46 protein-coding genes and 1 pseudogene are annotated in these 56,870 nt (G+C 66.6%); 21 read left to right on the top strand and 26 right to left on the bottom strand.

Annotated elements, in window-relative coordinates; translation table 11 throughout:
- Positions 1-270 precede the first annotated feature (270 nt).
- The 5 genes and pseudogenes from AC3WJE_RS09910 to AC3WJE_RS09890 form a co-directional block, all read right to left on the bottom strand.
- Positions 271-1,143: a D-hexose-6-phosphate mutarotase gene (locus tag AC3WJE_RS09910; RefSeq protein ID WP_493730625.1), complete on the bottom strand. Its 873-nt coding sequence runs from the start codon at positions 1,141-1,143 to the stop codon at positions 271-273.
- A gap of 87 nt (positions 1,144-1,230) precedes the next feature.
- Positions 1,231-2,436, bottom strand: a pseudogene (locus tag AC3WJE_RS09905) (lytic murein transglycosylase); the annotation flags it as partial.
- Positions 2,426-2,608: a hypothetical protein gene (locus AC3WJE_RS09900; protein ID WP_493730622.1), complete on the bottom strand. Its 183-nt coding sequence runs from the start codon at positions 2,606-2,608 to the stop codon at positions 2,426-2,428. The gene AC3WJE_RS09900 and the pseudogene AC3WJE_RS09905, both read right to left, overlap by 11 nt.
- A gap of 292 nt (positions 2,609-2,900) precedes the next feature.
- The gene (locus AC3WJE_RS09895) at positions 2,901-3,320 is read right to left on the bottom strand and encodes a YchJ family metal-binding protein (RefSeq protein ID WP_493730621.1); all 420 of its coding nucleotides are present in this window, start codon (positions 3,318-3,320) and stop codon (positions 2,901-2,903) included.
- A gap of 76 nt (positions 3,321-3,396) precedes the next feature.
- Positions 3,397-3,789, bottom strand: coding sequence for a VOC family protein (locus tag AC3WJE_RS09890; protein ID WP_493730620.1), 393 nt, complete (start codon positions 3,787-3,789; stop codon positions 3,397-3,399).
- A gap of 89 nt (positions 3,790-3,878) precedes the next feature.
- Between AC3WJE_RS09890 and AC3WJE_RS09885 the strand changes: the two genes are divergently transcribed.
- Positions 3,879-4,655, top strand: a complete 777-nt coding sequence (locus tag AC3WJE_RS09885; protein ID WP_493730619.1) for a sulfite exporter TauE/SafE family protein — start codon at positions 3,879-3,881, stop codon at positions 4,653-4,655.
- Between the two features lie 80 nt (positions 4,656-4,735).
- Here the strand turns inward: AC3WJE_RS09885 and AC3WJE_RS09880 are convergent, their stop codons facing one another.
- The 4 genes from AC3WJE_RS09880 to folE form a co-directional block, all read right to left on the bottom strand.
- The gene (locus tag AC3WJE_RS09880) at positions 4,736-8,278 is read right to left on the bottom strand and encodes an SbcC/MukB-like Walker B domain-containing protein (protein WP_493730618.1); all 3,543 of its coding nucleotides are present in this window, start codon (positions 8,276-8,278) and stop codon (positions 4,736-4,738) included.
- A gap of 81 nt (positions 8,279-8,359) precedes the next feature.
- Entirely contained in the window at positions 8,360-9,034 is a 675-nt protein-coding gene (locus AC3WJE_RS09875) for a DUF4194 domain-containing protein (protein ID WP_493730617.1), read from the bottom strand.
- Positions 9,021-10,490, bottom strand: a complete 1,470-nt coding sequence (locus AC3WJE_RS09870; RefSeq protein ID WP_493730616.1) for a DUF3375 domain-containing protein — start codon at positions 10,488-10,490, stop codon at positions 9,021-9,023. The genes AC3WJE_RS09875 and AC3WJE_RS09870 overlap by 14 nt, the downstream gene beginning before the upstream one ends.
- A gap of 13 nt (positions 10,491-10,503) precedes the next feature.
- Positions 10,504-11,109 carry a GTP cyclohydrolase I FolE gene (gene folE, locus AC3WJE_RS09865; RefSeq protein ID WP_493730615.1) on the bottom strand — a complete coding sequence of 202 codons (606 nt, stop codon included), beginning with the start codon at positions 11,107-11,109 and terminating at the stop codon, positions 10,504-10,506.
- 405 nt (positions 11,110-11,514) lie between these two features.
- Here folE and AC3WJE_RS09860 point away from each other — a divergent pair, with 405 nt between their 5' ends.
- The 10 genes from AC3WJE_RS09860 (at position 11,515) to AC3WJE_RS09815 (ending at position 21,950) form a co-directional block, all read left to right on the top strand.
- Entirely contained in the window at positions 11,515-11,955 is a 441-nt protein-coding gene (locus tag AC3WJE_RS09860) for a MarR family winged helix-turn-helix transcriptional regulator (protein ID WP_493730614.1), read from the top strand.
- An 81-nt stretch (positions 11,956-12,036) separates the two neighbouring features.
- On the top strand, positions 12,037-12,246 hold the full coding sequence (locus tag AC3WJE_RS09855) for a DUF1656 domain-containing protein (RefSeq protein ID WP_493730613.1): 210 nt from the start codon (positions 12,037-12,039) through the stop codon (positions 12,244-12,246).
- Positions 12,243-13,187 (top strand): efflux RND transporter periplasmic adaptor subunit, encoded by a 945-nt coding sequence (locus AC3WJE_RS09850; RefSeq protein ID WP_493730612.1) that lies wholly within the window; start codon positions 12,243-12,245, stop codon positions 13,185-13,187. The genes AC3WJE_RS09855 and AC3WJE_RS09850 overlap by 4 nt, the downstream gene beginning before the upstream one ends.
- A 2-nt stretch (positions 13,188-13,189) precedes the next feature.
- On the top strand, positions 13,190-14,653 hold the full coding sequence (locus AC3WJE_RS09845) for an efflux transporter outer membrane subunit (protein WP_493730624.1): 1,464 nt from the start codon (positions 13,190-13,192) through the stop codon (positions 14,651-14,653).
- 3 nt (positions 14,654-14,656) lie between these two features.
- The gene (locus AC3WJE_RS09840) at positions 14,657-16,696 is read left to right on the top strand and encodes an FUSC family protein (RefSeq protein WP_493730611.1); all 2,040 of its coding nucleotides are present in this window, start codon (positions 14,657-14,659) and stop codon (positions 16,694-16,696) included.
- A 1,000-nt stretch (positions 16,697-17,696) separates the two neighbouring features.
- Entirely contained in the window at positions 17,697-18,647 is a 951-nt protein-coding gene (locus AC3WJE_RS09835; RefSeq protein WP_493730610.1) for a 2OG-Fe dioxygenase family protein, read from the top strand.
- Positions 18,644-19,453, top strand: a complete 810-nt coding sequence (locus tag AC3WJE_RS09830) for a hypothetical protein (protein WP_493730609.1) — start codon at positions 18,644-18,646, stop codon at positions 19,451-19,453. The genes AC3WJE_RS09835 and AC3WJE_RS09830 overlap by 4 nt, the downstream gene beginning before the upstream one ends.
- A gap of 98 nt (positions 19,454-19,551) precedes the next feature.
- Positions 19,552-20,265: a hypothetical protein gene (locus tag AC3WJE_RS09825; protein ID WP_493730608.1), complete on the top strand. Its 714-nt coding sequence runs from the start codon at positions 19,552-19,554 to the stop codon at positions 20,263-20,265.
- A complete protein-coding gene (locus AC3WJE_RS09820) occupies positions 20,246-21,385 on the top strand; it encodes a hypothetical protein (RefSeq protein WP_493730607.1) in 1,140 nt (379 codons plus the stop codon). The genes AC3WJE_RS09825 and AC3WJE_RS09820 overlap by 20 nt, the downstream gene beginning before the upstream one ends.
- 64 nt (positions 21,386-21,449) lie before the next feature.
- A complete protein-coding gene (locus AC3WJE_RS09815; RefSeq protein ID WP_493730606.1) occupies positions 21,450-21,950 on the top strand; it encodes a lysozyme in 501 nt (166 codons plus the stop codon).
- 54 nt (positions 21,951-22,004) lie between these two features.
- Here AC3WJE_RS09815 and AC3WJE_RS09810 read toward each other — a convergent pair whose 3' ends face one another.
- The 9 genes from AC3WJE_RS09810 to AC3WJE_RS09770 form a co-directional block, all read right to left on the bottom strand.
- Positions 22,005-22,754 carry a hypothetical protein gene (locus AC3WJE_RS09810; protein ID WP_493730605.1) on the bottom strand — a complete coding sequence of 250 codons (750 nt, stop codon included), beginning with the start codon at positions 22,752-22,754 and terminating at the stop codon, positions 22,005-22,007.
- Positions 22,755-22,813: 59 nt separating this feature from the next.
- On the bottom strand, positions 22,814-23,005 hold the full coding sequence (locus AC3WJE_RS09805; RefSeq protein ID WP_493730604.1) for a hypothetical protein: 192 nt from the start codon (positions 23,003-23,005) through the stop codon (positions 22,814-22,816).
- 1 nt (position 23,006) lies between these two features.
- Positions 23,007-23,429, bottom strand: coding sequence for a hypothetical protein (locus AC3WJE_RS09800; RefSeq protein ID WP_493730603.1), 423 nt, complete (start codon positions 23,427-23,429; stop codon positions 23,007-23,009).
- Between the two features lie 117 nt (positions 23,430-23,546).
- Positions 23,547-23,804 (bottom strand): hypothetical protein, encoded by a 258-nt coding sequence (locus tag AC3WJE_RS09795; RefSeq protein ID WP_493730602.1) that lies wholly within the window; start codon positions 23,802-23,804, stop codon positions 23,547-23,549.
- Positions 23,805-23,904: 100 nt separating this feature from the next.
- Entirely contained in the window at positions 23,905-24,546 is a 642-nt protein-coding gene (locus AC3WJE_RS09790) for a DUF2589 domain-containing protein (protein ID WP_493730601.1), read from the bottom strand.
- Positions 24,547-24,620: 74 nt separating this feature from the next.
- A complete protein-coding gene (locus tag AC3WJE_RS09785; protein WP_493730600.1) occupies positions 24,621-25,115 on the bottom strand; it encodes a DUF2589 domain-containing protein in 495 nt (164 codons plus the stop codon).
- 134 nt (positions 25,116-25,249) lie between these two features.
- Entirely contained in the window at positions 25,250-25,786 is a 537-nt protein-coding gene (locus AC3WJE_RS09780; protein WP_493730599.1) for a helix-turn-helix transcriptional regulator, read from the bottom strand.
- Positions 25,787-26,563: 777 nt separating this feature from the next.
- Positions 26,564-27,937 carry an MFS transporter gene (locus AC3WJE_RS09775; RefSeq protein WP_493730598.1) on the bottom strand — a complete coding sequence of 458 codons (1,374 nt, stop codon included), beginning with the start codon at positions 27,935-27,937 and terminating at the stop codon, positions 26,564-26,566.
- 217 nt (positions 27,938-28,154) lie between these two features.
- Positions 28,155-28,943, bottom strand: a complete 789-nt coding sequence (locus tag AC3WJE_RS09770; RefSeq protein ID WP_493730597.1) for a FadR/GntR family transcriptional regulator — start codon at positions 28,941-28,943, stop codon at positions 28,155-28,157.
- A 242-nt stretch (positions 28,944-29,185) separates the two neighbouring features.
- Between AC3WJE_RS09770 and AC3WJE_RS09765 the strand changes: the two genes are divergently transcribed.
- Complete coding sequence (locus AC3WJE_RS09765; protein ID WP_493730596.1) at positions 29,186-31,399, top strand: alpha-galactosidase; 2,214 nt, start codon at positions 29,186-29,188, stop codon at positions 31,397-31,399.
- A 103-nt stretch (positions 31,400-31,502) separates the two neighbouring features.
- On the opposite strand, the gene AC3WJE_RS09760 is transcribed toward AC3WJE_RS09765, so the two are convergent.
- The 3 genes from AC3WJE_RS09760 to AC3WJE_RS09750 form a co-directional block, all read right to left on the bottom strand.
- The gene (locus tag AC3WJE_RS09760) at positions 31,503-34,724 is read right to left on the bottom strand and encodes a glycoside hydrolase family 2 TIM barrel-domain containing protein (RefSeq protein ID WP_493730595.1); all 3,222 of its coding nucleotides are present in this window, start codon (positions 34,722-34,724) and stop codon (positions 31,503-31,505) included.
- 8 nt (positions 34,725-34,732) lie between these two features.
- Complete coding sequence (locus tag AC3WJE_RS09755) at positions 34,733-37,471, bottom strand: TonB-dependent receptor (RefSeq protein ID WP_493730594.1); 2,739 nt, start codon at positions 37,469-37,471, stop codon at positions 34,733-34,735.
- A gap of 606 nt (positions 37,472-38,077) precedes the next feature.
- Positions 38,078-38,626 carry a YdeI/OmpD-associated family protein gene (locus tag AC3WJE_RS09750; RefSeq protein WP_493730593.1) on the bottom strand — a complete coding sequence of 183 codons (549 nt, stop codon included), beginning with the start codon at positions 38,624-38,626 and terminating at the stop codon, positions 38,078-38,080.
- A gap of 281 nt (positions 38,627-38,907) precedes the next feature.
- On the opposite strand from AC3WJE_RS09750, the gene AC3WJE_RS09745 reads away from it, so the two are divergent.
- Positions 38,908-39,801 (top strand): hypothetical protein, encoded by an 894-nt coding sequence (locus AC3WJE_RS09745; RefSeq protein WP_493730592.1) that lies wholly within the window; start codon positions 38,908-38,910, stop codon positions 39,799-39,801.
- A gap of 159 nt (positions 39,802-39,960) precedes the next feature.
- Here AC3WJE_RS09745 and AC3WJE_RS09740 read toward each other — a convergent pair whose 3' ends face one another.
- Positions 39,961-40,635, bottom strand: a complete 675-nt coding sequence (locus AC3WJE_RS09740; RefSeq protein ID WP_493730591.1) for a hypothetical protein — start codon at positions 40,633-40,635, stop codon at positions 39,961-39,963.
- Between the two features lie 275 nt (positions 40,636-40,910).
- Here AC3WJE_RS09740 and AC3WJE_RS09735 point away from each other — a divergent pair, with 275 nt between their 5' ends.
- Together AC3WJE_RS09735 and AC3WJE_RS09730 are read left to right on the top strand one after the other, a co-directional pair.
- Positions 40,911-41,348 (top strand): DUF6393 family protein, encoded by a 438-nt coding sequence (locus tag AC3WJE_RS09735; protein ID WP_493730590.1) that lies wholly within the window; start codon positions 40,911-40,913, stop codon positions 41,346-41,348.
- A gap of 17 nt (positions 41,349-41,365) precedes the next feature.
- On the top strand, positions 41,366-42,292 hold the full coding sequence (locus AC3WJE_RS09730; protein WP_493730589.1) for an XVIPCD domain-containing protein: 927 nt from the start codon (positions 41,366-41,368) through the stop codon (positions 42,290-42,292).
- A 200-nt stretch (positions 42,293-42,492) separates the two neighbouring features.
- On the opposite strand, the gene recD is transcribed toward AC3WJE_RS09730, so the two are convergent.
- Genes recD through recC form a run of 3 tightly spaced genes read right to left on the bottom strand, consistent with a single transcriptional unit; the run spans position 42,493 to position 51,373 of the window.
- Positions 42,493-44,406: an exodeoxyribonuclease V subunit alpha gene (gene recD / locus AC3WJE_RS09725; protein WP_493730588.1), complete on the bottom strand. Its 1,914-nt coding sequence runs from the start codon at positions 44,404-44,406 to the stop codon at positions 42,493-42,495.
- A complete protein-coding gene (gene recB / locus AC3WJE_RS09720; RefSeq protein WP_493730587.1) occupies positions 44,403-48,047 on the bottom strand; it encodes an exodeoxyribonuclease V subunit beta in 3,645 nt (1,214 codons plus the stop codon). The genes recD and recB overlap by 4 nt, the downstream gene beginning before the upstream one ends.
- On the bottom strand, positions 48,044-51,373 hold the full coding sequence (gene recC, locus AC3WJE_RS09715; RefSeq protein WP_493730586.1) for an exodeoxyribonuclease V subunit gamma: 3,330 nt from the start codon (positions 51,371-51,373) through the stop codon (positions 48,044-48,046). Before recC ends, recB begins: the two co-directional genes overlap by 4 nt.
- A 423-nt stretch (positions 51,374-51,796) precedes the next feature.
- On the opposite strand from recC, the gene AC3WJE_RS09710 reads away from it, so the two are divergent.
- The 6 genes from AC3WJE_RS09710 (at position 51,797) to AC3WJE_RS09685 (ending at position 55,962) form a co-directional block, all read left to right on the top strand.
- A complete protein-coding gene (locus AC3WJE_RS09710) occupies positions 51,797-52,591 on the top strand; it encodes an ABC transporter ATP-binding protein (protein ID WP_493730585.1) in 795 nt (264 codons plus the stop codon).
- The gene (locus tag AC3WJE_RS09705) at positions 52,591-53,340 is read left to right on the top strand and encodes an MlaE family lipid ABC transporter permease subunit (protein ID WP_493730584.1); all 750 of its coding nucleotides are present in this window, start codon (positions 52,591-52,593) and stop codon (positions 53,338-53,340) included. The genes AC3WJE_RS09710 and AC3WJE_RS09705 overlap by 1 nt, the downstream gene beginning before the upstream one ends.
- A gap of 109 nt (positions 53,341-53,449) precedes the next feature.
- Positions 53,450-53,989, top strand: a complete 540-nt coding sequence (gene mlaD / locus AC3WJE_RS09700; protein WP_493730583.1) for an outer membrane lipid asymmetry maintenance protein MlaD — start codon at positions 53,450-53,452, stop codon at positions 53,987-53,989.
- Positions 53,986-54,645 (top strand): MlaC/ttg2D family ABC transporter substrate-binding protein, encoded by a 660-nt coding sequence (locus tag AC3WJE_RS09695; protein WP_493730582.1) that lies wholly within the window; start codon positions 53,986-53,988, stop codon positions 54,643-54,645. The genes mlaD and AC3WJE_RS09695 overlap by 4 nt, the downstream gene beginning before the upstream one ends.
- Positions 54,635-54,937, top strand: coding sequence for an STAS domain-containing protein (locus tag AC3WJE_RS09690; RefSeq protein ID WP_493730581.1), 303 nt, complete (start codon positions 54,635-54,637; stop codon positions 54,935-54,937). Before AC3WJE_RS09695 ends, AC3WJE_RS09690 begins: the two co-directional genes overlap by 11 nt.
- Before the next feature lie 11 nt (positions 54,938-54,948).
- Entirely contained in the window at positions 54,949-55,962 is a 1,014-nt protein-coding gene (locus AC3WJE_RS09685) for an MlaA family lipoprotein (RefSeq protein WP_493730580.1), read from the top strand.
- Positions 55,963-56,195: 233 nt separating this feature from the next.
- Here AC3WJE_RS09685 and AC3WJE_RS09680 read toward each other — a convergent pair whose 3' ends face one another.
- Complete coding sequence (locus AC3WJE_RS09680; RefSeq protein ID WP_493730579.1) at positions 56,196-56,741, bottom strand: glutathione peroxidase; 546 nt, start codon at positions 56,739-56,741, stop codon at positions 56,196-56,198.
- Between the last annotated feature and the right edge of the window lie 129 nt (positions 56,742-56,870).

The following is a 56,870-nucleotide window of genomic DNA, read 5'->3' as shown; positions in this document are numbered from 1 at the left end:
AAGAAACGTAACCCAAAGAAAGCACGCCCCAGTCCTCGCGCCCTCCGCTGCGCTACGGGTCCACTGCGCCAGCGGGAATTTTCTGACGCGACATCCATGTCGCGGCAGAAAACGACGTGCATCCATGCACGTCGCCCCTTCGGGGTTTTGCCCGCTGGCTCCGTCGCTGCGGATGGGGGCCCCGGAAAAGCGAAGGGCAACTGCAAAAAGCAAAATCACGAACAACAGCAACAGCAACAGCGATAGCTTGGCCGTTGGTGTTGAGCCGCGTTAGAGCGGTTCTACGCCGATCGTCTGCTTGAGTACGTGGCGGCCGCCGGCGGCTAGTTCGATGACGTCCGGGCCGGCGTTGGCGGCTTCCAGGCAGACGTATTCGCGCCAGTGGTCGCCGACGTCGGCCATCTTGGCGGCGGCTTCCTCGCCTGGGTTCCAGGCCACCAGCGTGCGGCTGCCTTCGGTGGTGATGGTGATGCGGCGGCCCAGTACCGGATCGATCAGGGTGTAGCGGCCGCCGGCGCCGGTGTAGATGCGGTCGCTGCGGCCCGGATCGCGGGTGTCGCGCAGGTTCCAGTCGCCCTGTTGGCGATGCGCGGTGGTGTAGTTCTCGTACTTGTCCAGGTAATCCAGGCCGTCCAGGCCTTGCACGTCGACCTTCAATGCGTCGCCTACGCGGAAGTAGTTGTGCAATGCCTGGGTGAAGCGTGTCGGGGCGGCGCTGGTGTTCTCGGTGATCAGTTCCTGTTCGAGGGTGCGGCCGATGCGCAGGTGCATGCGCAGACGCAGCGGCAGGTCGTCGAACGTGGGCGGTGCCAGTACCAGTTGCAGGGTGCCGTCGGCCTCGCGGCTGGCTTCCACCAGTTGCCAGGGCACGGTGCGAACGAAGCCGTGCGAGGGCGCGTCGCCGGTCTGGTCCTGCTTGCCGAAGTACGGCCAGCACACCGGGGTGCCGCCGCGGATCGGGGTCGGTGGTTGCTTGGCCAACGGCGAGAGCCACATCACGTCCTGGCCGCCCTTGGGCACGAACGACAGCAGCTGGCCGCCGAACAGGCTGATGGCGGCGCTGGAGAACGGGGTCTGCACCAGCAGCGAGGGGAATCCTTGGTAATCGCCGGCGCTGAGGCCGGGAAGGTTGGGCAGGGTCATGGTCTTGGTCACGATGGGGGATTGCAGGAACTGGGGATAACGCGCCGGTAGTGTGAAGGCGCTACCGCTTCGGCGTGTTTCGGATGGCGCGGCGCGCAGGGCATCGAGGATGCGCTGGCTGGGGCGGCCGTCGGCCGGTTGCAGGCCGAGGCGTTGCTGTTCGGTCTGGATCGCGCGACGGCTGGCGGTGCCGATCAGGCCGTCGGCGCTGCCGATGTCGTAGCCGCGTGCGATCAACAGGCGCTGCAGCTCGCGGCGCTGCAGGCGCCCCAGCGCGGGATCGTCGGTCGGCCACGATGCCGTCAGGCCGGCACCACCGCGCAGGTGGTCGGACAGCAGCGCGATGGCCAGCGCGTAGCTTTCGGCGGCGTTGTAGGCGTAGATCGCGTCGTAGTTGCGGAACACCAGGAACGCGGGGCCGCTGCGACCGGCCGGCAGCAGCAACGCGGCTGGCGTGTCGGCGGCGAGGCCGGGCAAGCTCAGTGGTTGGCCGGCGGCATCGCGCAGGCCGCTGGCCAGCCATTGGCTCAATGGGCGACGTGCCGTGCGACCGGCGCGCGCGGAGTCGAAATCCGGCGGCAGGCGTACCTCCACGCCCCACGGCTCGCCGTTGCGCCAGCCAGCGCGCTTCAGATAGTTGGCGGTGGAGGCCAGGGCATCGGGAATGCTGGCGACCAGATCGCGGCGGCCGTCACCGTCGCCATCGACCGCGATGCGCGCATAGGTGGAGGGCATGAACTGGGTATGCCCGAATGCGCCGGCCCACGAGCCGACCAGACCGTCGGCGCTCAGGTCACCGCTGTCGATCAGCTTGAGCAGCGCGAGCAGTTCGCCACGGAAGAAACGCTGGCGGCGGCCCTCGCACGACAACGTGGTCAGCGATTGCAGCAGCGGGCGCTTGCCGAACACGCGGCCGTAGTCGCTCTCCACACCCCAGACCGCGACTACGGTGACCGGATCGACGCCGTACTGCGTAGCGACCTGGTCGAGCAGCGCCTTGTGGGTGGCGAGCACCGCGCGGCCGTCGGCGACGCGTTCGTCATCGACCAGTACCGCGAGGTAGTCCCAGATCGGAGTGGTGAATTCCGGCTGCGCGTCGAGCAGTTGCAGCACACCCGGATCGGGTTGCAGGTTGGCGGTCACACGCTCGAAGGTCGCGCTCGATACGCCGGCAGTGACGGCCTGGCTGCGCAGCGTGCCCAGGCATTGCCGGAACGCGGCATCGTCGGCCTGGGCTGCGCAGGCCAGCGGCCAGGCCAACAGCGCCGGCCAACACCATGTTCTAAGCACCATCGCGCAGGGCGATCCCCACCGGCCGGGCCGGTTCATCGAGGCGCTCCACGCGCAGGGCCCGGCGCCCGGCCGGGCGCAGCCAGATCATCCACACTGCCAACAGGGCCGGCACCACCAGCCCGAACAGCACCACCATCGCCGTCACCCATTGCCAGAGACTGAGCGTATTCATCGCTGTTGCCCCGCGTTTCTGCGGCGTCCCACGCCGCGTTGCCGGCCAGCTTAGCCATCGCGTGCGAACGCCGTGTCTAGACCGGGGCGTGTCGTCCATGCCCGGGCAGGTCGCGTTGGGTCTGGAAAGCCATCGGCCGGTGTTGCGTGGCGCAGCGCCTGACGGGCGGTCAGAGTCCTGCCCCCGCGAAGACGGGGGTCCAGCCGTGCGGCGCCGGCGGATGACTTTCCAGGCCCAACCTGCAGGGCGCCTGCGCGCGGCCTGCCCGGGCATGGATGACAGGCCCTGACGGTCACCGGGCGTCCAGGTAGTACCAGCGGCCGTCTTCGCGCACGAAGCGGCTGTGTTCGACCATCCGCACCGCGGCGGCGCCGCCGATCCGGTAGCGGGCCAGGAATTCGACCTCGGCGGTGTCGGCTCCCGTGTCGATTGCTTTCTGCACGCTGAGCCCGAGCCAGGTGGTGCGGCCGCCGGCGGATTCGTCGAGGGTCAGTTCGGGCGGGCGTGTGGACGGATGCCAGCTCGCCAGCAGGTAATCGACATCACGACGCACGTAGGCGCTGTAGCGCGAGCGCATCAGCGATTCGGCATCCGGTGCGGCCTCGCCGCGATGCCAGCGACCGCAGCAGTCGGTGTAATCGAGGGGCCGGCCACAGGGGCACGGATCGCGTGGCGGGCGTGAGGCGGTCTTGCTCGAAGCGGTCTTGCTCATGCCCGGATTGTGCCGGCTGCGCTCGATCGATGCATCTGCCGGGTACCCGCAAACGCCAGCACCCGTGAATCTGTGCTCAGCCGGGCTCGCGTTGCCGGAACTGGACGATATTGCCTTCCGGGTCCATGCCATCCAGATGCAGTTGCCCACGCCACGGCCAGACTGCGCTCAGCGGTTTGAGCGTTCCGCCTGTCGCTTCCACCTGCAGACGCACGCGCGCCAGATCGTCGACCAGGAACGATGGCTTGATCGCGGTATGTTCACGGCGCTGCACGGGGGTTACTGCTGCGACACCATCGCAGGCCATGTTCACCACCGCGACCTCGAAGCGGTCATCGCCGAGGATCACGTAGGCGTCTTCCTTCTGCGTGATCGGCAACGACAAGGTGCGTCGATAGAACTCGGCCACCTGTTCAAGGTTGCGCGCATAGATCACTGCCAGTACCGCGGCTGCGGGAACATCGCTCATGACAGGCTCACTTTGGCGGGAAGAGGTTCGGCGTTCCCTGCGGACTGCCCACCTGGTTATTCTGGCACGCCCGTCTGCTGCAATCCTTCATGTACGACGCCCTGAGCCACGTACTGCCCTGGCTGCTGTGCCTGTCCTTCATCGCCGGCTTGATCGACGCGGCAGTCGGCGGTGGCGGGCTGATCCAGCTGCCCGGCCTGTTTGCTGCGCTGCCGCAGCAATCGCCCGCGGTGCTGCTGGGCACCAACAAGTTCGGCTCGATGGCCGGCACCGCCACCTCGGCCTGGCGCTTCGCGCGCAACGTGCGCTTTCCGTGGCGGCCGGTGCTGTATGCGACCGCTGCCGCGTTCGTGTTCGCGTTCCTCGGTGCCACCGCGGTCAGTCTGATGCCCAAGCAGGCGGTGCGGCCGTTGATCCTGGTGTTGCTGATCGCGATGCTGGTCTACACGCTGATCAAGAAGGATTTCGGTGCGTTGCACCGACCGCGTCAGATCGGTCGACGTGAGCTGACGATCGCGTTGGCGGTGGGTGCGGCGATCGGGTTCTACGATGGTTTCTTCGGGCCGGGCACCGGAAGTTTTCTGATCTTCCTGTTCATCCGCTTCTTCGGGCTGGATTTCCTGCGCGCCTCGGCGGCCTCGAAGGTGGTGAACCTGGCGACCAATCTGGCCGCGCTGTGCTTCTTCGTACCGAGCGGCAAGGTGCTGATGGCGGCGGCAATGCCGATGGCCGCAGCCAATATTGCCGGCGCGTTCACCGGTACGCGGCTGGCGCTGCGGGGCGGCACGCCGTTGATCCGCAAGTTGTTCCTGGTGCTGGTGGTGGTGCTGATCGCGAAGATGGGGTGGGATACGTTCTCTGGGTAACTTGTTTGTGGGAGGGACTTCAGTCCCGACGGAGATCTACCGGTAAAGCCTGTCGGGACTGAAGTCCCTCCCACAGGGTTTCAGCGGCTCTTTCGGCTTGGCTTGGCCGGAACCGGCTTCTTCGCCGGCGTGACTGTTGGCGTCGACTTCGCGGTCTTCGACACCTTGCGTCGCGCGGCGGGCGCCGGTGTCGCCTCGGGTTCGGCCGGAACCGTGACCGGCTCCAGCCCGATAGGGACGAGTGCCCGCTCTTCGCGCACTACCTCACCCCGCGAACGCTCGGGCAGTTTCAGCCGCCTGGCCTGCTCGTCGTACTCGATCAGCAGCACGCCGGAGTCGTGGCGGCCGCTGATTTCGACGAAGCAGGCGCCGCCGATGAACGGCTCCAGCGTCATCACCGATTTCAGCGGGGTGGCGACGACCATCTGGAAACCGAAGTTGTCGAAGATGTTCATCGCCAGCGCGGTGAATTCGTTGTCGGCCTTGTCGAAGGCTTCGTCCAGCACCACGGCGGCGTAGCGCGGCAGTTCGCCGTCCTGCCCGCCGAGCTGGTAGCGCAGCGCGGCGGCCAGGCAGGTGGTGGCCAGTTTCTGGCGCTGGCCGCCGGACTTGCCGGCGCCGCTGCGGTAGATCTCCACTTGCTGGCGGGTCGCCGCGTCGAGTTCGACGCCGACGAACTCCACGTGCAGGCGCACGTCCAGCACGTGCTCGCGCCAGCGCCGGTCCTCGCCTTCCTGCGAGCCGAGCCGCTGCACCAGCGTGCGCAGCAGCGCGAACTGGGCTTCGGCGATCTGGCGGTCTTCGGTCTGGTGGTGGGCGAGCACTTCGCGCAGTTGCTGATGGAATTCCAGCACCTCGGGCAGGCGCCGGTCGGACAGCTCGATGGTCAGCACGGTGCCGCGATTGAACGGCACCTGCTCCAGGCTGGCGTTGACCTCTTCCAGGCGCTGGGCGATCGATTTGCCCGCCTCGGCGGTGAGGCGCTGCAAGGCCAGCAGGTTGTTCTTGCTCTGGCTCTGCAACAGCTCGAAGAAGCGTGCCTCGTGCTGCGGCAGGCCATCGCGTTCCAGGCGTTGCAGGCGCGCGAGGAAATCGTCGGCACCGTCGAGGCTGGGGCTGAGGTCGCCGCTGTCTTCGGGCCAGGCGCGGCAGTAGCGCTTGAAACATTCCAGCAGCAGGCCTTCAAGACGATGGTGTTCCTGCTGGCTGGCGCCGATCTGCTCGCCAAGCGCGTTGCCGATCTGGCGGAAATGCGCTTCCAGGTTATCGAGGCTGAGCACACCCAGCGCAGTCAGGCGTTCGTCCAATCCCTGTTGCTGCAACGGCGTGACCACGCGCGTGCCGGCATCGGCGCAGCCCAGCCGGGTCTTTTCCCAGCGCTCGCGCTCGCCGCTCAGTTTCATGCGCTCCTCGCGCGCGCCTTCGTAGGTGCGCTCGGCCTGTTTGATGTCGCCACGCGCGCGCTCGATCGCTTCGCCCAGCGCGCGCAGGTTGGCGTCGCCTTCGCGCAGCAGGTGCAGTGCGGCGGCGATGTCGTCCAGCCGTTGCAGCGGTGCGGCGACGTCGATCTCGTCCCAGGCGAGGTTGGCCACGGTATGTGCGGCGAGGCGGTGACGGTCGTGCTGTTCGCGCTTTGCACGCAGCGCCACGACATCGGCGTCGCAGGCGGCGATGCGCTGCGCTAGTTCCTGCGCTTCGCGTTCGAACAGCGCCAGCTTGGCGCGGTTGTCGAAACCGAGCAGCCAGCGCTTGCGGTCGCCGATCGCGTGACGGTCGTCCTTTTCGTAACGATCGCCGGGATGCTTGACCTGGCCTTCGCGGGTGATGCCGCGATCGACGTTGCGCAGCGCCTTGGCGTCGGCCGCGCATTCGTAATCGAAGCGCTTGCCCAGCTCGACCCGCAACCAGCCGGCGAAGGCGTGATCGCGCAGTTCCAGCTTGTGCAGCAGCGAACGCGCTGACGGTTCGCGCGTGGTCAGGACGTCGTCGTTGCGGCGCACGCGGTAATAGACCAGGCGCGTGCCGAGGTGGCTGCGGTTGACCCAGGCGGCAACCTCGGCGTGGTGGCGCTCATCGACCAGCAGCGATTGCGCGAAGCTGTGCAGCACGCGTTCGATCGCGCCGCGCCAGGGCGCCTCGTCCTCGCGCACCTGGATCAGCTCGCCGACGAACGGCAACGCTGCCTCGGGCACGCCGGTCTCTTCGCTCATGCGGGCGCGCAACGCCTGCATCGGCGCGGGGATGCTGGAGGGCGTGCGCTTGAGTGCGTCGATCTCGATGCGCACCTCGGCGAAGCGCTTGGCGTCGTCGCGCTTGCCGGCGATGCGCTCGCCGATCGCCTCGTCCAGTTCGACGGTGTGACGCTGACCGTCTTCGAGCAACGCGCGCGCGGCAGCAGCCTGCTCGGCGAAACCGTGCGCGCTGGAAGCCAGGGTCTGGTCGAGTTGGCGGCAGGCCTGCTCGGCCTGGCTGCGTTTCTTGACGCGTTGGTCACGCTCGGCTTCGACGCGTGCGCGTTCGCGCTCCAGTTCGTCGATGCGCTCACCGCCCTGCTCACGGCGCTGCCGTTCCAGATCGCTCAGGCGCTGCTGGTGATTATCGAGCGCGGCGCGGCGTTGGCCTTCTTCGCCGGCCAGGCCGCGATCGTGGGTGTCCAGTTCCTGCAGGCGAATGTCGATCAGCTCAAGGCGGCGACGCTCGCGGTACGCGTCTACGCCGAGCTTCAGTTCGTCCAGCTCGCCACGACGACGACGCAGCGCCATCAATTCTGCGTGGTGAGCGCGCGCCGGTTGCAGGGTCTCGACCTGCCGCCGCGCGGTGACCACCGCTTGATGGGCGCCGTCGAGTTCGGCGAAGTCGGCCACCAGCCGTTCGGCGGCCTCGACGGTGCGCGGCTCGTCGAGCATGAAGCCGCGCAGGAACGCGTTGAGGTCGCCGAGATTCTTGGCCGACTGGGTCTTGTGCAGCAGCTTCAGCGCCATCTCGTTGCCGATGCCGAGCTGGTGACGGAAGCGCTCGGCGTAGCCGGCGAAGCTGTCGAAGTGATGCACGTCGTCCAGGCGCTGCTTCAAGCGGCGCAGGTCCAGATCGAAGCCGCCCAGGTCGGTGGCGATGTCGAAGGCGCGTTCGGCCACCATGTAGTGCTTGCGCACGTCGGCGGCAGCCGAGCCGTTACCGGCAATCCAGAACAGCCGCACCAGGCTGACCACGTGGCCTTCGCCATCGCGGTACTCCAGCACCAGTGCGCTCCAGGTGGCGCCCTTGCGCAGGTACTGGGTGGCGATCTCGCCGGATTCGCTGTCGTGCTGGTCGGCCCAGGCGCCGCGTACGTAGGACACCAGCGAGCGGTCGCGGCCACTGCGTTCGGCTTCGCGCGCGGCGGCGTTGAAGTCGACGATGCTCGGCGGGGTCAGCACGGCCGACATCGCGTCCAGCAAGGTCGATTTGCCCGAACCGGAGCGGCCGACGAACAGGAAGCCCTGCTCGGCGACCGGTACGTCGGTCAGGCCGGAGAAGGTGCCCCAGTTGTGTACCTGCAGGCGGCGCATGCGGAACTGCTGCGCGCGTGGATCAGGCAGGTCGGCAACGAACAACGGGGAAGCGGAAGAACGGGAACGGCTCATGCCTGGTCCTGGAAAATGGGGTTCCTGCGGCGGATGGCTGCGCTTGGCACGGCCCGTCGCGATCGGTGTCGGTCGTCGCGGTTATGCCGCGTCCTCGACCGCCGGCGCGGCGCTCTCGCGCAGCTGCCGGTAGACCTGCGCCAGCGCAGCCACGTCCTCGGCCGAGAACAGCAGCTTCAACGCGGGTGAGACTTCGTAGCGTTCCTCGTCGCCGCGCAGGCGGGTGAGGATGTGGTTGTCCTTCATCTTGGCCACGGCGGCGGCGACGCGGCGCACGAAGCCGGCGCGGTCGGTGGACAGGTTCTTTTCGTAGACTGACAGCGACTCGGCCAGCTCGGCTTCCTCGACCACCGCGCGCACGCCGCGCACGTCGGCTTCGGCCAGTTGCTGGCGCAGGTGCAGCAGCAGCGCCGAGTCGATGAAGGTCAGCGGCGAGGAACGCAGCAGCACCGGCGCTTCCAGCTCGCCGACCTCGGCCTGGCGGGTGAAGGCGATACCGGCTTCGCGATCGAGCACCAGTTCCAGGAACAGGTCCGACAACGCACTGCGGATCGCCGCTTCACTGCGCAACAGCGCCGGCCACAGCTTGCCGTGACGCTGGGCGTCGATGCTCGGGCCGGCCAGCAGTTGGCACAGCGCGCGACGTGCTTCCAGCGGCAATGTGCCGCTGTCGCCGGGGAACAGGCCGGTGCTGGCCTCGGCCGGCGCGATGCTCGCGGGCTCGGCTTCGAGTGCGTCGTGTTCAAGCCAGTTCATGGCGTTTCTCCTGGGTGAACCAGATCAACGGGATGCGCGCGCGACGCAGTTGGCCGTCGCCGCCGCGCCATTGCGCGAGTTCCTGCTCGCCGGCCGCGATCACGCCATGGCGGGTGCCCAGCGACAGGTAACCGATCACGCTGCCGAGCCCTTGCATCGCTTCGCGCCGTTGCAGCACTTGGGCAATGGAGAGCTGCGCGTGCTCGCCGAGCAGCTCGTGCAGGTCGCGACGCAGGCCACGGAAGTCGATTTCCGACTGCGCGACCAGTTCGCCGACACTGTCCAGCGAGATCGCCGCGGCGTCGTTGCGCTGCACGCTGCCATCGACCTGGGTCTGGCGCGGATCGTGCAGGCGCCATTGCGCGATCGAGCGCAGGCGGCTGGTGGTCAGTTTGAGATCGCGACCGATGCTGCGCTGCGCCGGGATGTGCTCGCGCAGTGCCAGCGCCTCGCCCTGGGCCTGCTTGAGCAATTGATTGAGCCGGCGCTGTTCCAGATAACCGCGGCTCTGCACGAAGCCGCGCAGGCTGCGCGCGAAGTGCTGCATGACGTCGTGGACCTCGCCGCCGCGCTCCAGCATGGTGCCGGTGAGCCCACGCAGGAAACCGCGCTCGCCGCGATCGAGCTTGCGGGCGAAGCCGCGCGCCAGCACCGCTTCCAGTGCGGCATCCAGTTGGGCGCTCTGCTCGGCATCGTTGAGCAGCGACCAGAATGCTTCGAAGCTGCGCCCGGCCTCGCTCTCGGCGATCACGTCCATGCCTTCGAACAGGCGCGCGAGCACGTCGCCGCGCTCGCCTTCGTCGTCGATGATGCGTTCACGGAAGTCGCGGTTGAGCCGCTCGAAGTCGTCGCGCACGCGGCGGAAATCCTCGGCCAGCTCATCGGCCAGCGCGATCACCTGGCGGGCACGCTCCAGCGCGCGCTTGCCGTCCAGCGCGGCGACCTTGCCGGCGGACACACGGGCGATTTCGGCGTCGATGCGGTCACGCTCGTCGCGCAGCGCGGACAGGCGCGAATCCGGATCGGATTCGGTCTGCGCGGCCAGTTGCGACAACTGCTGGATCACCAGCACCAGCCGGCTCTCGGTGGCGGCGCTGCGCGTGCTCTCCAATCCATCGATGAAGCGGATCGCCTGCGCGGCCTGGGTGGACAGCTCGTATTCCTCCTGCTGCGCGCCCTCGGGCAGGCGCCGCTCCAGCCAGCCCTGCGCCAGCCAGTGCGCGACGTAGGCCTGCGCGGTGCGCGGCAGTTCGCGCGAGAGCTGCTCGGCGTTGAGTTCATCGAGCCGGCGTTGCAGGCGCTCGTGCAGCACGCCGGCCGGCAATCGACGCTCGCCGTCCAGCAACAGGCCCTGCAACAGCCCGATCACCTCCGGCGCGTGGTCGGCAGCCAGCAGCTTCCACGAGGCCTGCTCGCGCAAGGCGCGATAACGGGCGATGCGCGCACCGTGCTTCATGCGACGCCTCGGATCAGCGCTTGCCGCCCACTTCGATGAAGCGCAGGAACTCGGCGCGGGTGCGGGCGTCCTCGCGGAAGCTGCCGAGCATCTTGGAGGTCACCATCGACACGCCACGCTTGTGGATGCCGCGCGTGGTCATGCACTCGTGCGCGCCTTCGACCACCACGCCGACGCCCAGCGGCTGCAGCACGTCCTGGATGCACTGGGCGATCTGCGCTGTCATCTTTTCCTGCACCTGGAAGCGCCGCGCGTAGGTCTCCACCACGCGTGCCAGCTTGCTGATGCCCACCACCTTGCCGGCCGGCAGGTAGCCGACGTGGACCTTGCCGATGATCGGCGCCATGTGGTGCTCGCAGTGGCTTTCGTACTCGATGTCGCGCAGCACGATCAGCTCGTCGTAGCCGGCCACTTCCTCGAAGGTGCGCTCCATGTAGGCGCGCGGATCCTCGCGATAGCCGCTGAACCAGTCGCCATAGGCCTCGGCGACCCGGCGCGGGGTGTCCAGCAGGCCTTCGCGCGACGGGTCCTCGCCGGCCCAGCGCAGCAGGGTGCGCACGGCGTCTTCGGCCTGGGCCTGGCTGACGGGGGAGTCGGGGGTTTTCTTGGAGTCGTTCATGCGCAAGCACCCGTGAGGGGCGTGCATGGTACCCGAGTGGCTAGAGCGTGTTATGCCCTTTTTCATGAGATGCGTTGGCCGTGAGCGGTGCGGAGCCGGTGTCAGGTGGCGCGGCCTTGGCTGGCGGCCAAGGCAAGCCGCGTGGCGCCGGCTCCGTGCCGCTGACGGCCAACCCTCCGGGAAGTCGCTTTTGGCGCGCCGATACTGCGTTGCGCGCTTTGCCCAGGCGACCTGCCTGGGCGGCAGCGCACGCCTTGTCTCGACGCGCCAAAAGCGGCTTCGCACTCATGAAAAAGGGCATGACACGCTCTACGTCGCCGGCATGAACGGTGACGAACCCTCCGGCCCGGGGATGCCCGTCGAAGTTGATTCATTTCTGAAACAGTAGCATCCTATGCATTATCCATGGACACCCCCTCCTCCCTCGCCCAGCTCAGCGGCGGCCTGCTGCTCGCCAGCCGCCAGTGGCAGCGCCTGGTCGATGCGGCGCTGGAGCCGTTCGGCATCTCCGGCGCCTGCACTTCGCCGCTGCTGCTGATCGGCCGCTCCGGCGGCGGCATCCGCCAGGTCGCGCTGGCCCAGCGACTGGGCATGGAAGGCCCGTCGCTGGTGCGCCTGCTGGATCGACTCGGCGAGCAGGGGCTGGTGCGCCGTGAAAACGATGCCCATGACCGCCGCGCCAACCAGCTGTGGTTGACCGAGGCCGGACAGGCCCTGGTCGGTCAGTTGGAAGCGCGGCTGGTGGAGCTGCGCCAGGAGGTGTTCGGCACGCTGTCACCGGGGGAGATCGATACCGCGCTGAAACTGTGGCGCCTGCTCGGCGATGCCGGCGACAGGGCGCCCTGATCGATCGCAACCCGCTACACCGGGGTGCAGCCGACGCCGCACCTTTTCCTCATTTTCACGACCCGCAAGAACCATACGACGATGTTCGGAGAATTCAGTCTCTACGGCGTGTTCATTCCGACGCTGCTGGCGTTGATGACGCTCGCCTACCTGCTGACCAGCGCGCTGGGCCATGTGCTCACGCGGCTCGGCGCGTACCGCCACATCTGGCATCCGCCGCTGTTCAACCTGGCGCTCTACATCGTGCTGCTGGGCGGCCTGTTTTTCCTTTCGCGCTGGATGCAACCATGAAGAAACTGATGAAGGCGGCTGGTCCGGCGCTGTTGACCCTGGCGCTGGTGGTGATCGCGCTGTTCGTGCTCAAGCACCTGTGGCACTACTACATGGACGAGCCATGGACGCGCGATGCGCACCTGTCGGCCGACGTGGCACGGGTGGCGCCGGATGTGTCCGGGCTGGTCGAGCAGGTCGAGGTCGATGACAACGCCGCGGTGAAGAAGGGCCAGGTGCTGTTCGTGGTGGACCGCTCGCGCTACCAGTTAGCGTTGGAGCAGGCCCAGGCAGCGCTGGCCGAACGCCGCGCCAGCGTCGCCCAGAGCGAGACCTCCGCCGCGCAGTTGCGCCGTGAGACCGCGCGCGATCGCAGCCTCAAGGATCTGGTCGCCACCGAAGATGCGGAAGTGCGCCGCGCCAAGCTGGAAGCCGCCGAATCGGCGCTGGAAGCCGCGCGCTCGGCGGTGCAGACCGCGCAGACGGCGGTCGACCTGGCCACGTTGAACATGGCACGCACGCAGGTGCGCAGCCCCAGCGACGGCCGCGTCAGCGACCGCACGGTGCGGGTCGGCGATTACGTGGTCACCGGCAAGCCGGTGCTGGCGGTGCTCGATACCGGCTCGTTCCGCGTCGATGGCTATTTCGAGGAGACCCGCCTGCGCGGTGTGCGTCCCGGCCAGCCGGTCGAGATCCATCTGATGGGCGAGCCGCGCGTGCTGCGCGGGCACGTGCAGAGCATCGCCGCCGGCATCGAGGACCGTTATCGCAGCGACGGCAGCACGCTGTTGCCGAACGTCACCCCGGCCTTCGACTGGGTGCGGCTGGCGCAGCGCATTCCGGTGCGGATCGCGCTGGACTCGGTACCCGAGGACGTGCAACTGATCGCCGGGCGCACCGCCACGGTCAACATCCGCCCGCACCGCGATGCGGCCAAGGCCAACGACGGAGCGCGGCCGTGAACATGCGATTGCCGCGCCGGCTGGGCATCACGCTGCTGCTGGCGAGCCTGACCGCCTGCACCACGGTCGGCCCGGACTACGAGATTCCCAAGGACTCGGCCTATCAGCGGCCGCAAGCCAACGGCGCCTTCCTGGACACCGGCGATGCCCGGATCCAGCCCAGCGCGCCGCTGCCGGATCGCTGGTGGTCGCTGTACCGCTCGCCGGCGCTGGATTCGCTGGTGGAAACCGCGCTGCGCGACAACGTCGAGCTCAAGGTCGCGGTCGCCAATCTCCACCGCGCCGATGCGCTGTACCGCGTCGCCGAGGACGCGGCCGGCCCCGACTTCGAGGTCGAGGCCAGCGCCGAGCGTGCGCGCCTGTCCGGCGAGAGCCTGTTGCAGGAAGAACAGCTGCCGGTGATGAACCTCGGCGAGGCCAAGGTCGGCGTCTCCTACCTGTTCGACATGTTCGGCAAGCTCAAGCGCGGCGAGCAGGCCGCACACGCCGACAGCGAAGCCGCCCAGGCCGCGCTCGATCTGGCCAAGGTGGCGCTGGTGGCGCGCGTCACCGGCAGCTACATCAGCATCTGTCACGCCAACCGCGAGCTGGCCGTGGCGCAGCATTCGGTCGATCTGCAGAAGCGCGGACGCGAGGTGGCGCAGCGGCTGCTCAGCGCCGGTCGCGGCACCCCACCCGACCTGGCCCGCGCCCAGGCCCAGGTCGCCACGCTGGAAGCGGCGCTGCCGCCACTGCGCGCCAAGCGCCAGGCCGCCGAATACCAGCTGGCCGCGCTGCTCGGGCGCACCCCGGGGCAGTTGCCCGAGGGCATCGCCGATTGCCGGCAGCCACCGGAAATCAACCAGCCGATCCCGATCGGCGACGGCCGTGCCCTGCTCGCGCGCCGCCCTGACGTGCGCGAGGCCGAGCGCAGGCTGGCCGCCGCCACCGCCCGGATCGGCGTGGCCACCGCCGACATGTATCCGCAGATCCGCTTCGGCGCCTCCGTCGGTGCACTCGGCACGCTCGGCACCTTTGGCAGCCCGGCCACGCAGATGTTCGGGATCGGGCCGCTGATTTCCTGGTCGATCCCCGGCAAGGCCGCGCATGCGCGCGTGCGCGCCGCCGAAGCCGGTGCCGATGCCGCGCTCGCCCAGTTCGACCACACCGTGCTGGAAGCCCTGCGCGAGGTGCAGACCGCGCTGAGCCAGTACGCGCAGGACCAGCAGCGCCTGCAATCGCTGCTTCAGGCGCAACAACAGGCGCATCTGGCCGCCGATCAGAATCGTCGCCTGTACCAGGCCGGGCGCAACCCGTACCTGACCAGCCTGGACGCCGATCGCACCCTGGCCAGCACCGACATCACCGTGGCCAACGCCGAGGCACAGGTGGCACAGGACCAGATCCAGTTGTTCCTCGCGCTCGGCGGCGGCTGGAAGGAAGACGCCGGCACGCCTGCGGACGCCTCCTCCAGCCACCGGGATTGACCGATGCTGTTCGATCGCCAAGCGTGGCTGTTTTCGATCAAGACGTTCCTGGCGTCGATCGCGACGCTGTACATCGCGCTGGCCGGCAACCTGTCACGGCCGTACTGGGCAATGGCGACGGTCTACATCGTCACTCAGCCGATGCTCGGGCCGACCCGCGCCAAGGGGGCCTACCGCGTACTCGGCACGTTGATCGGCGGCGTGGCCACGCTGGTGATGCTGCCCAATCTGGTGGAAACGCCGCTGCTGCTGAGCGCGGTGATGTCGTTGTGGCTGTCGCTGTGCCTGTTGCTGGCGCTGCTCGATCGCGGCCCGCGCGGCTACGCCTTCATGCTGGCCGGCTACACCGCCGCGTTCATCGGCTTCCCGGCGGTAACCACGCCGGAGACCATCTTCGACACCGTAGTGGCGCGCAGCGAGGAGATCATCCTCGGCACGGTGGTGGCGGTGCTGTTCGCCTCACTGGTGTTCCCGGCCTCGGTGCAGCCGATGCTGACCGCGAAGGTCAAAGGCTGGATGGGCGATGCGGCGCAGTGGTGTCGCGAGATCCTCGCGCGCGGCCAGGCGCAGGCGCCACGCAACCGGCTGGCCGCCGATCTGGTGCAGTTCGAGACGCTGATCGAATTCCTGCGCCGCGACGACCCGCGCCATGCGGGTGCCGCACAGGCGATGGAGCGCCTGCGCGAACGCATGTTGCTGCTGTTGCCGGTGCTGTCCTCGATCGGCGATCGGCTAGGCACGCTGCACGCTCGTGGCCGCGCGCTGCCGGCCGACCTGCCACCGCTGATCGCCGACATCGAAACCTGGCTGGGCGCCCCACTCGATGCCGATCCCGCTCACTACGCCGCGCTGCGCCAACGCGTGGCCGCGCTGCAGCCGCAGATCGACCAGGACCTGGATCGCCTGCTGCTGGCCTCGCTGCTGCTGCGGCTGGAGGATCTGCTCGACCTCTGGCAGGACTGCTGCACCCTGAGCGATGCAATCGAACACGGCACCGCGCCGCGCGAAGCCCGCCACTACCGCATCCGCAGCGAGCGGATCGGCCCGGCGCGACATATCGACTACGGCATGACCGTGTTCTCCGCGCTCAGCGCCGGCGCCGCGCTGATGGCGTACTGCGTGCTGTGGATCGGCATCGGCTGGGAAGGCGGCGGCATGGGCGCGATGATGGCGGCGGTGACCGCCGCGTTCTTCGCCGCGCAGGACGACCCGGCACCGCGCATGCTCTCGTTCCTGCTGTGGGCGGTGGTCGCCAGCGTGGTCGCCGGCATCTACCAGTTCGGCATTTTCCCGGCGATCCACGACTTCGGCATGCTGGTGCTGGTATTGGCCGTCGTGTTCCTGCCGATGGGTCTGATGCTGCATCACCCCAAGGGCTCGCTCATCGCGCTGCCGTTCGCGATCAACCTGGTGGCGCTGCTGAGCCTGCAGAACACCTACAACGCCAACATCCAGAGCTTCATCAACGCCGCGGTATCGATGATCCTCGGCATTGGCTTCGCGGTGGTAATGACCCGGGTATTCCGCTCGGTCGGCGCCGAATGGACCGCACGCCGGCTGGTACGCCAGGGCTGGACCACCCTGGCCGAAGCCGCCGAAGGCCGTGGTCAACAGGATCGCCGCCGCTTCACCGCCCGCATGCTCGACCTGCTGGGCCTGCTCGCCCCACGCCTGGCCGCCGCCCCCGAAGGCAGCGACCTGGCCTCGATCGACATGCTCGGCGAAGTCCGCATCGGCCTGAACATCCTGCAATTGCGACGCGCACGGCATGGCTTGCCGCAACCGAGCATGGAAGCCGTCGAAGCGATCCTGGCCGACGTCGCCGCACACTACCGCGCCCAGGTCGCCCAACGCCGCCCACTGCCAGCCCCGGCCGAACTGCAGGCACGATTGGAAGCCTCGTTGAAGCGCGTGCAGACGGTGGAACCCGGCAAAGCCCGCGACGAAGCGCTGCTCGGCGTGATGGGACTGCGTTATGGCCTGTTTCCCGATCATGCACCGGTAACGGATACCAGCACGGCCGTGCCGCATAGCGCACGCTGAGAAGCTAACAACTCACTGCGGCGGGTTTTCCGACCGATGCATCACGTGACGGCCTCCAGCACCGTCGCCGCATGGCAAAGCAACGAACCATTTCCCAGCCCACATCAGCACACCGATGCGTGGTGATGTGCTGCGCCGCTCGTACATATCACAAGAAAAATCGACACCCGCGGCCGCTGTTGCTGTTGCTGTTGCTTGTGATTTTGCTGTTGCTCTTTGCCTTTGACTTTCCCGGGGCCCCCATCCGCAGCGACGGAGCCAGCGGGAAGAACCCGAAGGGCGACGTGCATGGATGCACGTCGTTTTCTGCCGCGGCATGGATGCCGCGTCAGAAAATCCCGTTGGCGCAGTGGACCCGTAGCGCAGCGAAGGGCGCGAGGACTGGGGCGTGTTTCTTTGGGTTACGTTTCTTTGCACGAGCAAAGAAAGGTAACTCGCTCCGAAGGAGCGAAAGCCTTTGCCTTTGCAGTCGCAGTTGCCGTCACTACAACGTCAAACCCAACAAGCAACGTCCATGGATCCCCGCCTTCGCGGGGATGACGATAGAGAGATCGCGCGAAAGTCGCTGGATCCCCGCCTGCGCGGGGACGACGGTAGAGAGATCGCGCGAAAGTCACTGGATCCTCGCCTTCGCGGGGACGACGGTGGAGAGATCGCGTGGAAGTCATTGGATCCCCACCTGCGCGGGGACGACGGTAGAGAGATCGCGCGAAAGTCGCTGGATCCTCGCCTACGCGGAGATGACGGTAGAGAGATCACGTGGAAGTCACTGGGTCCCCGCCTACGCGAGAACGACGTTAGATGAGCCCCGCGAGAGCGACGACACCGCCTCCCCTCCCCAGATCGAAAACCACCCCCCATCGATCGACCAACATCGACTGATCAACCCGGACAAACCCCCGCAACACCGCGTCCTCCAGGGAAATCCCCCCATCGCTATACAGCAGGTGCATCCGGCACCGACGCGACCGCGATGTCATTCCCTACCGAGAGATCGCGCATGTACACCCTGGCCGCTCCTGCTTCCGGATCACCCTCCCCCTTAACCAACACGGACGACCTGCGCGCAGTGCAATGCACTGCGCGCGCGCTGCCACATCCACGCAGCCGCGCCGCCGTACCGCAGGTGTTCCGCATGGAACAGCTCGGCATGCACAGCTCGTTCCTGGACGTGGTCGCCGCGCGTGCCGACGAGCTGCCCTGGGATCACTACGACGTCGCCCGCCGAAGACGGCAGATGCTGCAGCGCTATCGCAGCATCCTGACGCCGCTGCAGTGCCAGCTACTGGATGCCTGCGACGGCGCCGATGCCGAAACCAGGTGGCCGCTGCTGCTCGCCTCACTGCGCCGCGTGCTGCGCGATGCATTGCTGCGGGTCCAGCCGCATCGTCGTCGCGCGCTGCGCAAGTACCTGCTGGCGCGTCTGTCCACCGCCGAGTGGGAACTGCAACCGCTGGCCGACACCAGCTTCGAGCAACCCGCGGCCGCCGGACGTGCGCCACGACGCGTGTTCGCACCGCTGGCGATGGCGCTTACCTATCACCCGGACATGCTGCGCCTGATCAGCGGTGTCGCCGAGACCATCCATGAGCGCTGCGGCGCGTCGCAACTGCAGATGGCGGTGCACCAGATGATGACGGTCGCGAGCGCACGCGGCGCGGCCGAACCGGCGCCGGAAGGGCTGCACCAGGATGGCGCGGACTACATCGTCTCGGCACTGGTGGTGCGTCGCCGTGGCATTCGCGGCGGGCTCTCGCGGGTGCGGCGGGGCACCACCGGCCCGGTGCTGCTCGAGTACGAGCTTGGCGAGGGCGAGGGCCTGTTCCAGCCCGATACCGGCTCGTCGCTGTGGCACGAGGTCTCGGCGATCCACGCCGACCCGCCCGGCAGCGAGGGCTACCGGATGATCCTCGGTATCGATGCACGCGTGCTGCCGACGCTTGCCTTATGAGTCCTCACGCACACGAACGAGCTGCGTCCCGACGCAGCAGCGCGAAGCTGCGCAAACCGCCCACGCCCTGGCGCGACCGGCTGTTCCGATTGGTGCACCTGGTGGCCGAGCAGGCTTTGCCGCTGACCATCGCCGGCGTCTCGTTGGTAATCGCGCTGGATGCATGGCTGTCGTCGCGACCGACGTTGTGGGAACACCAGCGCGCACTGGCATCGGTGTCGATCAGCAGTGAGCTGGATGCGCGTGATCGCAACGGTGTCGATACCCTCAACACGATCACGATCAGCAATGTCGGCGAACTCAGCTTCGTGGTGCTGGATGTGCAGATCGGTCTGGCGCTGGGCGATGGCTTGCAGGCGCCCTGGCGGCAGAACACGTTGCTGCAGGACAAGCCGGTGTCGTTGCCGATCGGCTTGCGCCCGTTCCATCTGGAGCCGGCGCTGGATGGCCGCAGCGCGCAGTTCGGCTTCACCCAGGAGGCCTCGGGCTGGCATGTCATCGACCCGGGGCGTTCGGTCGATCTGGTGTTCGCGCAGCCGGTGCGGGGACACGGCCGCATGGGCATCAGCGTGGAGGTGTTCACCCAGCCGCTGCAAATGGGCGCGATGGCCGACCAGATCACCGTCGAGCGCGTGATCGCCGGGCGCAAGCGCCTGACCTTTCCGGAATCCGGTGCGACCGAGGTATCCGACCAGGGCGTGTTTCCGTACAGCGCGGCCAGCGTGGCGATCATCTCCGCCGAGCGAACACAGCCCACGACACGACGCGTTCAGAAGCATCGCTGGAACACCTCGGCAAAGCGCTGAAACACCGCGAAAAACACCGCTTGTGCCGGCGTCCTATACCTGTGCTGGGGACACGCACCGGCGTGTCCTGACTGCCTGACATCGAGGGAGCACACGCAATGGCCTACGTCATTTACCGAGGTGACAGCCGCCCGCCCGCCGATATCCGCGAAGCAAGAGGCTTCCAGCCGTGGAATCCACAGACCCCCGCACAGCTGCAGCGATTGTTGCGGCGGTGCCTGGTCGATGCCGACACCTGCTCGCCCGGGCTGGCCGTCGGTGACATCACGCCGCTGCATGATGAGCCCGGCTACCGGCGCGCGCAGGCGTTCTGGGATTTCCTGAAGAACCACGTACGCGCGGCCAACGGGCAACCGCCACGACCGGCGCTGTTCACGCTCGGCGATCTGTACCAGAAGATCCGCAAGGAAACCGATCGCGACAGCCTGCACATCTCCACCGAAACAACCACCGGTGGCGGCGGCACGGGCGGGCGCTATGTGTATCGCATCGAATGTCCACAGCCGCTGTACCTGTTGCCCTCCAGACTGCTCGGTGCCACGCCGATGCTGGACCCGCCGCAACCGGCACCGCTCGAGTTGCTGGAGATCCCACGCAGCGTACGGCCACGCCTGCTCACCAGCGCAGACGGCAATGGCAGCGTGGACTCCGCACTGCAACAGTCGGCCGCCGGGCTGATCGCCATCGTCAACGTCGCCGACACCGCGGAAGTAGCGTTCCTGACACCGATACCGTTCGGCTGGATCATCGGCTACCTCGACACCCGGACCGGGAACGATGAGGCGCAATGGCATGCGATGCCCACGGCTTGATTTCCGGCGCCTGCGGCAGGTGCTGCTGGGCACGCTGCTGCTGGCGATCGCCACAGCAGCCTCCGCACAGAACGCACCGCGCGTCATCCATCTGCAGGGCCATCTCGAACTGGACTACACCATCGAGGCGCGGGTCGAGCATCTGGCCGAATGGGCGGCGCAGAACGATGCGCGTCGACTGGTGCCTTTCATCGATGGCCGCGCCATTCCAGGCAACACGCCCGAGACGATCGATCTTGCACGTGGACGCGTGTTGTTCCATCTGCGCATCGTCGAGGAAAGCCGCACGGTCTGGACCGATCTGCTGGGTGCGCCCGAGGGCCTGCAGCGTCCGGTCACCTTCAGCATCGGCGCGGTGGATGGCTCGCCGTTCGATAGCGTCTACGACGAAACCCGGCGTGTTCCGCTGACGGTGATTTCGCCGGTCTACGGCGGCATCGCGCTGTTGCTGGTGGTGGTGACGCTGGCAGTGTTCGTGCAGCTGGCACGCACCACCAGCATCATCCGCAAACCCGGCCCCGGGCTGCGTCCGTACGACCTGGGCCGCTTCCAGATGGCGGTGTGGTTCTTCCTGATCTACCTGGCCTACACCGCGATCTGGCTGGTCACCGACGCCACCGACACCATCAATCCCTCGCTGCTGGCGCTGCTCGGCATCAGCGCCGGCACCGCGCTGAGCGAGACGGTGATCGATGCCGGCGGTGCGCCCGCGCAAGACTCGCGCCACGCTCCGCTGCTGGCCGAGCGCCAGCAACTGCTGCAGACGTTGAACGCGCGCGAGCTTTGGCAGGATCCGGGCGAAGCCGGCGGCGGCGATCTACGCGCACGTCAGCTGGCCGCGCGGCAACGCCTGACCCAGATCGATCGGCAATTGCAGGCGATGCAGGCGCCGGCGCCGGAAGCAGTCTCGAAGGGCCTGCTGCATGACCTGCTGTCGGATGAGCACGGCTATCGCTTCGATCGATTCCAGATCTTCGCCTTCACGCTGATCCTGAGCGTGATCTTCCTGTCCGGCGTCTACAACAACCTGAGCATGCCCGAGCTCAGCCCGACCCTGCTCGGACTGATGGGTCTCAGTTCCGGCACCTACATCGGTTTCAAGCTGCCCGATCGCAAATGACACCCGCGCCGGCTCACGGCGTGGCGACCTCTCCTGGATGCGCCAGACCTCATGAGGATCCGCGATGAACACGATGACACTGAGCCCGCAAGGGATCGATTGGCTCAAGCAGGTGGAAGGCCAGCGCCTGCAACCCTACGACGACCAGACCGGCAAGCAGGTCAGCCACTGGGTCGCCGGCGCCACCATCGGCTACGGGCATTTGATCGCGCGTACCGAATGGGAGCGCCTGGGCAAGGGCATCACCCTGGCCGAGGCCGAGCAGTTGCTGCGCCAGGACCTGGGGCCGTTCGAGCATGCGGTGAACCGCTGCATCAACGTCGCGCCAACGCAGCACCAGTTCGATGCGATGACCATCCTCTGCTACAACATCGGCCCGGCCAACTTCACCCGCTCATCGGTGGTCAAGCTGATCAATGATCCGCAGGCCATCACCACCTTCAGCGGGCTGGAAGCAGCCTGGATGGCGTGGAATCGCTCACAGGGCAAGGTGATGAAGGGGTTGGTCAACCGGCGCAACGCCGAGTGGCAGATGTACAGCGCCGGCAGCTACGCGCACTGGTGAGCGGCAACGCGGCCCGCGGCGCCTCTCTCGGGCCGCGGCCGCCTGATCGCACCACTACTTACCGCGCAGAAACGCGCAGGACGGTACGCACTCCTCGCCCAATGCCGGCTCGATGCGCACGCTGGCGCCTTCAGCGCTGGCCTGCACGATGATCCAGCGCCCGGCCAGGCGATCGCAGGCCACACCGCCATTGCCGGGCTTGACCGAGTACCACGATCCGCCGGCGCTGGCGCCTTCGTAGCGCAGCGCTACACGGCAGTTGCGCGGGCTCTCGTAAACCAGCGTGCTGTTGGCATCGCCCGGATCCTGCGCTTGCAGATCCAGGCTCATGCGGATGCGTTCTTTGGTCACCGTCGTACTCCAGCGGCCACGCAGCTCGGCCGGCACGATCGCGTCGGCAGGCGCCTGGCCAAGCGGCCACAGCGACCACTCCGACTGCAGCGCCGCGTTGTCCAGTTTCAGCATCGCCTGCCCGCCCCGCACGTCCAGCCGCACACGCCCGGGATACAGCTGGTTGCAGTAGCGGCCACCGTTGACGCTGGTGACGTCGTACTGCGCCTGGCCTTCTTCGGTGCCGGTCAGGCGCGCGTCGAGACGGCAGTTGCGCGGTTCGCCGAAGGCGAGCTGCAGGCTGTCGGTCGAAGGTTGCAGCGTCAGACGCAGCGACGATGGTCGAGCGTCGACGCGGTCCGATCCGGCCCAGGCCGCCGGGTTGGCCGCGTCGGGACTGGCCTGTGCCTGCGCCAGCAGCGGTACCAGCAGGGTCAGCAATCCCCAGCGTTGGGAATGGGCGAGTGTGCGCATCGTGTACTCCTTGGTGGTGGGAAGCAGCCACCGGGCCACGCGCCGGCGACCTCTCGGAATCAGAAATAACGGGTCAGCAACGCCACGATCAGCGCCAGCAACCACAGCATGAGCAGCAGGTAGTTCCGGCGGCGACGGCGCTGACGCGCCGCAGCGACACGCTTGCGCGCCAACACCGGCGCCAGCCACTCGCGCACCTGACGCGCGTCCTCGTCGGACAGCCGCAGGCGCAAACGATCGGGACGGACCATGTCAGTACCCTCCAACGCTGCGCGGATCCACGCTGAAATGCCGCAGGATCTGCCCGTCCAGCAGCACTTCACCATTCAACGGCGAACCGCCACGCAGGCAGATCGTCAGGCAGTGCTCGGCACGCTCATGGGTGGGATACAGCACGATCGCCTCGGGCTCGCCATCGGCGCCGGCCAGTTCTTCCAGCTCGCAGTCGATCCGCACTTCCAGCGTGGTGGCCAGGACGCCCAGCGGCGTGACCAGCTCGGCCAGCGGCACCGCCTCGCGCCACCACTCGCCATCGACCAGGCGGTTGACGTCCAGCGTCTGCCCGCCCAGTCGCGCCTGCAACCGTTGCAGATGCCGGTGTGCGCAGCGATGCCGGGTGCGGAACAGCGCCTGCGCCAGGGTGTCGATCAGATCATCCAGCCGATGCTCGGCCATCAGTGCCTCCCGGCCGGTTGGAGCGTGTCATGTACTTTCATGCGTTGGTCGCCAGCGCACGCCTTGTCGCGACGCTCACGGACGGCCTCGCACTCATGGAAAAGTGCATGACACGCTCTAATCGGTCATCCAGATCGGCCTGCGCGGGAATCCCACGTGATAGGCCAGCCACTGCAACACCACCTGGTGCTCGCCGATCTGCAGAATGGTGAAGCTGCGCTCGATACCCAGGATCGAACCCTTGGGTGTATCGCTCAGGCAGCGGTTCAACAGGTTCTGTGCCTCGGCCAGATCGGCATCGGTGAGCATCTGGGTGGGGTTGTTGCTGCCCACCACGACGCGTTTGACGAACTTGACGTCATTCAGATCGAACATGAAGAGAGTCCCTGCAATGGAAACGCCGGACCCGCCGCGTCATCGCGACGCGACGGGTCATTCCGCGGAGGTATCGATCAGCATGGGTCGGGCACCCATCTCAGGCCGGCACCGGCACCGGTGCACTCACCTTGCGTGGCGCGGCGGAGGTCTGAAGGATGTCCAGCACCCGTGCCAGGCCTTCGGGCATACCCTTGTCCTCGGCATGCACGGCCACGGTGTACTTGGCCGAGTTGTCCGAGGTGCGGGTGTTCTCCTTGTGCGATGCCACCGAGCCCTGGATGTTGACCTTCGCCGAGAAGATGCCCCAGCCGACCTTGATCTCGGTCTGCATGCTGGCCTGGTAATCCTGGCTCTCCTTGGCGGAGAACGAAGACTTGACCTCCATTTCGAAATTCACGTCCACGCTGTAGATGCTCAGGTTGGGGACCTTGACGATCGCCAGCAGCGGCACCTCCAGCTCCACTTCTTCCTCGGAGAACGGCTGCGTCGCCTTGGTCGCCGGGTCGAGGTTGTCGACCGGGCGCTTGAAGCGGAACAGCGCGGTGCGGGTGTTGCCGACCGCGTTGGGATCGGTGTTGGCAGGATCCGGCGGCAGGAAACCCACCGTGCGGATGAAGTTCGCAGTGGCCTGGGCCAGCTTGATCTGCGAATCGCAGGCGGCACTCAACGGGCCACCGATAAGATCACTCATCGGCAGACCCTTGAACTGACTGGATATATTGACGAGTTCGTCGGGCATTGCGGCTTACTCCTGTGGATGGACGGGCGGCAGCGACCACACAACGTGGCCGGACCGGATCACGTTGCGTTGGATCAGCTTGCTTTGATGGTCTTGAAGACCCCCTGGCTCTGCGCCAGATGGTTCATCAGCCGCGCCGCACCATCAGTCGGCTCGGTTCCTTCCACGCACAACTTCACGTGTACGTTGCCCACACCCTTGCCGCGGCCGGTATCCAGTCCAACGTGCCGCGCCGCCGGCCGCGGCGACTCCCAGGCCTCTGTCGCGCCCGGCGCAGGCGCGTCCAGATCCTCCACGCCCAGTTCCGCCAGGTCCGCGTCGAAGCTGATCGCCACCTCCCGGATGCGCAGGTTGTTGGTGGAGACCAGCGGCAACAACGGCGCCCGGTAGAGGTCTTCATCGCCTTCCTCGGCCTGCGGGTGCAGCGAGGGCATGCGGATGGTGACGCTCCTGGGTCGGTTGTCTTCGTCGAAGTAATCGCGCAGGTGGGAAATCTGATGCATCTCGATGCTGTCCTGGGCCTCGATCACGGCCCCGGCCAATGCTTCGATCAAGGTGTGGAATGACATGGTTCCGCTCATCTCGCCTTCGCTCCTGATCGTGGATGCCTGCGATCCGCGAGAGGCGGATATCGGTGGTCGTGGCCCACGGGTCATTAGTAGCCGTGCCGTCGCAGTGGCGTACGGCGCGGTGTTGCGCCGGTTTAGCCGCGCGTTGCAGCCGGCTCGCGGCGCATCGACGGTGAGCAGCAGTTGCCACGCATGCTCGACGGCGGTTCGCCGTAGTGATGGCGATAGGCGCGACTGAAACCGGACAGGCTGACGAAGCCGACCGCGTAAGCAACTTCGGACACGTTGCCCTCGCCCTCGCACAACAGCCGGCGCGCCAGTTGCAGGCGGACAATGCGGATCAGCTCGCCGGGCGGATGGCCGATGCTCGCCACCAACTTGCGATGCAGGCTGGTGCGCGACATGTTCAACGCGAAAGCCAGGCGCTCCACCGACAGTTCCTCATCGTCGGCATGACGCTCGATCCACTCGCGGGCACGTTCGACCAATCGCGTCGCGGCAGTGCCATGCGGCCGGATCCGCGAGCGTTCCAGCAAGGCCTCCCACGCGACGTCATCGTGGTCGCCGGTGATCGCTTGGCAGCTGCAGTGCCCCATGCGCGAGAGCAATGCCAGGCTCCATGCCAGCAATCGTCCGTCGCCATCGTCGGATCCATCCAGCCCACCGGGCACGGACCCGGGATGATCCGTCGAGATGTCCAAACCACGCTCGAAAACATCCATAGCCGTGCCGCCTCCTTCTGCTGAAAAACCGAGCCGGTGCATCGGCAGACCCAGCCCACGGGGCAGCCACAGCACCGCCGGTCAGACTAGGCGTCACTGGATCCCCTGGATGCGGAAAGGGTCGAAACGACACCGCAGTTCCTTATCTACCGGTGTAACCGGAGCGGTGGTCGCGGATTTTGCGCGGCGTTGCAGATCCTTGTCAGATCGTTGCAGGACGCTTTCGCATCGGTGGGAAGACCACGGCACCGGATCGCGATGGGACAGCAGGACACGACATCACCCCCGCTCGTTGCCTCGCGATTTCAATATCCACCGGAAGCGCGGGCCAACCCACCGTGGCTCCTTCACATCGACGAACAGATCGCCGATGTGAAGAAGTCCGTGTGAAGGGACTTATCAAACATGTCGCCTCGAGGATCACCGAAGTGCAGGCGTTGCCTCCATCGCCGATTCCGGGGATTGCCGCGCCCGCCGTGAGCACGATCGGCGCCGGCGCGTGTTGGCCACGGCGGAGTCCAGAAACAACATCGCCGCGGGTTCTGCCCGCGGCGATATGTGATGAGTCAATCGGATGGATCGGCGTGCGGTGCTATGCCGCTTCCCATCGGGACATCGGATGCGGGCAGCCCTGGATCGAAGCTGCCCTCCCGGCCATCACGGGCCTGACCCTTCCATCTAGCCGCGCGTGGCATCGGCCAGCGTGTTGTCCGAACACCCGCGCCCTCAGGCACGACCCGCCGACGACGTGCGCTTGCGCATCGCGGCTTCATCGTCGAGCCAGTTCGCGCCCTTGTTGGTCAGGAAGAATGCATAGACCACCAGCGACACCGCAATGATCACGGTCGCGTACACCGCGAACGCCGTCACGTGGTCCGAGCGCAAGGACGCCTGGTACAGCAGCGGTGCGGTGCCACCAAATGCCGAGTTCGCCAGCGCATAGCCAAGGCCGACGCCCAGCGCGCGCACGTGGGTCGGGAACAGCTCGGCCTTCACCACCGCGTTGATCGAGGTGTAGCCGGTCAGGATCACGAAGCCGATCGCCAGGGTCACGAACGCGGACAGCCAGTGGGTCTGCTGCGGCAGCTCCAGCACCAGGAACCAGGTGTACAGCACGCCGCCAATGCCGAAGAACACCAGCAGGCTCTTGCGGCCGACGATATCCGACAGCCAGCCGCCCACCGGCTGCATCAGCATCAACAGCGTCAACGCCGCGAGATTGATGAGAGTGCCGGCCATCACGTCGCCACCGGCGAACGCACTCTGGATCATCTTCGGCCCGGTGACCGAGTACGTGTAGAACGCGACCGTGCCGCCGGCAGTCACCAGGAAGCACAGCAACAGCGGCTTCCACTGGTGCACGAACAACTCATACATCGAGCCGGCCGCACGCGCGCCGCCCTGGCGCGCCTCGGCGATCGACTCGGACTGCAGCGATTCGTCCATCGTGCGGCGCAGCCAGAACACCACGATCGCGCCGACGCCCCCGATACCGAACGCCACGCGCCAGCCCCACTCGGAGATCTGCGGTACCTCGAGGAACTGCAGCATCACCAGCAGCGTCGCCTGCGCCAGCACATGACCGCCGACCAGCGTCACGTAATGGAACGAAGACAGGAAGCCGCGCCGGCCCGGGATCGCCGCTTCGGACATGTAGGTCGCACTGGTGCCATACTCGCCACCGGTCGCAAAGCCCTGCAGCAACCGCGCCAGCAGCAGGATCGCCGGCGCGGCCATGCCGATCGCCGCCTCGGTCGGCGTGATCGCGATGACGAACGAGCATGCCGCCATCATCGACACCGATACCGTCAGCGCCAGGCGCCGGCCAAAGCGATCGGCGAAGCGCCCGAAGTACCACGCGCCGATCGGCCGCATCAGGAACGTCATCGCGAAGATCGCCCACACGAACATCGTGGCGTTCTTGTCTTCCTTCGAGAAGAACTGCGACTCGAAATAGACCGCGAACACCGAGTACACATACACGTCGTACCACTCGACGAGATTGCCGGCCGAGCCCTTGAGCGTGTTGGACACCGAGCGGCGAAGCGCGCCCTGCGCGATGGAATGGGTGGCAACGGGAGGCGAAGTGGCTGCACTCATGCGGCGAGGCCCTGTTCTTGTGGATAGCCCGGGAGTATAGAAGGGCCGCTCACGCCGGTTCCCCCGGGTTACCCGAAAGTACTAGCCGGACTCGCACCTGAAGGACGGCGATGCTGGTAAAGGCGCCGCAATGGATCATCGAGGGATCGCCACCGGCGCGAGCGAAGCTCGTATTCATCGCCGGGATCCCGCCCTTCCATCTGGACCGGGCTGTCCCCTACTTGCGCTTGCTGCGCGTCGAAGTCGCGATGGATCGTTTTGCCGGTTTACGCGAACCGGATTCACGTGCTTCCACCTGGCTGATCAACGCCAGCACGTCGTTGATGATCGCCGCCATCGCCACCTGTGCGGCCACTGCATCACCGGCCTTGATCGCATCGTAGACGCGGCGATGCGCGGGGATGCTGGCGGTGTGGCCCTTGATGCGGTTGGTGAGCTGGATCGAAAAGCGCAGCGCGGCGTGCACCAGCTCGTGCAGCTGGATGTAGAACGGGTTGCCGGTGGCGTCCAGTATCGCCACATGGAAGGCGGCGTCGGCGGCGTGATGGTCGTCCTCGCCATGCTCGGCGGCCACCATGCGCTGCAGGCCACGCTCGATTTCCTGCATCGCCTGCGCATCGGCATTGCGCGCGGCCAGCGCGGCGGCGGTGGGCTCGATGCCCAGGCGCATTTCGGTGAAGGCGCGCAGCAGCTTGTAGGAGAACTTGCGCTCCAGCATCCAGCGCAGCACGTCGGCATCCAGCAGGCTCCACGCGCGCTCGGGCTGCACCAGGATGCCGCTGCGCGGGCGCGCCGACAGCATGCCCTTGGCGGTGAGCATCTTGATCGCCTCGCGGGTGACGCTGCGGCTGGTGGAATAGGTTTCGGAGATTTCCGCTTCGGTGGGAAACGGACGGGCTTCAAACCGCCCCAGCACGATTTCCCGCCCCAACGCTTCCAGCAGTTGCTCCGTCAACGTCATGCGGCCGGCCATGCGCGAACGTCCGGCGGGCTGGAGTGGAGCCATCTTCGAGAAATCCGCTGTTGAGAAATACCGCGCTGAGAAGCCACACGGCTCCAGGAAAACCCGCACCACTTTTGCCGTCTGGACGATAGCACGCTGGTTTATGTGCTCCAAGTCACGCGCAGGCACATGATCGACGCCGTTTCGCGCCGCAGCATGATGTCCGCCCGCCGCATCGCGCCTTGACGCCAGGTGCTGGTTTATTTATATGACAAATAACATGAGGCCGGATAGAGGGGATCTGCATGCGCATCGCGGCGCTGGTTGCATCGGGCTTGGGATTGATCGCGCAGGTGGGCGCCGTGGATGCGGCCAGTGCGGCGGCGCACTACGACGCAAGCGCCCGCATGTTCCGGCTCGATGGCGGACGGGTGACCTATGCCTTCGGCATCAACGAACTGGGGCAGCTGCAATCGGCCTACTGGGGCGGGCGCCTGGCCGATGGCGATCCGCTGGGGCCGGTGGCAGCGCTGCGCGACGCGGCCAGCTTCGATCTGTCCGCGTCGGTCACGCCGCAGGAGTTTCCCGCGCAAGGCGGCGGCATCTTCAGCGAGACCACGCTCAAGATCACCTATGCCGACGGCGGTCGCGACACGGTGCTCAAGTACCTCTCGCACCGTATCCAGGGCGACACCCTCGAGGTGGTGACGAAGGACATCGCCCAGCCCGTGCAGGTCACCCTGCGCTACCGCATCGATCCGGATACCGGCGTGCTGGCGCGCTCGGCCTCGATCCAGAACCTGGGGCAGACGCCGATACGCATCGACCAGGCCGGTTCGGCCTCGTACACGCTGGCGCCGCAGGGTGACTATCGCCTACGTTATCTCACCGGGCGCTGGGCTGGCGAATGGACCTTGCAGCAGCGTCCGGTGACCGAAGGCGCGACCGTGCTGGAGAGCCGTCGCGGCTCCACCGGCCACCAGAACGCGCCCTGGTTCGCGATCGACCGCAGCGACAACAGTACCGAGGAAAGCGGGCCGGTGTGGTTCGGCGCATTGGCGTGGTCCGGCTCCTGGCGGATCAGCATCGACAAGGACCAGGTTGGCGCAGTCCGTGTGGTCGGCGGCTACAACCCGTTCGATTTCGCCTATCCGCTGGCGCCCGGGCAGACGCTGGAAACTCCGGTGTTCTACGCCGGCTATTCCGATCAAGGCATGGGCGGCGCATCGCGCCTGATGCACCGCTTCCAGCGCGAGCACATCCTGCCCGGCAACGGCAAACCGCGCCTGCGCCCGGTGCTCTACAACAGCTGGGAAGCCACTGAATTTGCCGTGGACGAAAGCGGCCAGATGGCGCTGGCCGAAAAAGCCGCGCGCCTGGGCGTGGAGATGTTCGTGATGGATGACGGCTGGTTCGGCGCGCGCAACAGCGACAAGGCCGGGCTGGGCGACTGGCAGGTCAATCGCAACAAGTTCCCCAACGGATTGAAGCCGTTGATCGACAAGGTGCACGGCCTGGGCATGCGGTTCGGCCTGTGGGTGGAGCCGGAAATGGTCAACCCGGACAGCGACCTGTATCGCGCGCATCCGGACTGGGCGATCCATTTCAACGATCGCCCACGCACGCCGGCGCGCAACCAGCTGGTGCTCAACCTGGCGCGTCAGGACGTGCGCGACCACGTGTTCAAGGTGCTGGACGAGCTGGTGAGCACCAACGACATCCAGTTCCTCAAGTGGGACTACAACCGCAACTGGTCCGAGCCGGGCTGGCCGGAAGTGACGCCGGAACAACAGCCCACGCTCTATGTCGAGTACGTGCGCAACCTGTACTGGATCCTGGCCGAACTGCGCCGCAAGCATCCGGGGCTGGAGATCGAATCCTGCTCCGGCGGCGGCGGCCGCGTGGATCTGGGCATCATGGCCTTGACCGATCAGGTATGGCCTTCGGACAACACCGATCCCTACGATCGCCTGAGCATGCAGGACGGTTTCAGCCACGCCTACACGCCGGCGGTGATGATGGCGTGGGTGACCGACTCGCCGAACTGGCTCAACGGCCGCCAGACCTCGCTGGAGTATCGCTTCCTGTCCTCGATGCAGGGCGGGCTGGGCATCGGTGCCAACCTCAATCACTGGCAGGAGGCCGATTTCTCCACCGCCCAGCGCATGGTGCAGGCCTACAAGCACATCCGCGCCACCGTGCAGCAGGGCGATCTGTACCGGCTGATCTCGCCATGGGATGGCGGCCGCCGTTCCGCCACGCTTTCGGTATCGCAGGACCGCCGCCAGGCGGTGCTGTTCGCGTTCCTGCACAGCGGCACCAAGGCGCTGCCGGAGCCGGCCATCCCGCTACGCGGCCTGGATCCAGCCAAACGCTATCGCGTCACCCGCCTGGGCGGCGGTGATCTGCCAGCGGACCTGCCGGCCGAAGCGAGCGGCGCCTATTGGATGCAACGCGGCGTGCCGGTGGCCCTGCGTGGTGATTTCCAGGCCGCGGGGTTCGTGTTCGAAGCCAGGTAACTGGCGATGGGCCCGATATCAGTGAGGCCTGCCCCACCATCGGTGGGGTCTGAAGCGTATCGATACTCGCGACGATGTGCCGCTGCTATCGATACGCCCTCGCCTACTGCGCCGCTCCGGCAGCACCCGTCACCAACTGCGGCTGCAAACGGAACCGATACTGCGCGGCTGCCACCGGAATGCGGTACGCCTGATGCGGCTGTCCCCATCGGCTCCATTGATCATCGCCACCGACACCGATCTGGCGCTCGTCGATCATCAGGCTGACGTGCTCGCGCGGCTGGATGTCCGAGCTGTGTGCCTGTCCTACCGGTTTGCGGTCCAGGTCCGAGTACGGGAAGGCCAGCACGTTCACCGACAGCGGCTTGTCGCCGGTGACCTTCAGGCCGACGCCATTGGCCGGCGCCACCGACAGCCAGCGCACGTCCACCTTGTTGCCGGTTTCCTGCGGGCGGATGTAGTCGTGGTTCTGCTCGGCGATCTTGCCCGAGTACTGCGCGATCTCGCCGCTGGTGTAGCGGTCGGCATAGGTTTCGTGCGGACCGCGCCCGTACCAGCCCAGTTCGGTCATGCGGCTGGGCGCGCTGAACATCAGGCCGAGCCGCAGCGGATCGGGCAGGCCGGCGTAGAGCGGGCGGAAATCGCTGGTGACGGTCACCGAACCATCGCGTGCCATGTCGTAGCTCACGTCGTACTGCACATCCGGCGTGGTGTCGCCGCCGATGTCGAAGCCCACGACAATGCGTGCGCCGCCATCCTGCGCCTTGGCCACGTTCACGCTGCGCACGCGGCGGGTTTCCGAGAGCGTTTTCCAGATCTGGTGGCTGGCATACAGCCCGGTGCCGATGTCGTTGTCGGTGGGCGCGCGCCAGAAGTTGGGCGTGCCGCCGCTCAGCAGTTCCTGGCCCTGGTAGGCGTAGCGCGCCAGCTGTCCGTTGCTGCGATCGACCACCAGCTCGGCACCGGCGGCGCGCAAGGTGATGGTGCCGGCAGCATCGTTCACCGCCACGGCGGCACCGGATGCAGGCGCGGCCGACAACGCCGGCGGCGACGAGAGCGCGAACTGCTCCCATGACACTACCTGCCCGGCGGGCACCAACGGCACGGTGTCCGCACGTGCCAAGGCGCGCAGGGTGACGAAGTATTCGGCACCCGGCTTGCGCTGCAACGGCGGCAATGCGAACTGCACGGTCTCCTGCCCATCGGCCGGCGTGGTCAGCGCAGGGCCCTTGCCTTCGGCGACCACGCGCCCGTCCTCACGCAATTGCCAATCGAAATCGAAACCGCGCAGATCGATGAAGTTGTGCCGGTTGCGCACGATGAAGCGCCCCGCTGCCGCATCCACTGCCTCGAACTGGATCGGCCCGTACACCTTGGCCAGTTCGTGCAGATGCGGGTTCGGCGTACGGTCCGATTGCAGCAGGCCGTCACCAAACTCGATGGCGTCCTGACCGGAAGGATTGGGACCATAGTCGCCGCCATAGGCCCAGTACTGGCGGCCATCGGCGGTGGTCTTGATCATGCTCTGGTCCACCCAGTCCCAGATGAAGCCGCCCTGCAGGCGGTCGTGGGTATAGACGGCATCCCAATAGCGCTTCAGGTCGCCCAGGCTGTTGCCCATGGCGTGGGCGTACTCGCATTGGATCAGCGGTATCGGCGGAGAATCCGGGTTGGTGACGAAATCGACGATGCGCTCCACCGAGTCGTACATCGGCGCGTAGAAATCCACATAAGGCTCGGGCAGATGCTGCGCATACAGCGTGCCGTGGCCCAGATAGCTCACCAAGCGGGTCTTGTCGAAACCGCGTATCCATTCGGCGGCCTTGGCGAAAGCGGGACCTGTGCCGGCTTCGTTGCCCAGTGACCAGAAAATCACCGAAGGATGGTTCTTGTCGCGCTCGACCATGCGCTGCACGCGTTGCAGATGCGGCAGCGCCCACTTCGGGTCGTAGCCCAGCTGTACCTTGTCGCGCGAACGCATGCCCTGGTCGCCCTTCTGCATGTACTCGTGCGACTCGATGTTGGCCTCGTCCATCACGTACAGGCCGTATTCGTCGGCCAACGCGTACCACAGCTCGGCGTTGGGGTAGTGCGAGGTGCGCACCGCGTTGATGTTGTTCTGCTTCATCAGCTCGATGTCGTGGCGCATCGAGGCTTCGGAGACGACGTGGAAGGTATACGGGTCATGCTCGTGGCGATTGACGCCGCGGATCTTGATCGGCTTGCCGTTGACCTTCACCAGTCCATCGCTGATCTCCACCGTGCGGAAGCCGATGCGCGTGGCGGTGGCCTGCAACAGCTTGTCGCCGGGGCCGTAGACCTCCAGCAGCAACGTGTAGAGATTGGGCGTTTCCGCCGTCCACGGGCGCACGCTGTCCAACGTCCCGGCCAAGGTGGCCTTGCGCGGCTTGGCCGAGGCGCCCAGTTGCGTTTCGCGTTCGAGCACCACGCGTTCGCCATCCAGCACGCTGGCCTTCACCCGCGCCGCCGTGGCCGCACCGCTCACGTCCACATCCAGGTTCAGCACGCCATCGCGATAGTGCTTGTCCAGCGTGGTGCGGGCGAAGAAGTCGCGCAGCCACACCGGCGGCGCAGCCACCAGATAGACATCGCGCTCGATGCCGTTGACGCGCCAGAAGTCCTGGTCTTCCAGGTAGCTGCCGTCGGACCAGCGGTAGAGCTCGATCGCGACCGTATTCTTGCCCGGCCGCAGCTTCGGGCCGATGTCGAACTCGGCCGGCAGCTTGGAATCCTCGCTGTAGCCCACCTTCTGCCCATTGACCCACACGTAGTACGCGGCCCCGGCCGCACCGATGTGCAACATCACCTGACGCCCGTCCCAGCCCTCCGGCACAGTGAAATCACGCCGATAGGAACCTACCGAATTGATCGCGTGCGGGATGAAAGGCTGGTTGGCCGGGAATGGATAGGTGATGTTGTTGTACAGCGGCTGCCCGTAGCCCTGCGCCTGGATCATCGACGGCACCGGGATCGTGGCCCATCCCGACACGTCGTAGTCGGTACGGTAGAAATCCACCGGGCGCTTGTCCGGGTTTTCCGAGTAGGCGAAATGCCAGGGACCATTGAGCGAGAGGAAATATTGCGAATCGCTCATGCGCCCGGCACGCGCCAGCGCCACCGACTCGTAGGGAAAACCGGTGGCGCGCATCGGCGCCCGGTCGATCTCGTTGACGTCCGGACGTTCCCACTCCCGCACCGTGGCGCCGGAGTCGGTTGCCGGCGCCGCCAGGGCGGCTACCGGCAACAGCAGGGAAAGCAGCAGCGCCAAACCTTTGCGCGATCCGGACATCAGCGATTTCAACATCGTTCTCCTCACCACGAGCCTCGGATGCCCAGCGATATCGCGCGGCCGTTCTTGGCCATCCACTGCACGCGATTGCTGTAGCGCGAATAGGCTTCCTCGATTTCATTGTTCAGATTGGTGGCCTCGGCGAACACCGAAACGTGATCGGTGATCTTGAGGTTCGCGCTCACGTCCACCTGTCCATAAGGCTTGACCGTGGTCGGCTCACCCTGCGAACCACGAACCGCGGCCAGATACTCGTCGCGCCAGTTGTAGGCCGCGCGCAGGCTGAGACGGTCCTTCTCGTAGAACAACACCAGGTTGCCGGAGTTGGCCAACCCGACCACCGCGAACTGACCGGTGGCGATGGCCGGATCGAAGGTCTGCTGGCTGTCCACGTAGGTGTAGTTGGCCTGCACGCCCAACCCGTCAAACGGCTCCGGCAGCTGATCGAAGGTGTACTGGAACGACAGCTCGGCCCCCTTGACCACGGCGGTGTTGGCGTTGACCGGCAACGTTTCCTGGAACGGATAACCCAGGATGGTGGTGTCACGGGTGATGTTGGTGATGAAGTTGTCCACCTTCTTGTAGAAGCCGGCCAACCCCAGGTAGCTGGTGTCGTTGAAGTACCACTCCGCGCCCAGGTCGTAGTTGCGCGCCTTGTACGGCTTCAGGTCCACATTGCCGCTGCTCATCGAACCCGGGCCGGGCGGGCGCACGCCGATGCTCTGGCTGATGCGCAGGCTGGTCAGCGTGGGGCGCGTGAGCGTTTCCGACGCCGAGGCACGCAGCACCAGGTCGTCGCGCAGGTTGATGCGGAAGTTCAACGAAGGCAGCCAGTCGTTGTAGCTGGCGCTGCGCGAAATCGGGATCGGCGGGGTGAAGTGCACCTGGGCGTTGGTGGGATCACCGGGATTGCCGGTGATCGATTCCACCTGCGACGACACCGCATCGGATACCACGTCGGTCTTGACGAAGCGCACGCCCACGTTCAGCACCCACGGCATGTCGCGAAAGCTGTTCTCGAAGTTGGCCATCGCATAGGCCGCGTAGCTCTTCTCGCGCACCTGCCACGGACTTTGCGCCACCGGCACGGCGGTATAGCCACCGTACTTGGCGATGGCATCGGCGATGCGCTGGGCGCGATCGGGATCATCCGGGTTGTAGAACTCGCCGCCTGGTGCGAACTGGTTGTAGGCCGCCGGGCTGGAGAGGAATTGGAAATAGCGCTCGGCATCGTAGGTCAGCCATTGCGTCGGCGAGCCGACCGAGGCGCCATTGACCAGCGAGCCGGTGTTGAACACGCTGGTCAGGTCCGCAGGCACGCGGACCTCGTAGCCGCAGTAGGCGCAGTTGAGATCGTTGTCCGAGCTGCGCAGGGTCACGCTGCTCTTGGTGCGCTTGGAACCTGAAATTCCGAATTTCAGCATCGACAACGTGCCGTCGGTGAAATTGCGGGTCAGGTCGAGCTTGCCTTCGTAAATCTCGTCCCTGCGGTTGTCACCTTCGCGGCCAACGTAATGCGCGCGCAGATCGGAGGTGTCGATGGTGGACAGCAGGTTGGAATAGCTGGGGAAGCCGCCAGGGTTGAGGTTCCAGGTCGGATTGGTACCCACGTTGCGCGCGCCCATCACCATGAAGTACTGCTTGCCGCCGCTGTTTTCCTCGGCCTTGGAGTAGGACCCGTCGAAATCCAGCGTGGTCTGCTCGCCCAGCTGCCAGGCTACGTTGATACCGGCCTGCTGGTTGGTGGAGTCGCGCGGAAAGCTCGCCACGACGAAGTCGTTGGCCAGCCCGCCGGTATCCTTGCGCACGAACGAAGTGGCCGTGCCATTGTCATCGGCGGTGATCTGTTCCACGTCGCCCGGGTCGGTGTACAGGCCCAGCGCGTTGTAGTGCGACTTGATCTTGTAGCGTGAGTACATCGCATCCAGCGTGACCGTCACCGTGTCGGTGGGCTTCCAGTCGATGGCGCCGTTGATACCGGTGCGCGTGCGCTCCTCCTCGGTCACCTGGTATTGCAGCGTGCGCGGGACCGCCACGTTGCTCAATCCGCTCACACCGTTGACGCCACCCGCGCCGGTCAGCCAGCCATCGGTATTGATGTACTCGGAACGATGGTTGCGCTGATAGCGCACCACCCCCAGCGCCGCACCGAAGGTGCCATCGGCATTGGTATCGCTGATCATCGCCGACAGCTTGGGTTTGATATCGCCGGACATGCTGTCCTGCGTGCCCGACACACTGCCTGCGACATGCAGGCCGGGGTTATCCAGCGGCCGTCGAGTCCGGATGTTGACCGTGGCGCCGATGCCACCTTCGCTCAGGTCAGCCTGCGACGTCTTGAACACCTCGACGGTGCTGATCAACTCCGATGGCAGCGTATCGAAACTGAACTCGCGTCCGTCATTGTCCGTGGCCATGGTGCGGCCATTGAGCAGCACCGTGTTGAACTCCGGGCCGAAGCCGCGCACGGTGATGTAGCGCGATTCGCCGCTGGAGCGATCCACCGAAACACCGGCGATGCGCTGCAGCGAGTCGGCCACGTTCTGGTCGGGGAACTTGCCGACATCCTCGGCCGATACCGCATCCAGCGTGCCTACCGCATCCTGCTTGAGCGCCTGCGATTTGCGGATGCTGGCGCGGGTGCCGGTAACCTGCACCGCGTCCAGATTGGTGACGTCCTGCGCGTTCCGGCTTTCGCCTGATCGGTTGGCGGAGGACGCGACGTCCTGCGCATTGGCGGAAGGAGCGGCGGAAACGGCCATGGCCGCCATTGCCAGAAGTCCGCTACGGATTGAAACGGTTAGTGCCGAATGATCCATTTCCCCACCTCGTTGGCTTGTGACAAACGATGGTCGTGCGGTGGCGCCGCCCCCGTTTGCAGGCGCCTTTCATCCCAGCCTTTCCGCTGACCATCGCCGGCCATGCGCATCGGACGTGGGCGAATCCATTTATAAGATAAATCTTATTTATGGCATAGACTGACACGCAAGCTGCATCGCAGCATCGCCTCGATGCCCTGCAGCTCCGCACGTGTCATGGAGAATTTCGCCATCACGCAGGCCGGCCACGCCCGAGTCAGCGTTGCGCACCAGGCTCATGCACCTGGCGTTGCTGCGTGCATGAAACGGCCTATCCGCCGTGTTTTTTCACATCCGCAGACGAGCCGACATAACCTCGGAATCTCGTTCGACATCCCTTCGATCGGCGCTGCGCTCCATACGATGCCGCAGCAGGAAGTGGATGCACTGCAGCACGACCCAAAGCATGCTTGTCAGCGCGTGTCACACCACCCGGCTGGTGCGACCCATGCGTTCCGTTTCGCGCCAGAGAGAAAAAGTCGCGGACGAGCCCGCCTCGGATCGGGTCCTCTAGTCCGCCGCTTCCGGCGCACTGAACCCCTTGCTGTAGATGCCCGAACGATCGAAGCAGCACGCGCGGCGCTTGCCCGAGGCGAGCATGTCGCAGGCGGTATGGATGCGGCGTCCGCGCGTTTCGGCCTTCTTGCCCGAAGTGATCCAGTGGATCCAGTCGCGTCGCGCCACCGGTGTGATGTCATCCCACACGGAACGCGCGGCCGGATGCGCGGCAAGTGCCGTGCGCAGGTCGGACGGCACCGCGGGTTCCGGCTCCACTTCCACCGGTGCGATCTCGAATACGGCGGTATCGCCGACCGCAAGCCCGGCGGCATCCCGCAGCGCCTTGTCGATCTTGAGCCAATGACCACCCTGTCCATCCGGTTCCAGCGTGGCCTGGAACGGATAGCCGGCGAGCGTGCCATCCACCGTGACCATGCTGCGCGTCGGCAGCTTCGCGCTCGCCTCCGCCGGCAACACGAGAAACATCCAGGCTGCCCCCCTGGGCGCCACGGGTCGCAGCAGCTTGGCTTCGAAATGGATCTTGCCGGCGGGCTTGCTCATGGCGGGACGATCGTGGATGTGGCAACGCGGATAGTGCACCGGAGTGCCCGTGGTTTCAGCTGCCCGGTCACGGCAGGTCACCGGCCCAGGCAAGCGACTTGCCGGGTACGCCCTGTCACTGGGCGCCGTCGCCGCAGTCGGTACCGAAAGACATCGACGCCTTTATCGTGAAGCTGACCTCTTGCGCGGCCTGGTACGCGTTAGGATGTCGCTCCCCCACCGGCCCCGCGCTGTAGATCCTGCATGAAGGCCGCCCGCAATCTCGACGAACCCTCGGCGGCATGAGCAACACATCGACCCGCGTGGACACCAGGGCCAGGCCCTGGGTCGAACGTCTGGAGCCATGGCTCGCCGCGCTCATCAGCGCACTGGTGCATCTGCTGATGCTGCTCATCCTGTTGTCTGCCTCCAAGCCCACCATGACGACGCCACAAGGCGCCGCCGGCGGTGGCAGGATGAAAGTGGATCTGGTCGGCAGGACGCCCCCGTCCGACCACCCCACAAAGACCCCGCCCAGCCCGCCGCCGCAAGCGCACAAGCCGGCCCGGACGCGCCCGGCGTCCTCGCCTGTCCGCTCCACGCTGGTCCAGCACTCCAACGATCCGTTGCCACCCGACGAGGACACCCAGGCGACCCGTCGCCTTCCCACGCCGACGCCACGCTCGGACGAATGGCTGCCGGTGCCGCCTCGCCCGCAGGACGACGCCGCGCGCAGCCAGGCCCAGGCCCCCGCCGCAAGCCCCCCGCCCACGCGCCGCACCGAGACCTGGACCGGCCGGCCACCGGGCTCGCTTGATCGAGACATCGCCGATGCCGACGACGGGCAGTCCAACAACCCCGGCACCAATCAGGGCTACCGCAACGATCGCAATACCGGCAATCCCAGCCTGGGCGTAGGCGGCTATCAGGTCTATTACGACCAGCGCAGCGAAACCCAGCTGCGCGCGTGGAAGGAGCAGGGCATGACGGAAATCGCCGTCATCCTGCCAGGCACCGACTACCGCATGGTCTGCCCGTTGGAGACCGCGTTGAGGCGCGGCTCCGGCAAGTGCCGCCTGCTAGCCCCGGACTCCCCGGAATTGAAAGCCATCGGCGATGCTCGCGAGGTCATCAACATGATGGAGGTCTACCACCGGGGAGAAGCGGTCTGGCGCGGGCCGGGGCCGTATCGGTGAGGTGCCTTCGAACGGCACAGCAAGCAAGTGCCCGGATCCGGATGCGGCACGCCTGAGCTGCGCCCGTCAGACCGCTGGCTGGAACGGTGTGGCTTCGCGACCGGGGATGCAACAGAGCGACGGGCTTGCGCAGACGCAATCCGCCTTGAGGCGAGGCGCTCAATCCGCTCGCGGCAAGGCCTCCAGCTGCGCCCTGTAGATCTTGATCAGGGCAGGATCGGCGTCATCGTGGTGCTTGGCGATGAACACGGCCAGCGACTCCCGATATTCCGCGATGAAAGCCCTGTTGCCCGGACTGACGGCAAACTGCGCCGCCGCTTTCTCCACCGGCTGGCGATCCTCGTTGATCAGGTATCTTTTTCCATAGGGTGAAAGCTCGCGCATGACGACGAAATTGCGCGGGAACCCCGGAATATATCTGACCATGAACGTCTCGCCCTCGGGCGGGATGAGGATGGCGTTGGTGATCGGATAGATGCTGGCAGACATCGTGTCGAACTGCGTCACCACGTCATGGCCATCAGCCGTTTTCATCACCACGTCATAACCCCAGACAGGCTGGTCATTCAGGGTCGAACTGGTTTCCTGCGTCTGGGTGATGACCGCCGTTCCGTCGACCCCGAATGCCTGCAGAAACAGCGCATTGAAGATGTGTGCGGTGAAGAAGTTGATCTGGCCATAGATGAAGAAGGCCAGGATCAGCCCATACCAGGCACCCTTCTTTCGCCATTTGGCCAGCGCGTGAGCCAGCAATACCCCCACCGCCATGATGACGGGCCAGGCCCAGAAAGGGTGCTGGGTAAGGAAATACGAGATTGCTGACAGGATGACCATGAAAGCCCTGATCGAGAGGAGCTGCGCTGCCGCAGATTACTATGCGTTCTGTGACTTCTCATGGACGCCGAGCAGCTGTTGATCGATCTTCTACGCGAATCTTCAAGGTGAGCTGGAAAGCTGCACTCTGGCCCTGCTTCGTACTGCTTCGCATCTCTTGATTACCCATTCATCGAGCCACGATCGGCTGTAGTAGGCTGCCAGCTGCCCATATGGAATCCCTGTAGGCCATGGCACTTGATCCATGCGGGGATTGGCTGCAACAGGAGATCACCATGCCACGCATCATGCCGAGCCGATGGACCACGGCCTTTGCACTGACCGCCATTGCGATGATTCCACTATCGTCCTGCGCCAGTGCAGACACAGCACGTACCGCCCCGACACAGGAAGATGTCATGAAATCAGGAGCTGGCCCCATGCTTGAAGAGATTTACGCATCCCGAAAGCCCGTTCGATTCGAACAGATCGATGTCAGCAACATCGTCACCCAGTACTTCCCGTTGGGCACCGGAAAAACCGTCGTCCTGGATGCATTCGGGAAATCTGCCACGTCGAAGATCGTCGAGAACACACCCGGAAAGGTGGTCGTCAGGGACGACAAGGGTCAGGCGATGCTGGATCCGGATGCGCGTTCCGTGGTGATGACCTTCACCCTGGATCCTGAGGGCAAGGTGACGCACGTCGACGCCGTCCACATCAAGAACCAGTAGCAAACCTGGAGCACTTCATGGACGAGAAGATTGAAGTTGGATACCGCAACATCGGCTCGGCACTGGGGAAGGAGTACCACCACAAGTTCCTTCTCTACACGGACAAGGACGGCAACCAGCACACGATCAGCGGATGGACGGGCGATGCGCAGCCCGGGTTGCATTACGGGAGGATGCATGTCGAGACCAACCTCCCCTACGACAAGAGCAATCCCGATCATCCCGACAATCCGAACGCGACCGGGCAGAAGCAGTATCGGGAGGAGATCACCCACGGGGCGGATCTGTCCAAAACCTGGGAACGGATGATCGCCAACGCCAAAACCAAGGATGACAAGTACCCCTACGATCCCCAGCTGCAGAATTCCAACACCTTGGCCGACAGCGTTCTGCGCGATGCGGGCCTTCCCGAACCGAAGAAGGACGGTGCCTTCGGTCACTGGGCCCCGGCGTCGGGACGGCAGCTGGATGAGTCGATCAAACCCACGGTACCGGGGCTCGGCAACTCCGGACGCACGTTCAGTGCGAGCGAGGCACGACCCGATCCACAACGTGAAGCGCGGCTTCGCGATGATCCGCACTTCAAGCAGGCTTTGACCGGACTCGACAGGCTGGGTCCAGACGCCGGCGTCTATACGAATCAGCAGGACAAGGAGCGCATCGCAGGCGCACTCGCTGTGCAGGCCCGGCTACATCAGCCACCGCTGCCCGCGATCCAGGACGTCGTCCCCAGCCCGACCAACGGCAATGTGTTCGCAACCTGGAAAAATCCGGGAAACGATATGGATGTGTTGCGCGCGCATGTCGATAAGGCTGAAGCGGTCAAGCAGCCCTTGGCTGAGAATCTGCAGAAGCTTGAAGCGGCCAATCAGCATGCTGTGCAGGCACAAGACGCGTCTCGCTCCACGGATCAGCCCAGCCATGGGGGGTTTGGCGTCAGGTAGTCGGGGGCCTTGGAGCTTGTTCGCGATCTCCCGCTGGCTCCAAAAAACCTGCTTTTGCTCGTCATTCCCGCGAAAGCGGGAATCCATGGACATTGGCTCTTCAGCAACGATGAGTAACAGCCAAGTCCTTGGATTCCCGCTTTCGCGGGAATGACGATGTTTCGACGTTTCTGCGACTCGCAGAGATCGTGGACGGGCACTTAGAACAGCGTGCCTTGCTCCGGACGCGAACTGAAGCTCGGTGCCTCCGGTACCGGCGCCTGCGTTGAAGCGGGAGAATCACTTTGATCCCCCCCCAGCCGCCGCGCCAACCCCGATAGACGTGTCGCATGTCGTGCCAGTGCGGCCTGCAGTACTTCAGCGCTGGCGGCGATGTGCAACGCGCGGCGGGCGCGGGTCAGGCCGGTGTAAACCAGTTCGCGCGAGAGCACGCGGTTGTCGCGGCGTGGCAGTTGCAGCCAGACCTCGTCGAACTCCGAGCCTTGTGCCTTGTGCACGGTCATCGCGAAGGCGCTTTCGTGGGCCGGCAGGGCGGTGGGGTGGAAGGCGCGGGGTGCATCCGGTGTGTCGCCAGGGAACCAGGCCACCAGCGCGCCACGCGCGTCTCTCAAGCAGATACCGATGTCGCCGTTGAACAGGCGGTGGCGGTAGCTGTTCTCGGTGATCAGCAGCAATCGTCCGTGGAAGTTGCCCGGCCGTGTGCCGCGACGCGAGCTGCCGGCGAGCAGTTCCTCGATGCGGGCGTTGAGTCCGCGTGCGCCCTGCGGGCCTTCACGTACTGCGGTGAGCAGGCGCAGTCGGCCGGCCAGCGTAAGGGCCTCAGTGGGATCGACTGCGTCGGTCAACGCCCGCCAGTGCGCGAGCAGATGCTCGCGATGCAACTGCAGCGGATCTTCCGCGCCTTCGTGGAAGTGCACGCCGGGCAGGCCTTCGCGCAACAGCTGCAGGGCCGTGCCTGCTTCGCCGGTACGCACGGCCTCGGCCAATGGTGCCAGCATCAACTCGCCGCTCTGGCGGTAGCCGCGTTGCAGGTGTACCCGGCGGCCGGCGAAACCGGATTCGGTCTGCTGCGCCGACGGTGTCTCGCCAAGCAGCGGTTGCAGTGCGCGTGCATCGTCGGCGGTCAGCTGCTTGCCGTCGCCGGCAGCGTGCAGGATCGCGGCGAGCACGTCGCCGGCTTCCACCGACGGCAGCTGGTCCGGGTCGCCGAGCAGTATCAGGCGTGCGCCATCGGCGACTGCTTCGACCAGTTTGGCCATCAACGGCAGATCGATCATCGAGGCTTCGTCGACCACCACCACGTCGAACGGCAGCGGGTTGTCGGCGTGATGGCGGAAGCGCGGTGAATCCGGGATCGTGCCGAGCAGGCGATGCAGCGTGGTGCCGGTGGTCGGCAAGCCCTCGTACAACGCAGGGTCGATACCGGCGGCCGGCAACGTCTGCAATGCGTTGCGCAAGCTCTCGGCCATGCGCTCGGCGGCGCGGCCGGTGGGTGCGGCCAGTGCGATGCGTGGTGCGATGGTGCCGGCCTGTCGGGCTTGCGCCTGCAGCAACACCAGCAGGCGCGCGATGGTAGTGGTCTTGCCGGTGCCGGGGCCGCCGGTGATCAGCATCAGCGTGTGGCGCAGGGCTACGGCGGCGGCGCGGGCCTGGTGGTCTTCGCCATCGCGCGGGAACAACTGCTCGAACAGCGGTGCCAGCGCGGTGATATCGGTCGTGTCAGCGGCGTGTGCGGCGATGCGTTGCAGACCGAGTGCGAGGCGTCGTTCGTACTCGCGATAACGGCGCAGGTAGAGCAGGCCGTGTTCGAGTACCAGCGGGGTGTGTTCGCCAGAGGGGCTCGTGTTGTCTGCGGGCGCTTCCACCCAGCGCGAAGTCGTCAGCTGCTCCCGCCACGTCTGCGGATCCGGCCACGCCAACGGCGTTTCGGTCAGACGCTGCGGTTGCACGGGATCGAACGCGGCATGCCCTTGCGCCACCGCCAGAGAAGCCAGCGCGGCGGCGGCCAGCACCGTGTCCGGCGTGTCCGGGTCGAGCCGGCGCAGGCTTTGCGCGAAGGCATGATCGAGCGTGCGCAGTACGCCGTTGCGCAGCAGGTCGTCGAGCAGGCTCATGGCGTGCCTCCCAGGCGTGCCAGCATGCGTGCGTGCGCGGCTTCGCCGCCGGCGAACAGTGCGTCGAGCGCGTGCACCAGCTCCGGCGCGAAGCGGTGCACGTACAGGCCCGGCGAGGGATCACGTGCGGCGTCGAGGCCGCGACAGAACAGATAACGCACGCCGCCGAAGTCGCGTGCGTAGTCGTAGTCCGCGCCGAGCCGGAAGCGCAACCAACGGTGCAGTGCGACGGTATAGATCAAGGCCTGCAGGTCGTACTCGCTGTCATGCATCGCCGCGGCCAGACGCGCGGCGTCGTAACTCGCTAGGCGGTTGGACTTGTAGTCGAGCACGTACCAGCGCCGCTCGCGCACGTAGGTCAAGTCGATCTTGCCGGTCATCAGGCCTTCCAGCCGCTGGCGCAGGCCGAAGCCGCGACGCTGCTCGGTCACGCCATGCGCATGCAGCAGCGCCAGCAACGCCGGCACCGTGGTGGGCTGCATCGCGAAGTGGAATTCGATCTCGGCGCGGCGCTCGTGCACATCCAGCGAGTGCAGCGCGCCGCCTTCGGGCAAAGCGACGGTCAGGGTCTGGCCGACCAGCGGCGTCAGCCGTGCGATGCCGTCCTCGACGTCCTTCTGTTCGTAGCCGCCGTCCTTGCCCAGCAATGCATCGCGCAGGATCTGCTCCTGACCGGTGGGCGCGGCATCACCGGCACGCCAGCTGGCCCAAGCGGAAAAATCCACGTCCTCCAGCGCCTTGTGCAGCACGTTGCCGAAACGGCTGCCGGCAAAGCGTGGATCGAACACATCGGTCACCACCGGTTCTTCGTCGGCGATGTCGGCGACACCCGCAGGCTCATCAGTAGCCGCGCCGCTGTCTTCGGTGGCGGCAGCATTGGTGTCGTGGCCGGCATCGGCGTGCGCGAGCTGGGTGAAGCTGTATACCCACCAGTCGTGCGGCACCGCGCGGGTGATCGCGCGCGGCGGCGGCGGCGCGTCGTCCTGCGTCGCTGGCAAGCGCGGCGGCGGTGCTTCGGCCGACGCTTCGATGATGCGCACGTCCGCATGCGCGGCGAGGGCATCCCGGTTCGACAGCAGCGGTGCCAGCCGCGATCGGCTGGCATCGGCCAGATCGCCGGTGGCGATCCACAGTGCGTGCACGCCGCGGGTCAGGCCGACGTAGAGCAGGCGTGCCTCCTCGGCTTCCTGCGCGCGCTGGGCCTGCTTGCCGGCGGCTTCCCAGGCCTCGTCCTTGTCGATCTTCCAATGCAGTTCGCGGACGTCGCCGGTGTGGATCGTGCAGTGGTTGCCCTTGATGCCGGCACGGCTGCCGATGCCGACGAACGGCAGGTACACCAGCGGGTATTCCAGGCCCTTGCTCTTGTGCAGGGTGATGATCTGCACGCGCTGCGCGTCCGACTCCAGCCGCAGCAGCTGCGCCTCATCGTTGGCATCGGCGTGGGCGATCTGCAGTTGCAGCCAGTCGAGCAGGCCATGCAGGCCGAGCGTGCGCGTTGCGGCTTCCTGCATCAGCTCGCCAAGCTGCAGGTAGTTGGTGAGGCGCCGCTCGCCATCGACCAGGCCAAGCAGGCGTTCTGCCTGCTCGGCGCACAGGTCGGCCACCAGCGCGAACGGGCCGCCGCGCTGCCAGCGTTCGCGCCAATGCAGCAGGCGATCCTGATGTTCACGCTGACACTCGCCGTCGGTTTCCAGTGCGGCGATCGCGCTGGCATCCTCGCCGAGCAGCAACGTCGCCAACGCAGCACGCAGGCGGCCTTCGTCGGATGGTTGCAGCAGTGCGAGCAGCAGCAGGCGCAGTTCGTGCGCCTCCGGCGTGGCGTACAGGCTTTGCCGGCCTGCGGCGACGGCGGGAATGCCGGCTGCGGTCAGCGCACGCTGCACGCGTGTGGCTTCCTTGTGGTTGCGCACCAATACCGCAATGTCGCCGGGTTGCACTGGCTTGCCATCGATCAGCGCGCGACCTGCACGCGCCCCGGACAACACCGCGTGGATGTCGGCGACGCAGGCGGCGGTGGCCTCCGCGCGCGAAGGCTCGGCCAGCAACGGCTTGCCGTCTTCGCTGCGCAGCACGCGCACGGTCAGCGCCGGAGCTGGTGCGCCGTTGCGCAGGTAGTCGGCATCGTTACGTTTTGTGCCGGGCTGCACCGGCTCGAAGCGGATCCCCGCTTCCAGGAACGCCTCCTCGCCGGCATCGGCATAGAGCCGGTCGAGCGCGCGCAGCAGTGCCGGGCGCGAGCGGAAGTTGCGGTCGAGCGCCGGGGCGATGTCGGCCTGGGCCTTGGTGCGCAGGTAGGTGTGTACGTCACCGCCACGGAAGCCGTAGATCGCCTGCTTGGGATCGCCGATCAGAAACAGCGCCGGCGCCGCGCCGAGCTGGCGGACTTCTTCCGAATCGCCGAACACGCGCTGGAAGATCCGCCACTGGCGCGCATCGGTGTCCTGGAATTCGTCCACCAGCGCGATGCGGTACTGCGCGCGCAACTGGGTGACCAGCGCTTCGCGACGCGGGCCGTCGAGCGCATCGGCGACACCATCGATCAGATCGTCATAGGTCTGCACGCGCTTCTGCAGCTTGAGCACGGCCAGCCGCTGGCGGGCCTGATCGCGCAACGCATGCAGCAGCGCCTTTGCACGATGCTGGCGCCAGATCGCCAGATGCTCGCGTTCCTGCATGAAATCAGCGATCAGCGGTTGCAGTGGCGATATCGGCGTCTTGCCGACGTGCGCCTTCTTGGTCTTGGCGCTCAGCGCCTCGAAGGTCAGCTTGCCGATGTGTTTGTCGATGTGCTCGTCGATCTCCCCATGCAGCGGATGCCGGCTCCACTGCCGCAGCTGCTGTTGTAGCAGCACGATCCACTCGGGCTTGTACGACTGTCGGTTGAGCACGTCGGCTTCCAGCGCCGCCATCAGCTGGTCGAAATAGGCATCGCCATGTTCGATGAGGCCTGCCGCCAGTCTGGTGCTGGCGGCTTCGAGCAATGGCCGTGGATCCTGCAGTTCGTATGCGTCCGGTTCCGGCCGCAGCGGCAGATCGCCGACTAGCGCCGCCAGATCCTTGGCCAGCGCTTCCGGGCCGTTCCACAGATCCGTCAGCGCATCGGCATCGGCGGGATCGGCGGCATGCACGCGCCATAGATCGGCGGCCAGTTCGTCGTACAGATCGCGCACGTTGCCGAGCAGTTCGGGCGCATCGAAGCCGTGGCCGCTCTCCAGCGCATGCTCGCGCAGCACTCGCGCGCAGAAGCCGTGGATGGTGAAGATCGCGGCCAGATCGGTTTCTTCGGCGGCGATTTGCAGGCGCCGCGCCAGTTGCTGCGGACTCTCGGTGTTTTCCTGCAGATGGCGCTGCAGGATCGCGCGGGTCAGCGTGACTTCCGGCGCGTCATCGACACGCGCGTCCTGCCCGACCAGCGTCGCCGCCAGCGCCAGCCGCTCGCGGATGCGCTTGCGCAGCTCTTGGGTTGCCGCCTCGGTGAAGGTCACCGCCAGCACCTGGCCGATGCGCAGCTCGCGCTCGACCACCAGCCGGGTGAACAGCGTGGCCAGGGTGAAGGTCTTGCCGGTGCCGGCGCTGGCTTCGATCAGGCGCACGCCGTCCAGCGGCAGCGACAGGTACGGGTCGTCGAGGATCTCGCTCATGCTTCTGCCTCGGCGGTGGCGCCGAACACATGGCCCATGCACACCGCGCCATAGACCAGCAGGCTGTTGCGTTCCAGCTGCGCGTAGCCGGCGGCATCAGCGAACGGGTCGCGTCCGCGCAACGCCAGCGCGATCGCCTCGCCCTCGCCTTCGGCCCAGCTGTCGTTGCCGTCGCCGTGCCACTTCTTGCGCGCCAGCTCGCGACGCTTGCTCTCGTCGCTGCTCCAGATCTCCCAGCCGGTGTAGGGCGCGAACAGCAACGGTTCGCGCAGCCCGCGCGCGCGCAACCGCAGCAGCGCGCGCAGCGCTTCGATCGCCTGTGCAGGCGGTGGCGGCGGCAGCAGATGCGGGCCGATCCCGAATTCCTCATCGTGAAACTGCACCAGCGGCAGCGCCGCGCCCGCGGCGTTGGCCAGCAGCCAATCCAGGCCGGAACGGATCGCGGCATTGCCGTTGAGCGCGCCGACCCGCAAGCGCGCGATGCCGCCGGCGTGGATGCCATCGACGCGCCCGTGCAGGCGCACGCCGTCGATGTCGACTTCATAGCGCTCGGAATGGGCCGGCTGCTCGCCGCGCCACTGCGCGTAAGCCTCGACATAAGGACGCGTCGTGCCGAGCAGCGCCTGGAACTGGCGCGCGCCGAGCGCGCCGGACGGCAGCAGCGCGCGGGCACGCAGATGTTCGTACAGACCGTCCTCGTGGTGCTCCAACACGGCTTCGGTCAGCGCCTGCTGCAAGTGCACGCGCTCCAGCCCGCGCGCCGGTATCACCAGCGGTTCGACATCCTCGGACTGCTCGATCGGATCGGGCAGGCGCAGGCCCAGCCGCTGCGCCAGGAACTGGCCGGCCGGATCGAGCAGGAAGCGCCGCAGCGCATCCAGCGACAGTTCCTGTTCGGCCTCGACTGGCGCCGGCAGTGGTTGTTCAAACCATGGCGCCAGCGCCTGCCGCGCCCCCCCGAGACTGCCGGCAGCCGGATGCCACTGCGCGCGATAGCTGAAGCGACGCGGCTCATCGCCACCGAACGCGGCCGCCGCGAACGGCTGCAACGGATGTCGCACCACCAGCTGTTTCTTCGCCGCGTCCGCATCGACGTGGTACTGCGCGGCGGCCTCGACCAGCTCGCTGACCAGCACCGACGGCTCGCGCTCACTGCCGTCGCGCGGATCGGCACCGAGGTAACTCAGATAGAACACGTCCTGCGCCGAGGCGAACAGCTGCAGGAACAGGAAGCGATCGTCCTCGCGCAGCGAGCGGTCGCCGTGACGGCGGCGTGCGGTGCCGAGTTCGGCGGTCAAGCGACTCAAGCCGGCAGCCGGGTCGCGGCGCGGGAAATCGCCGTCGTTCAAACCGAGCACACAGATCACCCGGAACGGCAGCAAGCGCATCGGCACCATGCGCCCGAAGCTGATGCCGCCGGTCAGCAGCGGCGCGCGCGTGTCGGCCTCGGCCAGCACCGCACTGAAATGCGCGCGTACCACCTCGGCCGGCACCGGTTCGGCGAAACCGGCCTTCGCGGCTTGATCGGCGAATTCGCCGATCAACTTGCGCAGCCGGTCCAATGCACGCTGCCCGGCCGGATCGGATGGCTCTTGTGGCAACAGCGCGTTGAGCAGGCCGAGCAGGCGTTCACGCCACGCCACCGGGGTCAGTGCCTCGGCGAGGGTCTTCTGATGGCGGGCGAGCACGCGCAGCAGCCGGATCAACTGATCGAGCGCGTCGAGCGCGCCGCCTTCCAGTTCGGTCCACGGCGCCACGCCGGCGATCTCGCCTTCGCCGCCGCTGGCGTGGCCGAGCAGCAGCCGGTCCAGCGCGAACTGCCAGGTGTAGGCATCGTCAGCCGGCGCCAGGTGGCCGGCGCGATGTGCAGCGTCCAGGCCCCAGCGCGCGCCGGCCGCCTGCAGCCAGCCGTGCAGGCGTTCCAGCGCGGGCGCATCCAGGCCGGCGGCCGTGGCGATCGGCGCGCTGCCGAGCAGGTCGAGAATCTCGTTGAGGCCGAAGCGCGATATCGGCAAGCCCAGCAGGCGCACGAACACCTCGGCCAGCGGCTCGCCGGCCAGCGGGCTGGTATCGGCGAGCGCGTAAGGAATGTGCGCGGCGCCGTCCTGGCCGCCGAACACCGCTTCCAGGTACGGCACGTACGGATCGATGTCCGGCGCCAGCACCGCGATCTCGCGCGGCTGCAATGGCGGATCGAAGCGACGGTCTTCCAGCAATCCGCGCAACTGGTCGTGCAGCACCTGCAGTTCGCGCAGACGGGTGTGGCAGGCATGCACCTGCAGGCTCGGGTCGTCGGCGCGCAGCGTGGGCCGCAATGCGCCGGATGGCTGCGCATGCCGGTGGAACAGGTCGGCCTGCAGGCGATGCAGCAGCGAATCGCGCAGGCCGCCTTCGTCCAGATTCAGACCACCGCGTGCCTCCGGCTCGGCATAGGCACCGATCTCGCCCGCCGGATGCACCACCTCGTAGCTGCCCAGCACCGCCATGAAATCACGTCCGGCCGCGCCCCAGGCCTGCAGCAGGCGGTTCTCGCCGGCGAATTCGTTGAATGGATCCTCGACCCCGCCACGCAGTTTCTCGGCCAGCGTCTGCAGGTCGCCCCAGTAGGCCTGGGTCGGTGTCGGCAGGTAGAAATGCAGCGTGCCGGCGCGCGCCTGGGTGGCGATCACCCGCAGCACGTCCGGCGACACATTGAGCGTGGCGAAGGCGAACACGCGTGCTGGCAGGCCCTGCGGCAACGGTTTGCCGACGCCCTCGTAGCGCGCCAGATAGTCATTGATGCGGCGCGCGCGGTGCTGGCTGCCGCCGGCGATGTCGCGCCACAGGATCGCCTGCGGATCGCCCGGATCGGCCCCGGCTTCCCAGCGCAGCAGCCAGTCGCGGCGCCAGGCCTGGTACTTCTCGAACACCGAGCCCAGCTCGCCGGCCAGCGCCCACGGCTTGAGCGGATCGGCGCCGGACAGATAACCGGCCAGTTGCGCCATCGCCGGCCGTGCCAGCAGCTCCGGGTCGGTCAGCGCCGCGTACAGCCGCCAGTGCAGGCCGGCCGCATCCAGGTCGTCGCGCTCGCCGGGCACGTTGGCGCCCAGCGCGCGCGCGACGAACTCGCCCGGGGTGAGGAATTCCAGATTGGCGGCGACGCCGTACTCGGCGGCCAGGGTCGATTGCAGCCAGCGCCGCATCGCCACCTGCGGAATCAGCACCGTCTCCGGCACCAGCAATGGCTGGCCGGGTACCGGCCGACGCAGCTCGTGCGCCAGCAGCGATGCCAGCACTTCGAGCGAATTGGAGTGATAGAGACGGAAATCGGGTACTGCGTCGGCCATCAGGACATAGTGCCGCAGGGTGGTCGCAGACGATAAGACGTCATCAGGTTGTGCCTCGCGCTTTGCGGTCTTGTGGGAGGGACTTCAGTCCCGACAGGCTGCCCAGGAAGGCGTCGGGACTGAAGTCCCTCCCACAGGGGCCCGATCAACCCGATCCGCAAGAGTCCGACACCGCTTCCATCTTCATGAATGGCCGCTGCGCGGCCTGACTCGCCGGCAAGTCCAGACACACGCCCAGACCGGATAACAAAGATGGCCAGCCCGTGCACAAAACAGCCTGTTCCCTATTCATGCACCTGACCGGTGGTCGAACGGCCCCCGGGATGAGATAATACTGGACCGTCCAGTTCTGAAAAACTTAGTCCGGCTGAGTTCAGCCGGTGGACGTAAACCTAGCGCGTTGATTTTCTGTTAATGGTGGCGATGACAGCTTCCGAATCCCCTGTCGTGCAGTTGTCCGGCGTCCGCATCGACCGTAGCGGTCGCACGATCCTGCGCGACGTATCGCTCGATGTGCCGCGCGGCAGCATCACCGCGATCCTCGGTCCGTCGGGCAGCGGCAAGTCCACGCTGCTGGCGGCGCTGACCGGTGAGCTGCGTCCGGTTGCCGGCACGGTGAAGCTGTTCGACGCGCCGATCCCGATCGGCACCCGCGCGCTGCTGGAGACCCGCCGCAACGTCGGCGTGCTGCTGCAGGGCAACGGCCTGCTGACCGACCTGAGCGTGGCCGACAACGTCGCGCTGCCATTGCGCACCCACACCAGACTGCCCAAGGCGCTGATCGCCCGCATCGTGCAGATGAAGCTGCACGCGGTCGGCCTGCTCGCCGCGGCCGATGCCTGGCCGCGCGAACTGTCCGGCGGTATGGCGCGACGCGTGGCGCTGGCCCGCGCGCTGGCCCTGGACCCGCCGCTGATGATCTACGACGAGCCGCTGACCGGGCTCGACCCGATCGCCTCGGGCGTGATCATGAGCCTGATCCAGCGCCTCAACGACAGCCTCGGCCTGACCAGCATCATCGTCAGCCACCACGTCCACGAGACCTTGCCGATCTGCGATCAGGCGGTGGTGATCGCCAACGGCAGCATCGTGTTCTCCGGCACCCCGGCGCAGCTGGAAGCCAGTACCGACCCGCTCGTGCAGCAGTTCCTGCATGGCAATCCTGACGGCCCGATCCCGTTCGATGCCGCTCCGCGCGCAGCCAGGAGTGCCGCCTGATGGCCTTCGCCGAATCGATCCGCTCGCTCGGCCGCGCCGGCCTGTTCTCGCTGACGGTGATGCGCGGTTCGCTGCCGACCCGCGACTTCCTGGCCGAGCTGACCCGCGAGATCTACAAGATCGGTGCGCGCTCGCTGCCGATCATCGCGGTCGGCGGTGCCTTCGTCGGGCTGGTGCTGACCTTGCAGGGCTACCGCACGCTGACCACCTACGGGGCGTCGGATGCGCTGTCCACGCTGCTGGGCCTGTCGCTGTACCGCGAACTGGCGCCGGTGCTGACCGCGCTGCTGTTCATCGGCCGCGCCGGCAGCTCGATCGCCGCCGAGCTGGGCCTGATGCGCGCCACCGACCAGATCAAGGCGCTGGAACTGATGGCGATCGATCCGGTCGCCAAGGCGGTGGCGCCACGCTTCTGGGCGGCGGTGCTGACCGTGCCGCTGCTGACCGGCGTGTTCTGCTCGCTGGCGATCACCGGTGGTTATTTCGAAGCGGTGCATGCGCTGGGCATCGACAACGGCACGTTCTGGTCGGGCCTGCGCAACAGCGTGGACCTGTGGAACGACTTCGGCGTGGCGATGCTCAAGTCGGCCGTGTTCGGCGGTACCGCCGCGCTGGTCGCCGCCTATGTCGGCTTCAACGCCGAGCCGACCATCGAGGGCACCTCGGTGGCCACCACCCGCGCGGTGGTGAACGCCTCGTTGCTGGTGCTGATGTTCAATTTCGTGCTTTCAGCACTCATGTTCCAATAATGCGAGTCCCTCGCAAAAGCCCGCACATCCATGTGCGGGGACTCGAAGAAAAGCCCGCTTCGGCCCAGGCCGTGGCGACCGTTAGACAAAGGATGCAATGACCATGGCCATGCGTGGACCCCGACTCGAATTCGCCGTCGGCGCCTTCCTGGTGCTGACCCTGGCCTCGCTGCTGGTGCTGGCGGTGGCCTCGACCAACAAGCGCTGGGGCCTGGGCAGCAGCGAGTACGACCTGACCGCCCGCTTCACCCAGATCGGCCAGCTCAGGAAGCAGGCGCCGGTGCGCATCGGCGGCGTCAACGTCGGCCAGGTCAGCAACATCAGCCTGGACCCGAAGACCTTCGAGTCGGTGGTGACGCTGACCATGGACGACCAGTACAAGGATCTGCCTGCCGACACCTCGGCCGGCATCTTCACCAGCGGTCTGCTCGGTGAGAGCTATATCGGGTTGCAGCCCGGTGGCGATCCCGACGTGCTCAAGCCCGGCGACGAGATCGCCTTCACCCAGCCCGCTGTAGATCTGATCCAGCTGGTCGGCAAGTACATGTTCAGTGGTGGCGGCGATAAATCCGGAAATGAATCCGGATCAGGCCAAGCGCCGGCCGCATCCGACGCAACCACGCCTACTCCCACGGAGCCGCAGAAATGAAGACCCAGTTGCTTTCGACCGTCCTGACCGCCGCCCTGTTCGCCGGCGCGCCCGCCACCGTGTTCGCACAGGCCGCCGCGCCGGCCGCCAGTGCCAGCCAGGGCGCCGCCACCAAGACCGTGATCGACGCCAGCAGCAACGTGCTGACCACGCTGCAGCAGCGTCGCCCCGAGTTCAAGCAGAACCCGGCCGCACTGCGCCAGTACATCGACACCCAGCTCAACCAGCTGTTCGACCGCGAGTACGCCGCGCGCCTGGTGCTGGGCGTGCATGCGCGCGGTGCCTCCGAGGCCGACGTGCAGCTGTTCGCCGATGCGATGGCCGACAGCCTGATGCAGCGCTACGGCTCGGCGCTGCTGAGCTTCGACGGCAAGCCCAGCTTCCGCGGCAAGTCCGAGACCGCGCTGCCGGGCAACCGTGGCGTGAAGGTGTCCACCGAGCTGCTGCGCCAGGGTGACGATCCGACCCCGATCGACTACCTGATGCGCAACGTCAACGGCCAGTGGAAGATCTTCGACGTGGTGATCGAGGGCATTTCCTACGTGCAGACCTTCCGCAACCAGTTCGACGCCCCGCTGCGCCAGAAGGGCATCGCCGAGGTCGCCAAGGAACTGCGCGGCGGCACCCTCAGCACGCAGCCGAGCAATGGCAAGTAACGACGCCAGGCTGTATCGCGACGGCGACGCGCTGGTCGCCACCGGCGCGCTCGACCGCGGCGCGGCCACCGCGCTGTGGCCGCAGCTGCAAGGATTGCTGGACGGCAGCGCGCGCCTCGACCTGAGCGGCGTGACTCGTCTGGACAGCGCCGGACTGGCGTTGCTGGCCGAGGCGGCGGCGCGGCTGCGTTCGCGCCGAGGCGGCGATGTCGGCGTACTTGGTACTCCCCCCGGCCTGGAAGAACTACGGGCCGCCTACCGCCTCTCGCCGGACCTGGACTTCCAGGCCTGATCGGAACCGACATGAACGTCACTCGCTCCCTCGCCCTCGTCCCGTTGCTGGTGTTGCTGGCGGCCTGCGCCGGAAAGGCACCGAAGTCCACGCCGCCCGCGGCCGCACCCGTCGTGGAGGCCCCCGCAGTGACGCCGGCGCCGGCCATGGCATCCGCTGTGGCCGAACCGGCCAGCGTCGCCGCGCCGGTCGGGGCCGGGACCACGACCACGCCTGCCGCAACCGAAACCGCCGCCGGCAGCGCGCCGACCGGGGCCGAGGACGACTACGCCGCGCTGTACGGCGGTCCGGCACCCAGCGCCAATGCAGCCGCGCCGGCCGGCCAGGTCGCCTACGACCCGTGGGAGCGCTACAACCGCGGCATGCATCGCTTCAACCTGGGCGTGGACAAGTACTTCGCGCATCCGGTGGCGACCACCTACGTCAAGATCACCCCCGCGCCGGTGCGGCTGGGCGTGACCAATTTCTTCGACAACCTGAGCGCGCCGGTGACCCTGGTGAACCAGGTCCTGCAAGGCCATCCGGTCAAGGCATTGCAGACGCTGGGCCGGTTCGTGATGAACTCCACGCTCGGCATCGGCGGCCTGTTCGATCCGGCCAGCGCCGCCGGCATCCCGCGCGGCAATGGCGACTTCGGCCAGACCCTGGGCGTGTGGGGCTGGCGCAACTCGCGCTACTTCGAGCTGCCGTTCTTCGGCCCGCGCACGGTGCGTGACACCTTCGGGCTGGCCGGCGACATGCCGCTCTCGCCGATCCGCGAGGTCGACAACGACAAGGTCCGCATCGGTCTGCAGGGTCTGCAACTGGTCAACACGCGCGCACGCCTGCTGCCGTTGGACGAGATGCGCAACCAGGCCCCCGACGAATACGCGCTGACCCGCGATGCGTGGTTGCAGCGCCGCAACTACCAGATCCAGCAGAGCCTGCATCGCGGCCAGAAGGACGAGGACACGCTGCCGGACTACCTGCGCGACGACAACACCGTGCCGGCCGGCGCGATGCCGGTGCCGCATTGGGGTAATTGATCTGATCGGCATGGTTTGAGTTTTGGAAATGAAAAAGCCCGGGAGCGATCCCGGGCTTTTTTTGTGGGTTTCTCACGGGACGCCGCACATCCTTGTGCGGGTGTCCTCCTTTGGGCTGCGATCCTGTGGGAGGGACTTCAGTCCCGACGCGCTGTACCGGTAGAGCGTCGGGACTGAAGTCCCTCCCACAGGGAAGCCCTGGCCGCGAGGCCCCTTGCTACGACCTTGCCCGCTTACGCCGCCAGCGCAGCGTCGATCGCGTCGCGCAGGCGTGCATCGTCGGCGGCGATGTCCGGGGAGAACCGGCCGATCACCTGGCCATCCTTGCCGACCAGGAATTTCTCGAAGTTCCACAGCACGCCCGGCTGCGCGTTCGGCTCGATGCCGAAGCCCTTCAGGCGCTCGCGGAACGGGCCGTCACCGGTGGCCTGCGGCTGTGCAGCGATCAGCGCCTGATACAGCGGGTGGGTCTGCTCGCCGGTGACGGTGATCTTGGAGAACATCGGGAAGGTCACGTCGTAGGTCAGCGAGCAGAACTGCTTGATCTCTTCCTCGCTGCCCGGCTCCTGGCCCTTGAAGTCGTTGGCCGGGAATGCGAGCACGTCCAGACCGGCGGCGTGCTTGTCGCGGTAGAGCTTTTCCAGCCCTTCGTACTGCGGGGTCAGGCCGCACTTGGAGGCGACGTTGACCACCAGCAGCACCTTGCCGGCGTGCTCGGCGAGCGTGGCCGGGGCGCCGTCGATGGTGGTCAGCGGGATGTCTTGGATCGAAGTGGACATGCGGGACTCCAGGGAGAGGGAAACGGGGGCGACAGGATAAACCTGGTGTTGCAGATTTCCGTTGCCTTGTAGGAGCGGCGTCAGCCGCGATGGGGCTTTATCGATAAAGCCCTGTCTCTTCTACACCTC

The organism is Pseudomonas sp. GW821-FHT07E12, from assembly GCF_058986605.1.
Note: the sequence above shows the minus strand (reverse complement) of the source record. Positions and strands in the feature narration are given on the sequence as shown.

What these genes read in the sequence shown, in the direction of transcription:
- AC3WJE_RS09690 (WP_493730581.1), top strand. Translation starts at nt 54,635, where the DNA reads ATGGCAAGTAACGACGCCAGGCTGTATCGCGACGGCGACGCGCTGGTC.
- AC3WJE_RS09795 (WP_493730602.1), bottom strand. Translation starts at nt 23,804, where the DNA reads ATGTTCGATCTGAATGACGTCAAGTTCGTCAAACGCGTCGTGGTGGGC.
- AC3WJE_RS09710 (WP_493730585.1), top strand. Translation starts at nt 51,797, where the DNA reads ATGACAGCTTCCGAATCCCCTGTCGTGCAGTTGTCCGGCGTCCGCATC.
- AC3WJE_RS09855 (WP_493730613.1), top strand. Translation starts at nt 12,037, where the DNA reads ATGTTCGGAGAATTCAGTCTCTACGGCGTGTTCATTCCGACGCTGCTG.
- AC3WJE_RS09870 (WP_493730616.1), bottom strand. Translation starts at nt 10,490, where the DNA reads ATGAAGCACGGTGCGCGCATCGCCCGTTATCGCGCCTTGCGCGAGCAG.
- AC3WJE_RS09885 (WP_493730619.1), top strand. Translation starts at nt 3,879, where the DNA reads ATGTACGACGCCCTGAGCCACGTACTGCCCTGGCTGCTGTGCCTGTCC.
- AC3WJE_RS09755 (WP_493730594.1), bottom strand. Translation starts at nt 37,471, where the DNA reads ATGGCCGTTTCCGCCGCTCCTTCCGCCAATGCGCAGGACGTCGCGTCC.
- AC3WJE_RS09895 (WP_493730621.1), bottom strand. Translation starts at nt 3,320, where the DNA reads ATGAGCAAGACCGCTTCGAGCAAGACCGCCTCACGCCCGCCACGCGAT.
- AC3WJE_RS09735 (WP_493730590.1), top strand. Translation starts at nt 40,911, where the DNA reads ATGCCACGCATCATGCCGAGCCGATGGACCACGGCCTTTGCACTGACC.
- AC3WJE_RS09815 (WP_493730606.1), top strand. Translation starts at nt 21,450, where the DNA reads ATGAACACGATGACACTGAGCCCGCAAGGGATCGATTGGCTCAAGCAG.
- AC3WJE_RS09695 (WP_493730582.1), top strand. Translation starts at nt 53,986, where the DNA reads ATGAAGACCCAGTTGCTTTCGACCGTCCTGACCGCCGCCCTGTTCGCC.
- AC3WJE_RS09875 (WP_493730617.1), bottom strand. Translation starts at nt 9,034, where the DNA reads ATGAACTGGCTTGAACACGACGCACTCGAAGCCGAGCCCGCGAGCATC.
- AC3WJE_RS09860 (WP_493730614.1), top strand. Translation starts at nt 11,515, where the DNA reads ATGGACACCCCCTCCTCCCTCGCCCAGCTCAGCGGCGGCCTGCTGCTC.
- recD (WP_493730588.1), bottom strand. Translation starts at nt 44,406, where the DNA reads ATGAGCCTGCTCGACGACCTGCTGCGCAACGGCGTACTGCGCACGCTC.
- AC3WJE_RS09760 (WP_493730595.1), bottom strand. Translation starts at nt 34,724, where the DNA reads ATGTTGAAATCGCTGATGTCCGGATCGCGCAAAGGTTTGGCGCTGCTG.
- AC3WJE_RS09890 (WP_493730620.1), bottom strand. Translation starts at nt 3,789, where the DNA reads ATGAGCGATGTTCCCGCAGCCGCGGTACTGGCAGTGATCTATGCGCGC.
- AC3WJE_RS09785 (WP_493730600.1), bottom strand. Translation starts at nt 25,115, where the DNA reads ATGTCATTCCACACCTTGATCGAAGCATTGGCCGGGGCCGTGATCGAG.
- AC3WJE_RS09740 (WP_493730591.1), bottom strand. Translation starts at nt 40,635, where the DNA reads ATGGTCATCCTGTCAGCAATCTCGTATTTCCTTACCCAGCACCCTTTC.
- AC3WJE_RS09840 (WP_493730611.1), top strand. Translation starts at nt 14,657, where the DNA reads ATGCTGTTCGATCGCCAAGCGTGGCTGTTTTCGATCAAGACGTTCCTG.
- AC3WJE_RS09910 (WP_493730625.1), bottom strand. Translation starts at nt 1,143, where the DNA reads ATGACCCTGCCCAACCTTCCCGGCCTCAGCGCCGGCGATTACCAAGGA.
- AC3WJE_RS09685 (WP_493730580.1), top strand. Translation starts at nt 54,949, where the DNA reads ATGAACGTCACTCGCTCCCTCGCCCTCGTCCCGTTGCTGGTGTTGCTG.
- AC3WJE_RS09790 (WP_493730601.1), bottom strand. Translation starts at nt 24,546, where the DNA reads ATGCCCGACGAACTCGTCAATATATCCAGTCAGTTCAAGGGTCTGCCG.
- AC3WJE_RS09850 (WP_493730612.1), top strand. Translation starts at nt 12,243, where the DNA reads ATGAAGAAACTGATGAAGGCGGCTGGTCCGGCGCTGTTGACCCTGGCG.
- AC3WJE_RS09900 (WP_493730622.1), bottom strand. Translation starts at nt 2,608, where the DNA reads ATGAATACGCTCAGTCTCTGGCAATGGGTGACGGCGATGGTGGTGCTG.
- mlaD (WP_493730583.1), top strand. Translation starts at nt 53,450, where the DNA reads ATGCGTGGACCCCGACTCGAATTCGCCGTCGGCGCCTTCCTGGTGCTG.
- AC3WJE_RS09820 (WP_493730607.1), top strand. Translation starts at nt 20,246, where the DNA reads ATGCGATGCCCACGGCTTGATTTCCGGCGCCTGCGGCAGGTGCTGCTG.
- AC3WJE_RS09800 (WP_493730603.1), bottom strand. Translation starts at nt 23,429, where the DNA reads ATGGCCGAGCATCGGCTGGATGATCTGATCGACACCCTGGCGCAGGCG.
- AC3WJE_RS09830 (WP_493730609.1), top strand. Translation starts at nt 18,644, where the DNA reads ATGAGTCCTCACGCACACGAACGAGCTGCGTCCCGACGCAGCAGCGCG.
- AC3WJE_RS09750 (WP_493730593.1), bottom strand. Translation starts at nt 38,626, where the DNA reads ATGAGCAAGCCCGCCGGCAAGATCCATTTCGAAGCCAAGCTGCTGCGA.
- AC3WJE_RS09835 (WP_493730610.1), top strand. Translation starts at nt 17,697, where the DNA reads ATGTACACCCTGGCCGCTCCTGCTTCCGGATCACCCTCCCCCTTAACC.
- AC3WJE_RS09765 (WP_493730596.1), top strand. Translation starts at nt 29,186, where the DNA reads ATGCGCATCGCGGCGCTGGTTGCATCGGGCTTGGGATTGATCGCGCAG.
- AC3WJE_RS09770 (WP_493730597.1), bottom strand. Translation starts at nt 28,943, where the DNA reads ATGGCTCCACTCCAGCCCGCCGGACGTTCGCGCATGGCCGGCCGCATG.
- AC3WJE_RS09825 (WP_493730608.1), top strand. Translation starts at nt 19,552, where the DNA reads ATGGCCTACGTCATTTACCGAGGTGACAGCCGCCCGCCCGCCGATATC.
- AC3WJE_RS09880 (WP_493730618.1), bottom strand. Translation starts at nt 8,278, where the DNA reads ATGAGCCGTTCCCGTTCTTCCGCTTCCCCGTTGTTCGTTGCCGACCTG.
- AC3WJE_RS09745 (WP_493730592.1), top strand. Translation starts at nt 38,908, where the DNA reads ATGAGCAACACATCGACCCGCGTGGACACCAGGGCCAGGCCCTGGGTC.
- AC3WJE_RS09680 (WP_493730579.1), bottom strand. Translation starts at nt 56,741, where the DNA reads ATGTCCACTTCGATCCAAGACATCCCGCTGACCACCATCGACGGCGCC.
- recB (WP_493730587.1), bottom strand. Translation starts at nt 48,047, where the DNA reads ATGAGCGAGATCCTCGACGACCCGTACCTGTCGCTGCCGCTGGACGGC.
- AC3WJE_RS09810 (WP_493730605.1), bottom strand. Translation starts at nt 22,754, where the DNA reads ATGCGCACACTCGCCCATTCCCAACGCTGGGGATTGCTGACCCTGCTG.
- folE (WP_493730615.1), bottom strand. Translation starts at nt 11,109, where the DNA reads ATGAACGACTCCAAGAAAACCCCCGACTCCCCCGTCAGCCAGGCCCAG.
- recC (WP_493730586.1), bottom strand. Translation starts at nt 51,373, where the DNA reads ATGGCCGACGCAGTACCCGATTTCCGTCTCTATCACTCCAATTCGCTC.
- AC3WJE_RS09705 (WP_493730584.1), top strand. Translation starts at nt 52,591, where the DNA reads ATGGCCTTCGCCGAATCGATCCGCTCGCTCGGCCGCGCCGGCCTGTTC.
- AC3WJE_RS09730 (WP_493730589.1), top strand. Translation starts at nt 41,366, where the DNA reads ATGGACGAGAAGATTGAAGTTGGATACCGCAACATCGGCTCGGCACTG.
- AC3WJE_RS09805 (WP_493730604.1), bottom strand. Translation starts at nt 23,005, where the DNA reads ATGGTCCGTCCCGATCGTTTGCGCCTGCGGCTGTCCGACGAGGACGCG.
- AC3WJE_RS09845 (WP_493730624.1), top strand. Translation starts at nt 13,190, where the DNA reads ATGCGATTGCCGCGCCGGCTGGGCATCACGCTGCTGCTGGCGAGCCTG.
- AC3WJE_RS09775 (WP_493730598.1), bottom strand. Translation starts at nt 27,937, where the DNA reads ATGAGTGCAGCCACTTCGCCTCCCGTTGCCACCCATTCCATCGCGCAG.